This window comes from Herbiconiux moechotypicola (assembly GCF_024979255.1).
In the GTDB taxonomy this organism is placed as follows: domain Bacteria; phylum Actinomycetota; class Actinomycetes; order Actinomycetales; family Microbacteriaceae; genus Herbiconiux; species Herbiconiux moechotypicola.
The window spans coordinates 56,919-109,306 of record NZ_JANLCN010000014.1 but is presented as its reverse complement, the minus strand read 5'-3'; the positions used below and the strand labels follow the sequence as shown (position 1 = coordinate 109,306).

53 protein-coding genes and 1 tRNA gene (1 of these 54 only partly in view) are annotated in these 52,388 nt (G+C 69.3%); 18 read left to right on the top strand and 36 right to left on the bottom strand.

All coding sequences use genetic code 11. From position 1 onward, the window contains the following. The 6 genes from N1031_RS18575 to N1031_RS18550 form a co-directional block, all read right to left on the bottom strand. Positions 1–705, bottom strand: a 705-nt coding sequence (locus N1031_RS18575; RefSeq protein ID WP_259481404.1) for a DUF222 domain-containing protein, incomplete at its 3' end; no start/stop codon positions are given. An 88-nt stretch (positions 706–793) separates the two neighbouring features. Then, on the bottom strand, positions 794–1,780 hold the full coding sequence (gene nrdF / locus N1031_RS18570; protein ID WP_259481403.1) for a class 1b ribonucleoside-diphosphate reductase subunit beta: 987 nt from the start codon (positions 1,778–1,780) through the stop codon (positions 794–796). 45 nt (positions 1,781–1,825) lie between these two features. Next, positions 1,826–3,973, bottom strand: coding sequence for a class 1b ribonucleoside-diphosphate reductase subunit alpha (nrdE, locus tag N1031_RS18565; RefSeq protein ID WP_259481402.1), 2,148 nt, complete (start codon positions 3,971–3,973; stop codon positions 1,826–1,828). Then, on the bottom strand, positions 3,958–4,407 hold the full coding sequence (gene nrdI, locus N1031_RS18560) for a class Ib ribonucleoside-diphosphate reductase assembly flavoprotein NrdI (RefSeq protein WP_259481401.1): 450 nt from the start codon (positions 4,405–4,407) through the stop codon (positions 3,958–3,960). Before nrdI ends, nrdE begins: the two co-directional genes overlap by 16 nt. Before the next feature lie 4 nt (positions 4,408–4,411). Next, positions 4,412–4,651, bottom strand: coding sequence for a glutaredoxin-like protein NrdH (gene nrdH, locus N1031_RS18555; RefSeq protein ID WP_171705925.1), 240 nt, complete (start codon positions 4,649–4,651; stop codon positions 4,412–4,414). Between the two features lie 321 nt (positions 4,652–4,972). Further along, on the bottom strand, positions 4,973–5,467 hold the full coding sequence (locus tag N1031_RS18550) for a MarR family winged helix-turn-helix transcriptional regulator (protein WP_259481400.1): 495 nt from the start codon (positions 5,465–5,467) through the stop codon (positions 4,973–4,975). 39 nt (positions 5,468–5,506) lie between these two features. Here N1031_RS18550 and N1031_RS18545 point away from each other — a divergent pair, with 39 nt between their 5' ends. Next, a complete protein-coding gene (locus tag N1031_RS18545; RefSeq protein WP_259481399.1) occupies positions 5,507–6,487 on the top strand; it encodes a DMT family transporter in 981 nt (326 codons plus the stop codon). On the opposite strand, the gene N1031_RS18540 is transcribed toward N1031_RS18545, so the two are convergent. Further along, positions 6,372–7,163, bottom strand: a complete 792-nt coding sequence (locus N1031_RS18540; RefSeq protein ID WP_259481398.1) for a siderophore-interacting protein — start codon at positions 7,161–7,163, stop codon at positions 6,372–6,374. The genes N1031_RS18545 and N1031_RS18540 overlap by 116 nt on opposite strands. Before the next feature lie 142 nt (positions 7,164–7,305). Between N1031_RS18540 and N1031_RS18535 the strand changes: the two genes are divergently transcribed. Next, positions 7,306–9,042 (top strand): M1 family metallopeptidase, encoded by a 1,737-nt coding sequence (locus tag N1031_RS18535; protein WP_259481397.1) that lies wholly within the window; start codon positions 7,306–7,308, stop codon positions 9,040–9,042. Between the two features lie 76 nt (positions 9,043–9,118). Here N1031_RS18535 and N1031_RS18530 read toward each other — a convergent pair whose 3' ends face one another. Further along, on the bottom strand, positions 9,119–10,279 hold the full coding sequence (locus N1031_RS18530) for a cystathionine gamma-synthase (RefSeq protein ID WP_259481396.1): 1,161 nt from the start codon (positions 10,277–10,279) through the stop codon (positions 9,119–9,121). Positions 10,280–10,310: 31 nt separating this feature from the next. Continuing rightward, the gene (locus tag N1031_RS18525) at positions 10,311–11,678 is read right to left on the bottom strand and encodes a cystathionine beta-synthase (protein WP_259481395.1); all 1,368 of its coding nucleotides are present in this window, start codon (positions 11,676–11,678) and stop codon (positions 10,311–10,313) included. Positions 11,679–11,908: 230 nt separating this feature from the next. Between N1031_RS18525 and N1031_RS18520 the strand changes: the two genes are divergently transcribed. Both N1031_RS18520 and N1031_RS18515 read left to right on the top strand, forming a co-directional pair. Further along, positions 11,909–12,550: a response regulator gene (locus tag N1031_RS18520; protein WP_259481394.1), complete on the top strand. Its 642-nt coding sequence runs from the start codon at positions 11,909–11,911 to the stop codon at positions 12,548–12,550. Continuing rightward, on the top strand, positions 12,547–13,770 hold the full coding sequence (locus N1031_RS18515) for a sensor histidine kinase (RefSeq protein ID WP_259481393.1): 1,224 nt from the start codon (positions 12,547–12,549) through the stop codon (positions 13,768–13,770). The genes N1031_RS18520 and N1031_RS18515 overlap by 4 nt, the downstream gene beginning before the upstream one ends. Here the strand turns inward: N1031_RS18515 and N1031_RS18510 are convergent. Beyond that, on the bottom strand, positions 13,757–14,098 hold the full coding sequence (locus tag N1031_RS18510; RefSeq protein WP_259481391.1) for a hypothetical protein: 342 nt from the start codon (positions 14,096–14,098) through the stop codon (positions 13,757–13,759). The genes N1031_RS18515 and N1031_RS18510 overlap by 14 nt on opposite strands. 97 nt (positions 14,099–14,195) lie before the next feature. On the opposite strand from N1031_RS18510, the gene N1031_RS18505 reads away from it, so the two are divergent. Together N1031_RS18505 and N1031_RS20475 are read left to right on the top strand one after the other, a co-directional pair. Further along, complete coding sequence (locus tag N1031_RS18505) at positions 14,196–16,019, top strand: S8 family serine peptidase (RefSeq protein WP_259481390.1); 1,824 nt, start codon at positions 14,196–14,198, stop codon at positions 16,017–16,019. Continuing rightward, the gene (locus N1031_RS20475) at positions 16,016–17,218 is read left to right on the top strand and encodes a glycoside hydrolase family 18 protein (protein WP_310795719.1); all 1,203 of its coding nucleotides are present in this window, start codon (positions 16,016–16,018) and stop codon (positions 17,216–17,218) included. The genes N1031_RS18505 and N1031_RS20475 overlap by 4 nt, the downstream gene beginning before the upstream one ends. On the opposite strand, the gene N1031_RS18495 is transcribed toward N1031_RS20475, so the two are convergent. The 4 genes from N1031_RS18495 to N1031_RS18480 all read right to left on the bottom strand — a co-directional run bounded on the left by N1031_RS18495 (position 17,215) and on the right by N1031_RS18480 (position 22,893). Further along, positions 17,215–19,185: an ABC transporter ATP-binding protein gene (locus tag N1031_RS18495; RefSeq protein WP_259481388.1), complete on the bottom strand. Its 1,971-nt coding sequence runs from the start codon at positions 19,183–19,185 to the stop codon at positions 17,215–17,217. The two genes, N1031_RS20475 and N1031_RS18495, sit on opposite strands and share 4 nt — an antisense overlap. A gap of 148 nt (positions 19,186–19,333) precedes the next feature. Then, positions 19,334–20,317, bottom strand: a complete 984-nt coding sequence (locus N1031_RS18490; RefSeq protein WP_259481387.1) for a carbohydrate ABC transporter permease — start codon at positions 20,315–20,317, stop codon at positions 19,334–19,336. Next, positions 20,314–21,444 carry a carbohydrate ABC transporter permease gene (locus N1031_RS18485; RefSeq protein WP_259481386.1) on the bottom strand — a complete coding sequence of 377 codons (1,131 nt, stop codon included), beginning with the start codon at positions 21,442–21,444 and terminating at the stop codon, positions 20,314–20,316. Before N1031_RS18485 ends, N1031_RS18490 begins: the two co-directional genes overlap by 4 nt. A gap of 129 nt (positions 21,445–21,573) precedes the next feature. Beyond that, on the bottom strand, positions 21,574–22,893 hold the full coding sequence (locus tag N1031_RS18480) for an ABC transporter substrate-binding protein (RefSeq protein ID WP_259481385.1): 1,320 nt from the start codon (positions 22,891–22,893) through the stop codon (positions 21,574–21,576). 243 nt (positions 22,894–23,136) lie between these two features. Here N1031_RS18480 and N1031_RS18475 point away from each other — a divergent pair, with 243 nt between their 5' ends. After that, complete coding sequence (locus tag N1031_RS18475) at positions 23,137–24,162, top strand: LacI family DNA-binding transcriptional regulator (protein ID WP_259481384.1); 1,026 nt, start codon at positions 23,137–23,139, stop codon at positions 24,160–24,162. A 65-nt stretch (positions 24,163–24,227) separates the two neighbouring features. On the opposite strand, the gene rplL is transcribed toward N1031_RS18475, so the two are convergent. The 5 genes from rplL to N1031_RS18450 form a co-directional block, all read right to left on the bottom strand. Further along, the gene (rplL, locus tag N1031_RS18470; RefSeq protein WP_171705938.1) at positions 24,228–24,617 is read right to left on the bottom strand and encodes a 50S ribosomal protein L7/L12; all 390 of its coding nucleotides are present in this window, start codon (positions 24,615–24,617) and stop codon (positions 24,228–24,230) included. Between the two features lie 49 nt (positions 24,618–24,666). Further along, on the bottom strand, positions 24,667–25,182 hold the full coding sequence (gene rplJ / locus N1031_RS18465; protein WP_259481383.1) for a 50S ribosomal protein L10: 516 nt from the start codon (positions 25,180–25,182) through the stop codon (positions 24,667–24,669). Between the two features lie 270 nt (positions 25,183–25,452). Beyond that, a complete protein-coding gene (locus tag N1031_RS18460; RefSeq protein WP_259481381.1) occupies positions 25,453–25,617 on the bottom strand; it encodes a hypothetical protein in 165 nt (54 codons plus the stop codon). A 56-nt stretch (positions 25,618–25,673) separates the two neighbouring features. Further along, on the bottom strand, positions 25,674–27,101 hold the full coding sequence (locus tag N1031_RS18455) for a sensor histidine kinase (RefSeq protein ID WP_259481380.1): 1,428 nt from the start codon (positions 27,099–27,101) through the stop codon (positions 25,674–25,676). Then, positions 27,098–27,868 (bottom strand): response regulator transcription factor, encoded by a 771-nt coding sequence (locus tag N1031_RS18450; RefSeq protein WP_310795718.1) that lies wholly within the window; start codon positions 27,866–27,868, stop codon positions 27,098–27,100. Before N1031_RS18450 ends, N1031_RS18455 begins: the two co-directional genes overlap by 4 nt. 115 nt (positions 27,869–27,983) lie before the next feature. On the opposite strand from N1031_RS18450, the gene N1031_RS18445 reads away from it, so the two are divergent. After that, positions 27,984–28,634 carry a YqaJ viral recombinase family protein gene (locus tag N1031_RS18445; protein ID WP_375163657.1) on the top strand — a complete coding sequence of 217 codons (651 nt, stop codon included), beginning with the start codon at positions 27,984–27,986 and terminating at the stop codon, positions 28,632–28,634. Here the strand turns inward: N1031_RS18445 and N1031_RS18440 are convergent. Next, positions 28,619–29,302 (bottom strand): DUF998 domain-containing protein, encoded by a 684-nt coding sequence (locus N1031_RS18440; protein ID WP_259481378.1) that lies wholly within the window; start codon positions 29,300–29,302, stop codon positions 28,619–28,621. The genes N1031_RS18445 and N1031_RS18440 overlap by 16 nt on opposite strands. Before the next feature lie 208 nt (positions 29,303–29,510). On the opposite strand from N1031_RS18440, the gene N1031_RS18435 reads away from it, so the two are divergent. Continuing rightward, on the top strand, positions 29,511–30,536 hold the full coding sequence (locus tag N1031_RS18435) for an NADP-dependent oxidoreductase (protein WP_375163656.1): 1,026 nt from the start codon (positions 29,511–29,513) through the stop codon (positions 30,534–30,536). 26 nt (positions 30,537–30,562) lie between these two features. On the opposite strand, the gene N1031_RS18430 is transcribed toward N1031_RS18435, so the two are convergent. From N1031_RS18430 to N1031_RS18390, 9 genes are all read right to left on the bottom strand, one after another. After that, a complete protein-coding gene (locus tag N1031_RS18430; RefSeq protein WP_259481376.1) occupies positions 30,563–31,579 on the bottom strand; it encodes a cell wall-binding repeat-containing protein in 1,017 nt (338 codons plus the stop codon). A gap of 78 nt (positions 31,580–31,657) precedes the next feature. Beyond that, positions 31,658–32,188, bottom strand: coding sequence for a GNAT family N-acetyltransferase (locus N1031_RS18425; RefSeq protein ID WP_259481374.1), 531 nt, complete (start codon positions 32,186–32,188; stop codon positions 31,658–31,660). Positions 32,189–32,331: 143 nt separating this feature from the next. Further along, complete coding sequence (locus tag N1031_RS18420; RefSeq protein WP_259481372.1) at positions 32,332–33,684, bottom strand: cell wall-binding repeat-containing protein; 1,353 nt, start codon at positions 33,682–33,684, stop codon at positions 32,332–32,334. A 133-nt stretch (positions 33,685–33,817) separates the two neighbouring features. Continuing rightward, complete coding sequence (locus tag N1031_RS18415) at positions 33,818–35,125, bottom strand: cell wall-binding repeat-containing protein (protein ID WP_259481370.1); 1,308 nt, start codon at positions 35,123–35,125, stop codon at positions 33,818–33,820. Positions 35,126–35,302: 177 nt separating this feature from the next. Continuing rightward, positions 35,303–35,992 carry a 50S ribosomal protein L1 gene (gene rplA, locus N1031_RS18410; protein ID WP_259481369.1) on the bottom strand — a complete coding sequence of 230 codons (690 nt, stop codon included), beginning with the start codon at positions 35,990–35,992 and terminating at the stop codon, positions 35,303–35,305. A 13-nt stretch (positions 35,993–36,005) separates the two neighbouring features. Beyond that, positions 36,006–36,437 (bottom strand): 50S ribosomal protein L11, encoded by a 432-nt coding sequence (rplK, locus tag N1031_RS18405; protein ID WP_259481367.1) that lies wholly within the window; start codon positions 36,435–36,437, stop codon positions 36,006–36,008. A gap of 81 nt (positions 36,438–36,518) precedes the next feature. Beyond that, a complete protein-coding gene (gene nusG / locus N1031_RS18400; protein WP_375163658.1) occupies positions 36,519–37,397 on the bottom strand; it encodes a transcription termination/antitermination protein NusG in 879 nt (292 codons plus the stop codon). 56 nt (positions 37,398–37,453) lie between these two features. Next, positions 37,454–37,726 (bottom strand): preprotein translocase subunit SecE, encoded by a 273-nt coding sequence (secE, locus tag N1031_RS18395; RefSeq protein WP_259481363.1) that lies wholly within the window; start codon positions 37,724–37,726, stop codon positions 37,454–37,456. A gap of 25 nt (positions 37,727–37,751) precedes the next feature. Then, positions 37,752–37,824, bottom strand: a tRNA-Trp gene (locus N1031_RS18390). Between the two features lie 146 nt (positions 37,825–37,970). Here N1031_RS18390 and N1031_RS18385 point away from each other — a divergent pair. The 4 genes from N1031_RS18385 (at position 37,971) to N1031_RS18370 (ending at position 43,257) form a co-directional block, all read left to right on the top strand. Continuing rightward, positions 37,971–39,005, top strand: coding sequence for an AI-2E family transporter (locus N1031_RS18385; RefSeq protein ID WP_259481360.1), 1,035 nt, complete (start codon positions 37,971–37,973; stop codon positions 39,003–39,005). Then, positions 39,002–39,619 (top strand): MarC family protein, encoded by a 618-nt coding sequence (locus N1031_RS18380; protein ID WP_259481358.1) that lies wholly within the window; start codon positions 39,002–39,004, stop codon positions 39,617–39,619. The genes N1031_RS18385 and N1031_RS18380 overlap by 4 nt, the downstream gene beginning before the upstream one ends. A 20-nt stretch (positions 39,620–39,639) precedes the next feature. Continuing rightward, entirely contained in the window at positions 39,640–40,836 is a 1,197-nt protein-coding gene (locus N1031_RS18375; RefSeq protein ID WP_259481355.1) for a pyridoxal phosphate-dependent aminotransferase, read from the top strand. 72 nt (positions 40,837–40,908) lie between these two features. Then, on the top strand, positions 40,909–43,257 hold the full coding sequence (locus tag N1031_RS18370; RefSeq protein ID WP_259481352.1) for a hypothetical protein: 2,349 nt from the start codon (positions 40,909–40,911) through the stop codon (positions 43,255–43,257). On the opposite strand, the gene N1031_RS18365 is transcribed toward N1031_RS18370, so the two are convergent. Further along, positions 43,211–44,014 (bottom strand): alpha/beta fold hydrolase, encoded by an 804-nt coding sequence (locus N1031_RS18365; protein WP_259481350.1) that lies wholly within the window; start codon positions 44,012–44,014, stop codon positions 43,211–43,213. The two genes, N1031_RS18370 and N1031_RS18365, sit on opposite strands and share 47 nt — an antisense overlap. A gap of 99 nt (positions 44,015–44,113) precedes the next feature. On the opposite strand from N1031_RS18365, the gene N1031_RS18360 reads away from it, so the two are divergent. Then, complete coding sequence (locus tag N1031_RS18360; RefSeq protein ID WP_259481347.1) at positions 44,114–45,025, top strand: ABC transporter ATP-binding protein; 912 nt, start codon at positions 44,114–44,116, stop codon at positions 45,023–45,025. Then, positions 45,022–45,885: an ABC transporter permease gene (locus tag N1031_RS18355; RefSeq protein ID WP_259481345.1), complete on the top strand. Its 864-nt coding sequence runs from the start codon at positions 45,022–45,024 to the stop codon at positions 45,883–45,885. The genes N1031_RS18360 and N1031_RS18355 overlap by 4 nt, the downstream gene beginning before the upstream one ends. Before the next feature lie 25 nt (positions 45,886–45,910). On the opposite strand, the gene N1031_RS18350 is transcribed toward N1031_RS18355, so the two are convergent. Both N1031_RS18350 and N1031_RS18345 read right to left on the bottom strand, forming a co-directional pair. Then, positions 45,911–46,663, bottom strand: coding sequence for an ABC transporter permease (locus tag N1031_RS18350; protein ID WP_259481343.1), 753 nt, complete (start codon positions 46,661–46,663; stop codon positions 45,911–45,913). A gap of 2 nt (positions 46,664–46,665) precedes the next feature. Beyond that, a complete protein-coding gene (locus N1031_RS18345) occupies positions 46,666–47,628 on the bottom strand; it encodes an ATP-binding cassette domain-containing protein (protein ID WP_310795717.1) in 963 nt (320 codons plus the stop codon). 92 nt (positions 47,629–47,720) lie between these two features. Between N1031_RS18345 and N1031_RS18340 the strand changes: the two genes are divergently transcribed. After that, positions 47,721–48,374 carry a PadR family transcriptional regulator gene (locus N1031_RS18340; RefSeq protein ID WP_259481341.1) on the top strand — a complete coding sequence of 218 codons (654 nt, stop codon included), beginning with the start codon at positions 47,721–47,723 and terminating at the stop codon, positions 48,372–48,374. 19 nt (positions 48,375–48,393) lie between these two features. Here the strand turns inward: N1031_RS18340 and N1031_RS18335 are convergent, their stop codons facing one another. Genes N1031_RS18335 through N1031_RS18325 form a run of 3 tightly spaced genes read right to left on the bottom strand, consistent with a single transcriptional unit; the run spans position 48,394 to position 50,521 of the window. Beyond that, on the bottom strand, positions 48,394–49,644 hold the full coding sequence (locus N1031_RS18335; protein WP_259481339.1) for an FAD-binding protein: 1,251 nt from the start codon (positions 49,642–49,644) through the stop codon (positions 48,394–48,396). Beyond that, the gene (locus tag N1031_RS18330; RefSeq protein WP_259481337.1) at positions 49,641–50,075 is read right to left on the bottom strand and encodes a MaoC family dehydratase; all 435 of its coding nucleotides are present in this window, start codon (positions 50,073–50,075) and stop codon (positions 49,641–49,643) included. The genes N1031_RS18335 and N1031_RS18330 overlap by 4 nt, the downstream gene beginning before the upstream one ends. After that, positions 50,072–50,521 carry an FAS1-like dehydratase domain-containing protein gene (locus tag N1031_RS18325; protein WP_259481336.1) on the bottom strand — a complete coding sequence of 150 codons (450 nt, stop codon included), beginning with the start codon at positions 50,519–50,521 and terminating at the stop codon, positions 50,072–50,074. Before N1031_RS18325 ends, N1031_RS18330 begins: the two co-directional genes overlap by 4 nt. Positions 50,522–50,581: 60 nt before the next feature. Here N1031_RS18325 and N1031_RS18320 point away from each other — a divergent pair, with 60 nt between their 5' ends. Then, positions 50,582–51,514 (top strand): Ppx/GppA phosphatase family protein, encoded by a 933-nt coding sequence (locus tag N1031_RS18320; protein ID WP_259481334.1) that lies wholly within the window; start codon positions 50,582–50,584, stop codon positions 51,512–51,514. Positions 51,515–51,567: 53 nt separating this feature from the next. Next, the gene (locus tag N1031_RS18315) at positions 51,568–52,020 is read left to right on the top strand and encodes a nucleoside deaminase (RefSeq protein ID WP_259481332.1); all 453 of its coding nucleotides are present in this window, start codon (positions 51,568–51,570) and stop codon (positions 52,018–52,020) included. Between the two features lie 31 nt (positions 52,021–52,051). On the opposite strand, the gene N1031_RS18310 is transcribed toward N1031_RS18315, so the two are convergent. Beyond that, positions 52,052–52,388, bottom strand: the 3' portion of a protein-coding gene (locus tag N1031_RS18310) for a TrmH family RNA methyltransferase (RefSeq protein WP_259481330.1). 485 nt of this gene lie beyond the right edge of the window; the window shows 337 of its 822 coding nt (coding positions 486–822); its start codon lies off the right edge, out of view; the stop codon is at positions 52,052–52,054.

Genomic DNA, 52,388 nt, shown 5'->3' with positions numbered 1-52,388 from the left:
GATGCTCGCCAACCACACCCCACCCTGCTCAGGCGTAAGAGCGAACCGGCCACGGATCATGCCATCGCTCGCCTGCACGAGAGTGAGGGAGCGCTGCTGCTGGAGCCGCTCATCCCGTGGCTCGGCACCATCGGGGTCGATGAGCTCCCGCAGATGGAGGGCGAGCCTGGCCGTCTGATCGGTCGTCAGACGATGCGTGAGGGTCTCGTCGACGAGCGTCTGCTCGGCAGAGGCCACGACATCGGGGCAGCAGCCACGGTCGACGAGTTCACCGCAACGCTTCACGATGACGGCCGCAGTCTCCACGGCGAGGACTCCCTCATCGAGCCACTGCGCAACCAGCGGGAACGGGGCCGGACCCTCACCACCACCCAGGAGCACCGCACCGCGCATCCTGCGCCCGACCTCCAGGCGTGCTCTGCTCTCGTGCGCCGATGTGCCCGTCACGCTCGCGACGAGCTTGACCGGGCTCGTGAAATTCTGCGACCTGCTCAGCCCCTCATCACCGAGCTCACTACGCGACCGCACCGCGACCTCACCGGCAACCCACACCTGCGCCGCACCCACAAGCCGCCCAACCACCTCGACGGCAGCCATCAGCTCAAGCACCTCATCATCGCTCGCACCCGCAAGACCCGCCCCGACCCCACCCACAACACCACGAAGATCGTCAGCGATCTCCCGGAGTCGAGCAGTTGCGGTCATACTGAGATTCTATCAGACTAGGCTGATCAAAGCTCGTTTTCGCACGCTTCATCGTGGTGACTCTGACTCAGAGCGGCGCACGGGCCCGCTAGAAGTCCCAGTCCTCGTCTTCGGTGTTGACGGCCTTGCCGATGACGTACGAGGAGCCGGAGCCCGAGAAGAAGTCGTGGTTCTCATCCGCGTTGGGCGACAGGGCCGAGAGGATGGCGGGGTTCACATCCGTGACCGCCTTCGGGAACATCGGCTCGTAGCCGAGGTTCATGAGCGCCTTGTTCGCGTTGTAGTGGAGGAACTTCTTGACGTCTTCGGTGAGTCCGACCTCGTCGTAGAGGTCTTGCGTGTACTGCACCTCGTTGTCGTAGAGGTCGTAGAGCAGCGAGAAGGTGTAGTCCTTGATCTCGTCGCGCTTGGCCTGGTCGACGAGTTCGAGGCCGCGCTGGAACTTGTAGCCGATGTAGTAGCCGTGCACGGCCTCGTCGCGGATGATGAGGCGGATGAGGTCGGCCGTGTTGGTGAGCTTGGCGCGCGACGACCAGTACATGGGCAGGTAGAAGCCGCTGTAGAAGAGGAAGCTCTCGAGCAGGGTCGAGGCCACCTTGCGCTTCAGCGGCTCGTCGCCGTGGTAGTAGTCGAGGACGATCGACGCCTTCTTCTGCAGGTTCGGGTTCTCGACCGACCAGCGGAACGCCTCGTCGATGTCCTTCGTGTTGGACAGCGTGGAGAAGATCGACGAGTACGACTTGGCGTGCACCGACTCCATGAACGCGATGTTCGTGTAGACGGCCTCCTCGTGCGGGGTGAGCGAGTCGGGGATGAGCGAGACCGCCCCCACCGTGCCCTGGATGGTGTCGAGCAGGGTGAGGCCCGTGAACACGCGCATGGTGAGCTGCTGCTCGGCCGGCGTGAGGGTGGCCCACGACTGCACGTCGTTGGAGAGCGGCACCTTCTCGGGCAGCCAGAAGTTGTTCACCAGACGGTTCCACACCTCGACGTCTTTCTCGTCTTGGATGCGGTTCCAGTTGATCGCCTGCACGCGGTCGACGAGCTTCAGCGGCCCGGAGGGGGGAGGAGTCATGTCTCTATCCGATTCAGAGGGGATTCAGCAGTCAGCGGGCGCCGGTCACAGCATGCAGGAGACGCAACCGTCGACCTCCGTGCCCTCCAGCGCGAGCTGGCGGAGACGGATGTAGTAGATGGTCTTGATGCCCTTGCGCCAGGCGTAGATCTGCGCCTTGTTGATGTCGCGGGTGGTGGCGGTGTCTTTGAAGAACAGGGTGAGCGAGAGGCCCTGGTCGACGTGCTGCGTGGCCGCGGCGTAGGTGTCGATGATCTTCTCGGCGCCGATCTCGTAGGCGTCGGAGTAGTACTCGAGGTTGTCGTTCGTCATGAACGGCGCCGGGTAGTACACGCGCCCGATCTTGCCCTCCTTGCGGATCTCGATCTTCGACGCGACCGGGTGGATGGACGAGGTCGAGTTGTTGATGTACGAGATCGACCCAGTGGGCGGCACGGCCTGCAGGTTCTGGTTGTAGATGCCGTGCGACTGGATGGACGCCTTCAGCGCCAGCCAGTCGTCCTGGGTGGGGATGTGGATGTCCGACGCGGCGAACAGCTCGGCCACGCGCTCGGTGGCCGGCACCCAGGCGGTGTCGGTGTACTTGTCGAAGAACTCACCGGAGGCGTAGGTGGAGTCCTCGAAGCCGTCGAACCGCTCGCCGCGCTCGATGGCGATCGCGTTCGAGGCGCGCAGGGCGTGGAAGAGCACGGTGTAGAAGTAGATGTTCGTGAAGTCGACACCCTCCTCCGAGCCGTAGTGCACCCGCTCGCGGGCGAGGTAGCCGTGCAGGTTCATCTGGCCGAGGCCGATGGCGTGCGACTTGTCGTTGCCGTCTTCGATGGAGCGCACCGAGGTGATGTGCGACTGGTTCGACACCGAGGTGAGGCCGCGGATGGCGGTCTCGACGGTGCGGCCGAAGTCGGGCGAGTCCATGGTGAGCGCGATGTTGAGCGACCCCAGGTTGCACGAGATGTCCTTGCCGATCTGGTCGTAGGACAGGTCTTCGTTGTAGGTGGTGGGGGTGTTCACCTGCAGGATCTCGGAGCACAGGTTCGACATGTTGATGCGGCCCTTGATGGGGTTGGCCTTGTTCACCGTGTCTTCGTACATGATGTACGGGTAGCCCGACTCGAACTGGATCTCGGCGAGGGTCTGGAAGAACTCGCGCGCGTTGATCTTGGTCTTGCGGATGCGCGGGTCGTCGACCATCTCGCGGTACTTCTCCGAGACGGAGATGTCGCCGAAGGGCACGCCGTAGACGCGCTCGACGTCGTAGGGCGAGAAGAGGTACATGTCCTCGTCGTTCTTGGCCAGCTCGAAGGTGATGTCGGGCACGACGACACCCAGCGACAGCGTCTTGATGCGGATCTTCTCGTCGGCGTTCTCGCGCTTGGTGTCGAGGAACTTCATGATGTCGGGGTGGTGCGCCGAGAGGTACACCGCTCCCGCGCCCTGACGGGCGCCGAGCTGGTTGGCGTAGCTGAAGCTGTCTTCGAGCAGCTTCATGACGGGGATGATACCCGAGGACTGGTTCTCGATCTGCTTGATCGGGGCGCCGGCCTCACGGATGTTCGACAGCAGCAGCGCCACGCCGCCGCCGCGCTTGGAGAGCTGCAGCGCGGAGTTGATGCCGCGGGCGATCGACTCCATGTTGTCTTCGATGCGCAGCAGGAAGCAGCTCACGAGCTCGCCGCGCTGCGCCTTGCCCGTGTTGAGGAAGGTGGGGGTGGCGGGCTGGAAGCGGCCGCCGATGATCTCCTCCACCAGGTCGGTGGCGAGCTTCTCGTCGCCGCGGGCGAGGCCGAGCGCGGTCATGACGACGCGGTCTTCGAAGCGCTCGAGGTAGCGCTTGCCGTCGAAGGTCTTCAGCGTGTAGGAGGTGTAGTACTTGAACGCACCGAGGAAGGTGTCGAAGCGGAACTTCTTCGAGTAGGCGAGGTCGTTGAGCTGCTGGATGAACTCGAACGAGTACTGGTCGAGCACCTCCTTCTCGTAGTACTCCTTCTCGACCAGGTAGTCGAGGCGCTCGCGCAGGTTGTGGAAGAAGACGGTGTTCTGGTTGACGTGCTGCAGGAAGTACTGCTTGGCCGCCTCGCGGTCTTTGTCGAACTGGATGTTCCCCCCGGCGTCGTAGAGGTTGAGCATCGCGTTGAGCGAGTGGTAGTCGAGCGCCGGCGCGGCGGTGGGCGCGTCGATCAGAGTTGCTTCCACAGTCTGTCCAATCCGTTCTGGACGGCCTCGCGGTCATCCGGGGTTCCGAATACTTCGAATCGATAGAGGAGCGGGACCTTGCATTTGCGCGCGACGATGTCGCCCGCAAGGCAGTAGGCCTCGCCGAAATTGGTGTTGCCGCCGGCGATGACGCCGCGGATGAGGGATCGGTTGCCCTCGTCGTTGAGGAACTGGATCACCTGTTTGGGCACGGCCCCCGCCCCGTTGCCCCCGCCGTAGGTGGGGAGCACGAGCACGAACGGCGCGGTGGCCTTCAGCTTCTCTTCGCGGGCGTAGATCGGGATGCGCGAGGCGACCCGGCCGAGCGACTCCACGAAGCGGTGCGTGTTACCGGAGACGCTCGAGAAGTAGACGAGGTCTGCGGGAGGCGAGAGCAGGCGCGACGACCCAATCCGGGCGGAATCAGCCCGCATCGAATCAGGCGCTGGCGCGGGAGGCGAGCTCGGCGATCTTGTCGGGACGGAAGCCCGACCAGTGGTCGCCCTCGGAGGTCATGACGACGGGCGCCTGCAGGTAGCCCAGCTCCTTGACGGTCTCGAGCGCCTTCTCGTCGACCGAGAGGTCGAAGATCTCGAACTCGAGGCCCTTGTTCTCGAGGGCGCGGTAGGTCGCCGTGCACTGGACGCAGGAGGGCTTCGTGTAGACCGTGATTGCCATGTGGCGCACCTTTCGCGAGCGAACGATAAAGAGAGAAAAGCAGTGTTCCGGCACCGTCTCCGCCACTGTGGGCGGCCCCTCGATGTCGGGAGTTCAATACTACATCTAGTTGTCGCCGATATCGATAACCCCTAGATGAAGTGTTACACCCGTGTAATTATCCACAGGTCATCCACACCTGTGAACAGGGATACCCACGGGTTTCTCCACACCCGGAACGCCGGGATTCCGCCATTCCGGCCCGATCTGTGGAGAGCCGCAGCCCTCACCGCTGAGGATAAATCCAGCCACCGACATCGACACGCCCCGGCGTGTCGCGCATCAGTCCTCCACGCGGACGAGCCAGGCCGACAGGATGCGCTCGAGGGCGCGACGATCGGCAGCCGGCAGCTCGGCCAGCAGGCCGGCCTCGTTGGCCATGTGGTCGGCGAACGCCGCGTCGATCAGCTCGCGCCCGGCCGCGGTCAGTGCGACCACGCGCCGCCGCCCATCGCCCTCGGCCGCGCGGCGTTCCACCAGGCCGGCCGCCTCGAGACGGTCGAGCCGCTTGGACATCGCCCCGGTGGTCACCATCGTGTGCTCGGCGAGTTCACCCGGCGCCCGCTCGAACGGGGCCCCGGCACGCCGCAGGGTCGCGAGCACGTCGAACTCCCCCTCGCCCAGCCCGTGCTCGGCGTAGACCCGCTCGAGCTCGACCGTGAGGTGGGCGGCCAGCCGATGGATGCGGCCGATCACGCCCTGCGGCTCCGGATCGAGGTCGGGCCGCTCGCGACGCCACTCCGCCTGGATGCGTGCCACTCGATCGGAAGGGTCCACCCCTTGATACTACCTTCCCGGGAAGCTACATTAACTTCCATGGAAGCTACCTGGCGCTGGGCGCTCGTCACCGCCATCGCCCCCGTCGCCTGGGGCTCCAACTACTTCGTCACCCGCCACCTCCTCCCGGCCGACGAACCGCTCTGGGGCGCCGTCTTCCGCGCGCTCCCGGCAGGGCTCCTTCTTCTTCTGCTCGCCCGCGAACGGCCGCACGGCTCCTGGTGGTGGAAGTCGCTCGTGCTCGGCACGCTCAACGTGGGCGCCTTCTTCGTGCTCATCTACCTCGCCTCGCAACTGCTGCCTACGAGCATCGCCTCAACGGTGATGGCGAGCTCGGCGGGCGTTCTGCTGCTCATCGCCTGGCCTCTCCTCGGCGAACGGCCGAGGCTGCTGCCCGCACTCGGGGCGGCAGTGGGCTTCGCGGGGGTGGTGCTCATGCTCGCGCCGGGCGCAGCGGGCGGTGCCGCAGCGATCGATCCCGTCGGCGTCGCCGTCTCCCTCCTCGCGATGTGTCTGTCGTCGGTGGGCTTCGTGCTCACGAAGCGCTGGGGCGCCGATGTGCGCGTGCTGCCACTCACGGCCTGGCAGCTGCTCGCGGGGTCGGCCGTCCTCATCCCGGTCGCGGCGGTGTTCTCGGGACCACCGCCGGTGCCCGACGGCACCGAGCTGCTGGGCTTCGCCTACGTGTCGCTCGTGGCGACGGCCGCGGCCTTCCTCGCCTGGTTCGCCGGTCTGCGGCGCCTGCCCGCCGCATCCGTCGGCCTCATCGGGCTGCTCAACCCCGTCACCGGCGTGCTGCTCGGCACCCTCGTGGCCGGGGAGCACTTCGGGCCGGCGCAGCTGGCGGGCACGGTGCTGGTGCTCGGAGGCGTTCTGCTCGGCCAGCGCCGCACGAAAGCGGGCGTCAGTGCGCCGATCGCTTCCAGTACCCGCAGAAGGTCACGTTCGACTTCGGCACCCCCCGCTCCGACACCAGATGACGCCGCGCCCCCGTCGCCAGCGCCGACTCCCCGACGGTGAAGGCGTAGACCGAGCCGGCCTCGAACTCGAGGGCGGCGAGCGCCGGCAGCGCCGCGCTGCCCGGCGCCGATCCCTCGTCGCGCAGGAGCCAGTGCACGGTGAACCCCTCGGGTGCACCGAGCTCCTGCTGATCGGCGAAGTCGAAGAGCTCGATGATCGCGTGACCGCGTGCGTCGCGCGGAAGGTCGCGCAGGATGCCCGCCACCGCGGGCAGGCCCGTCTCGTCGGCCACCAGCAGCTGCCAGTCGGAGGGCACCGGCTTCCAGCCGCAGCCCTGGTCGATGAACGCGATCTCGTCGCCCGCCTTCGCCGCAGCCGCCCACGGCGCGGCGACCCCCGAGGTGCCGTGCACCACGAAGTCGATGTCGAGCTCGGCCGGGTCGCTGCGGTAGGCCCGCACCGTGTAGTTGCGGATGACGGGACGGGTGCCCTTCGGGAGAGTGAGGTACTTGAGCCAGCCGGCCATGCCGTAGCGGTCGGGCAGGTTGTCGAACCGGGTGGTGTCGTCGACCGGCACGGCGAGGCGGAACCACTGGTCGAAGCCCTTGAACTCGAAGCGGTCGAGGCCTCCCCCGCCGAGGGTGACCCGCACCATGTGGGGTGTGACGCGCTCGGTGCGCAGCACCTCGGCGGTGACGAGGCCGGACTCGGCGTGGGTGACGGTGATGTTGCTCATGCCCGGCTCCATTCGGGTAAGGGTGACCTAACTTCTGAGACTAGCGAAGCGCAGCCATGGTCACCAGCGCGACCGCCGCCCTATGCTGGTGCTCCGGCACCACTCTCAGGCTCTCCACAGCCATGGCATAGCGAGGACGACAATGACCGACTGCGTACTGGCGGCCACCGGCTCGGGCCCCTTCCCGCTGGCGCTGCTCGCCCTGGCCGTGGTGGCCATCGGCGCCGGCGTCACCTGGCTCGTGGTGCGGCGCCGTCGCCGTTCGGCTGCGGCGCTGGCCGCCATCCCGCTCCTCGTGCTCGCCCTCCTGGCGACCGGCGGGCTCGCGCCGCAACCGGCCGTCGCCGCCGAGCCGTGCCCGTCGACCGCCACCGCCGCCCCCACGGTCGCGCCCACGCCGAGCCCCACCCCCACCGTCACGCCCGTCGACTACGTCGAGGGCGCCGACGGCATCGGCGACCCCTACTACCCCCTCGACGGCAACGGCGGCTACGACGTGCAGCACTACGCTCTCGACCTCGCCTACGACCCCGCCGACGGCGTGCTCTCCGGTTCGGCCACCATCACCGCCACGGCCACCGAGAACCTCAAGACCTTCAACCTCGACTTCGACACCCGCAACGTCGACGGCACCGACGCGATCACCGTCGCCTCGGTCACGGTGAACGACACGCCCGCCGAGTGGAACCTCTCCACCACCCAGATCAGCATGGTCACCGCCCAGCCGCAGGTGCCCGGTTCGACCGATGCCGACGCCACCCCGCCACGCACCGAGCTCACGGTCATCCCAGCCACGGGCATCCTGAGCGGCAGCACCATCACCACGACGGTGAGCTACAGCGGCGTGCCCATCACGATCGACGACGCGTTCGGCCCGGCCGGCGTGTTCCGCTCCACCGACGGCGCCGTGATCGTGGGTCAGCCCCGGGTGGCCGCCACCTGGTTCCCCGCCAACGACCACCCCGCCGACAAGGCCACCTTCACCACCACGATGGCCGTGCCCGAGGGACTCACCGTCGTGGGCAACGGGCGACTGGCCGAGCGGTCAACCGAGGCGGGCACGAGCAGCTTCACCTGGGAGATGGACCAGCCGATGGCGACCTACCTCGCCACGGCCACGGTGGGCGTCTACGACATCACCACCAGCACGGTCGACGGCATCACCTACTACGACGCCATCGACCCCTCCCTCTACTCAGTCGAGGCGGATGGGGGCGGCACGACAGTGGGCGACGTCGCGTCGGCCGTGTTCGCCACCGAGCCCGAGGTGATCGACTTCCTCGAGCAGTCGTTCGGCCCGTACCCGTTCAGCGAGGCCGGCGGCATCGCCATCGCCGACCTCTCGCCGGGCGAGCCGCTCCCCTACGCGCTCGAGAACCAGACCCGGCCGATCTACCCGAGCTGGTCGTTCCCCGCCGACGCCGACGCCTCGGTCGTGGTGCACGAGCTCGCCCACCAGTGGTACGGCGACGACGTGTCGATGGAACGCTGGGCCGACATCTGGCTGAACGAGGGCTTCGCCACCTACGCGGAGTGGCTGTGGGCCGAGCACACCGGCGGCCCGACCCCGCAGCAGACCTTCGACCGCATCTACGCCGTCGCGCCCGCCGACTTCTGGTCGACGGTGGTGGCCGACCCGGGCCCGGCCGGCATCTTCGACGGACCGGTGTACACCCGCGGCGCACTGACCCTCCAGGCCCTGCGTACGGAGGTGGGCGATGACGACTTCTTCGCCATCCTGCAGGGCTGGGCCGCCGGGCACGCCGGCACCTCGGTGTCGACCGAGCAGTTCATCGACTACGCCGAGTCGGTCTCGGGCGACGACCTCGGCGCGCTCTTCGACGCGTGGATCTTCACGCCATCGAAGCCGGCGCTGTAGGGCGCGGGGGCTTCGACGCGGCGACGGCCGGCCCGGTCAGCGGGCCGGCCGGTCAGCAGGTCGGCGGCTCAGCGGCTCAGCGCCGCGGAAGCGCCCGGTCGAGGTCGGCGAGCAGGTCGTCGACCGACTCGATGCCCACCGAGAGCCTGATGACGTTCTCGGGCACCTCGAGCGGTGTGCCCTTCACCGAGGCGTGGGTCATCTCCGACGGGTAGCCGATGAGCGACTCCACGCCACCGAGCGACTCCGCCAGCTGGAACACCCTGGTCGACTCGGCGAACTTGCGCGCCGCCTTGGGCCCGCCTTTGAGCGCCACCGAGATCATGCCGCCGAACGACCGCATCTGCCGCTTCGCGAGCTCGTGACCGGAATGCTCCGGGAGGCCCGGGTAGTACACCGTCTCGAGCGCCGGGTGACCCACGAGGTGCTCGGCGATCGCCTGCGCGTTGGCCGAGTGCCGGTCCATCCGCACCGCGAGCGTCTTGATGCCCCGCGTGGTGAGCCACGCATCCATCGGCCCGGAGACCCCGCCGGAGGCGAACTGCAGAAAGCGCACCTTCTCTTCGAGGGCGTCGTCGTTCAGCACCACGGCGCCGCCGAGCACGTCGGAGTGGCCGCCGAGGTACTTCGTGGTGGAGTGCACCACCACGTCGGCGCCGAGCGCGAGCGGCTGCTGCAGGTAGGGCGAGGCGAAGGTGTTGTCGACCACCACGATGGCTCCGGCCGCGTGCCCGATCTCGGCGAGCTCGGCGATGTCGCTGATCTTCATGAGCGGGTTCGAGGGCGTCTCGAGCCAGAGCATCTTCGTCTGGCCCGCGGCGACGGCCTTGCTCACGGCCGAGAGGTCGCCCATCTCGACGACGGCGTTCTCGACCCCCCACTTGCCGTGGATGCGGTCGATCAGGCGGTGGGTGCCGCCATAGGCGTCGTTGCCGAGCACGATGCGGTCACCCGGCCCGAGTGCCGCGCGCAGCAGCGCGTCTTCGGCCGCCAGACCCGAGGCGAAGGAGAGTCCGTGCTTCGCCCCCTCGAGCGAGGCGAGGAGGGTCTCGAGCGAGGTGCGGGTGGGGTTGCCGCCACGGGCGTACTCGTACCCGCCGCGGAAGCCGCCGATGCCGTCCTGCACGAAGGTGGAGGTGAGGTACACCGGGGGGATGATCGCCCCGGTGGTGGGGTCGAACTGCTGCCCGGCGTGGATCGCCCGGGTCTCGAACTGCTCGTCGTTCTTGCTGGCCATGCTGATCTTTCGGTTCGGGATGCGCGAGCCGTCAGGCTTCGCTGAGGAAGGTGAGGAGGTCTTGCCGGGTGATGACGGTCACCGGCTTGCCGTCGTCGGAGACGAGCAGCGCCGGTGTTGCGACGAGCGCCTGGCGCACCGAGGAGATGGGCTCGTTGATGCCGATGAGCGGCAGCGCGGCGCCCACGATGTCGCCGACCTTGTCGGTCATCGCGGCGCTGCCCCCGAACACCTGGTCGAGCACGGTCTGCTCGTCGAGCGAGCCCACCACCTCGCCCATCACGACGGGGGGCTCGGCCGAGAGCACCGGCACCTGCGAGACACCGTACTCGGCCATGATGCCGATGGCGTCGTGCACGGTGTCGCTCGGATGCACGTGCACGAGTGCCGGGAGCACATCGCCCTTGAGGGCGAGCAGCTCGCGCACCGTCGACCCCTCGCTCTCGGTGGCGAAGCCGTAGGAGCGCATCCATTTCTCGTTGAAGATCTTGCCGAGGTAGCCGCGGCCGCCGTCGGGCAGCAGCACGACCACGACGGCGTCGGCCGGCAGGTCGCGGGCGGCCCTGAGCGCCGCAGCGACGGCGAGGCCGCTCGAGCCGCCCACGAGCAGACCCTCCTCGCGGGCGAGGCGGCGGGTGAGCTCGAACGACTCGGCGTCGCTGGCCGCGATGATCTCGTCCACCACGCTCGCGTCGTAGGCAGCCGGCCAGAAGTCCTCGCCCACGCCCTCGACGAGGTAGGGGCGGCCGGTGCCGCCGGAGTAGACCGAGCCCTCCGGGTCGGCGCCGATGACGGTCACCCGTCCGTCGGAGACCTCTTTGAGGTAGCGGCCGGTTCCGCTGATGGTGCCGCCGGTGCCCACCCCCGCCACGAAGTGGGTGATGAGGCCCTCGGTGTCGCGCCAGATCTCGGGACCGGTGGTCTCGTAGTGACTGAGCGGCCCGTTGGGGTTGGCGTACTGGTTCGGCTTGAAGGCGCCGGGGATCTCGCGCACCAACCGGTCGGAGACCGAGTAGTAGGAGTCGGGGTCTTCGGGCGCGACGGCCGTGGGGGTCACCACGATCTCGGCACCGTAGGCGGTGAGCACGTTGCGCTTGTCCTCCCCCACCTTGTCGGGCAGCACGAACACGCAACGGTAGCCGCGCTGCTGGGCGACCAGGGCGAGCCCGATGCCCGTGTTGCCGGAGGTGGGCTCGACGATGGTGCCGCCCGGCTTCAGCAGCCCCTCCCGCTCGGCGGCGTCGATGATGCGGGTGGCGATGCGGTCTTTCGACGAACCTCCGGGGTTGAGGTACTCGATCTTCGCGAGCACCGTGGCCTGGATGCCCTCGGTGACGCTGTTGAGCTTGACCAGCGGGGTGTTCCCCACCAGATCGATGACGCTGTCGGCGTACTTCATGGGTGTTCCTTCAGTGGTGTCTCGCGACCGCTTCGTGCACGACCGGCACGGGCGCCGCGAGAGCGCGGGCTGGGGCGGTGACGAATCCGGGTGCGTTCAGGCGGAGTCGTCGCTCAGCGACGACAACACGAGGGAATCACGAACACGCCTCCAGTGTAGCGCCGACGCCGGGCGCGTGCCGCCCCTTCTGGGGCGTTCGGAGGAGAGCGGCCGTGCGGTAGCCTGACCGCGTGGGGGTGAGGGTCTGCGTCGTCGAAGACCAGCCGCTCTATCGCCAGATGCTCACCGGTTTGCTGGGGGCCGCCCCGGGCGTGGTGGTGGAGGCCACGGCCGACTCGTTCGCGGAGGCGATCCGAGTGGAGCTGCGCAGCGTCGACGTCGCGCTGGTCGACGTCCACCTCGGCGACGGCGACGGGATCGACCTGGGACTGGCGCTGCGGAGGCGCCGGCCCGAGACTGCCATCGTGCTGCTCTCCGCCTCCGACTCCAGTCACCGGCTGCTCGCCCTCCCGGCGTCCGAGCGCGGGCACTGGAGCTACCTCTCGAAGACCTCGGCCCTCTCGGCGTCGTCGCTGGTGGGAGCGATCGCCAGCGCCGCCTCGGGCCGGTCCGTGATCGACCGGTCGGTGCTGGAGGGCCGCGCACCCGTGCGCTCGGGCCCTCTCGACACCCTCACCGCCCGTCAGCTCGAGGTGCTGCGGCTGCTCTCGGCCGGGCTCACCAATGCGGCCATCGCCGAGGAGCTCGGCATCGCGGTGCGCTCCGTCGACAATCACGTGAACGCGGTCTACGAGGCGCTCGGGGTGGCCGCGACGAGTCGCGTGAACCCGCGGGTCTCGGCCGCGGCGCTGTTTCTGGAGCACTCCCGGTGACCGCGATCGCGCGCCCACGCGCATCCGGCGACCGCCACCAGCCGCGCCACGACCTGCGCCACGACCTGCGCGACGACAGGCGGGTGCTTCTCGGCACCGTCGCGGTGGTCGGACTGCTGTTCGCCGCCGCCACGAGCGTGCAGTCGGTGATGGCGCTCGGCGTGTTCTCGACGAGCCTGCGCGCGGTGGACTCCTCGCCCGTGGTCGAGATCGCCGCGCGCACGGCGATCAACCTCGGCACGGTCGCCGTGGTGCTCGCGCTGACAGCGCTCCTGGCGCCGCAACGCAGGAGGCTCGCGCTGCAGCTCCCGATGCTCGCCGGCATCGCGCTGGCGGCGGGCGGTGCCCGGGCACTGGCGCAGTGGTCGAGCGGGCTCTACAGCGAGGCGGCGGTGCCCGTTCTGCTCGCCGAGGTCGGCACCACGACCGCCGCGAGCGGCGTCACCCTCGGCATCGGTCTCGCCCTGCTGGCCCTGTGGAGGCGCCTGCGCACCGAGGAGCGCGTGCGGCTGAACAGCCAGCTCGAGGCGCTCGAGGCACACCGCGAGCTTCATGCCGAAGAGCTGCGGGTGCGCCGCGACGTGGCCGAGGAGCTGCACGGCACGGTGCAGAGCTCGCTCGTGATCGTGGAGGCCCGGCTGCTCGCACTGGCCGAGACCCCCGGCTCCGATGCGGAGGCGCTCGCGTCGGTCGCGGAGGCGGTGCGCACGGTGCGCGATGTCGAGTTGCGAGAGCTCATGACGGGGCTCTACCCCGCCGATCTCGATCGCGGACTGGTGCCCGCCGTGCGCGCGCTGATCGCCCGGCTCCCCGCCTCGATCGTCGTCGACGACGAGTTCGCCGAGAGCGGGATGCGGATGGAGGCCGACCGGCCGCTGCCGCTCGAGGACCGTCTGCTGGTGTTCCGCCTGGTGGAGGAGGCGGTGACGAACGCCCTGCGGCACGGCGGGGCCCAGCGCATCCGGATCGCCTTCGCTCACGCCGGCGGGCTGCTCACGGTCACGGTCGACGACGACGGTCGCGGTCTGCCCGCGAACGCGACCCCGTCGGGTCTCGACCGCCTGCGTCGTCAGCTCGACGGCCGCGGAGGGACGCTCACGGTGAGTCCTCGTGCCGACCGGCGTGCTGACGGAGTCGCCTCCGGAACCACCCTCACCGCGTCGCTTCCGCGCTCCAGCCCGGCCAGGCCCGAGCCGGCGGTCACGCTCAGCGCACCGTGAAGCTGAGCAGGGTGCCGATGATCGCGCTCACGAGCACCAGTGCGAAGCCGCTCACGGCCCACGGCGCCGAGCGCTGACCGCGCGTGAGCCGCCTCGCGGCGAGCACGATCGACACCACCGCGACGGCGAGGGGCACCAGGATGAGCAGGACGACCGGGCCCACGATCAGTGCACCGCACTCGCCCCGCGCGCAGTACAGGGGGAGCAACAACCAGCAGAACGCCCCCCAGGCCGACGACACCACGGCCGCCACGGCGGTGAGCACCACGAACACGATCGTCGTCGTGGTCGTCGGTGTACGGGATGCGGGGTCCGCCTGGATGGTCACGGACGACACCTTAGCCAGTCGGTCGGGCACGCGTCGCCGGATAGGTAGTTCTGCCTAGAGTTCGCAGTGGTGCGGCCCGCTGCGCAAGGATCGGGGCATGGGGACTCATCGCATCCGCTTCGCCGCGCTCGCCTGCGCGGGCACCCTGTTGCTGCTCACCGTCGGGGTCGCCCCTGCGGTGAGCGCTACCGCGACCGCCACGGCGAGCGCCGCCGCGAGCACCGCCGAGGACTGCCGCACCATCCCCGTCGAGGCCGATGAGCCGCTCTCCTCCGGCCTGGCGCGGTCGACCTTCGGCGTCGACGGCACCGGGGCCACGATCGGCATCATGTCGGACTCGTACGCGCTCGCCACAGCCGTCACCACCCCCGAGGACGACATCGCGGACGGTCTCCTCCCGGGCCCCGGCAACCCCTGCGGTCGCGAGACCCCCGTCGAGGTGCTGGTCGAAGGGTCCGAGGGAGCCGACGAGGGCCGGGCCATGGCGCAGCTCGTGCACGGGATCGCGCCGGGCGCACGCATCCTCTTCGCTGCCGACGGCGACGACGTGCACTCGGCCGCGCAGTCGGTGCTGGCCCTCGCCGAGGCGGGAGCCACGATCATCGTCGACGACGTCTCCCCGGCGGGTGAGCTGGCCTTCCAGCGCAGCGAGCTGTCGTCGGCGATCGAGCAGGTGCGGAGCGAGTACAGCGTGAGCTACCTCACCTCGGCCGGCAACGAGACGGTGGTGGGAGCCGGCGACACCGCGAGCGAGGGCCGGCCCATCGGCGGCTGGCGCACGACCGCCTACCGCGGCACGGAGTGTCCCGAGTGGGTCGAGCCCACCGACGGCGAGGCGGTCGACTGCCTCGACTTCGACCCGGGAGAGGGCTACGACCCGACCGACACGCTCGCGATCGACGCGGGCGACTCCCCCACGTTCATCCTGCAGTGGGGCGAGCCTGTCGACGGGCTGGTCTCCGACTTCGAGCTGCAGCTGTACCGCACGGGCGACGGGGAACCGGTGGCCGTGGGAGACGCCTACTGGCGCGACACCGCCCGGCCGATCGTGGAGCTCGATCTCGGGACCACGATCGAGGAGGGCGACTACGACCTCGTGGTCGTGAGACTCGCCGCGCCCGAGGGCGCCGAGGCCGGGTCGGGACCCGCCGTCTGGATCGGGCAGACCACGAACACGAACGTGATCCTCTCGGCCGAGTACGACACGAGCGCGGGTGACGACGTCGTGGGGCCGGTGACGTACGGGCACCAGTCCGACGGGTCGTCGCTCACCGTGGGCACCGCCACGTGGGACACCCCCGAGGTGATCGCCGACACCCAGTCGATCGGGCCGGGCACCCTGCTGTTCGGGCCGGTCGACCCCGAGAGCGGCGTTCCCGCGGCCGCACTCGAGGCGCCAGAGACCGTCGACGCCCCCGCGCTCGTCTCGGTCGACGGCACCCGCACCTCCTTCTTCGGCTGGGACGAGGAGGAGGACGGCGAGACCGTCTACCGTTTCCACGGCACCTCGGCGGCAGCGCCGAACGCGGCGGCCGTGCTCGCGCTGGCCTTCGAGTGGGCGCCGGAGGCCGGAGCCGCCGCGATCGAGCAGGCCGCGCTCGACACCGCGCGCCCGCTCGAGAATCCCTACGCCGAGTTCGGCTTCGCCGACGCCTCGGTGGTGGGCGCGGGCCTGCTCGACGCCTACGCGCTGCTGGAGTCGTTCGGTGCTCCTCCGGCCCCCGCACCCGAGCCGACCGGCTCCGGCGACGCCTCGGGCGACGATCTGGCCGACACCGGGGCCGCGACCGCGGGTCTCGTGGCCGCGGTCGCGGCCGCCGTCGTGGTGCTGGCCGCCGGCGTGGTCGTCGTGGTGCTGGTGCGCCGGAGAGCGCGCGCGGCGGGCGGGTCGTCCGATGGTCCGGACGGGGCCGAGCGATGATCGGGCTGCCCCGCCGGCGACGCCGGATGCTCGCGGCCGGCGCGGCGGGAGCAGTGGCGTTGGGCGCGGCGTGGGCCGGGGCTTCGGCGGTTCCGCCGGCCTCCGCCGCCGACGTGCCCGTCGACGACCGCGTCATCGTCTACTACCAGAAGCAGTTCACCGACGGCTACGCCGAGTACATCTCCCCGGCCCCACTCCTGCACGAGGGCACCGGGGTCGACGTGGTCAACCTCGCCGCCATCCACATGAACGCCGACGTGCTGAACCTCAACGACCTCGAGCCCGGGAGCCCGCTGTTCGACCGGATGTGGGCCGACCTCGCCGAGTTGCAGGCGAACGGCATCGCGGTGGTGGGCATGGTCGGCGGAGCGATGAACTCGAGCTGGGAGAACCTCGAGGACGACTACGACACGCAGTACCCCCGGCTGCGCGACTTCGTCGCCGAGCACGGTCTCGACGGCGTCGACCTCGACGTGGAGACCGGCACCGACATCGCCGTGGTGGAATCCGTCATCGCCGATCTCGAGAGCGATTTCGGGCCGGACTTCCTCATCACGCTCTCGCCCGTCACCGCGGGGCTGATGGGGCGCGACAACCTCTCCGGTCTCGACTACGACGAGCTCTACCGGCGCAGCGGTGCGTCGATCGACTGGTTCAACACGCAGTTCTACTGCGGGTGGGGAGACCCCACGGCGGCGAACTACGATGCGATCGCGCGCTACCAGGCCACCCGGGGTGCGGGCATACCCGCGTCGAAGATCGTGCTCGCGGTGCTCACGAACCCCGAGAACTGCGACGAGGGGTGGGTGCCGCTCGACGAGCTCACGGCGTCGTTCGACGTGATGCGCACCGCGCATCCCGACTTCGGCGGTGTCGCCGGATGGGAGTACTTCAACTCCCTGCCGGGCGGCGAGGAGGAGCCGTGGCGGTGGGCCGCCGTGATGCGGGAGGCCCTCGACCGGCCGGTACCGACGCCGACCCCGAACAGCACCCCCACTCCTACCCCTACCGCTTCGCCGATCACACCGACCGCGACGCCGGTGGCCACCCCGTCCGCCGGCGAGCTGGCGGCGACCGGATCGAACGGGGCAGCCGGGTTCTCCGTCGCCGCGGCGGCTGCGGCGGCTACGGCTGTCGGCGCGCTCGCCGTCGGCGTGACCCTCACCGTCCGGCGCCGGCTGCGGCGAGCGCCGCGCTAGACGACCTCTCCCGTCACGTCGGTGAGCTGCTGCAGGTAGAGCCGAGCGTACGCACCGTCTCGCGCGATGAGCTCGGCGTGGGTGCCGCTCTCCACGATGCGGCCCGCGTCGACCACGAAGATGACGTCGGCCTGCACGATCGTGGAGAGACGATGCGCGATGGCGATGGTCGTGCGGCCGTGCGCCGCGGTGTCGAGCGCCTGCTGCACCACGCGCTCCGACACGGTGTCGAGCGCACTGGTGGCCTCGTCGAGGATGAGCACGGCCGGGTCTTTCAGCAGCACGCGCGCGATGGCGATGCGCTGCTTCTCGCCCCCCGACAGACGGTAGCCGCGCTCCCCCACGACGGTGGCATACCCTTCGGGAAAGCTCATGATGCGGTCGTGGATGTTCGCGCGCCGCGCCGCGTCGTGCAGCTCGTCGTCGCTCGCGCCCGGCCGGGCGTAGCGGAGGTTCTCGGCGATGGTGGCGTGGAAAAGGTAGGTCTCCTGTGACACGATGCCGAGCCGGTCGATGAGCGACTCGTGCCGCACCTCCCGCACGTCGACCCCGTCGACGAGCACCCGGCCCGCCGAGGCCTCATAGAGCCGGGGCACCAGATAGGAGATGGTCGTCTTGCCCGCGCCCGATGCCCCCACGAAGGCGGCGAAGCGCCCGGGCTCCACCTCGAACGACACGTCGTCGAGGGTGGGATGCTCGTGATCGCCGTCGGGGTACACGAAGCTCACGTGGTCGAAAGCGACCCGGCCCGGCCGCCCGGTGTCGGGCAGCTCGCCCGCATCCGGAGCGTCGGTGATGGCGGGCTTCAGGTCGAGGTACTCGAAGATGCGGGCGAACAGCGCCCCCGAGGTCTGCAGGTCGAGACCCACCCGCATGAGCCCGAGCAGAGGCCACATGAGCCGCGCCTGCACGGTGGTGAAGGCCACGATCGTGCCCGCCGTCACGTCGACTCCGCCGGCGATGAGATAGCCCGCCACGAGGTAGACGACCGCGGGCACCACCGAGAGCACGATCTGCACGATCGCGAAGAACCACTGGCCGCTCATCTGCTGGCGCACCTGCAGCTCGATCTGGTTGCCGTTCTCGTCGGAGTAGCGGTCGACCTCGGTGCGCTGCCGGTTGAAGCTCTTCGCCAGCAGGATGCCCGACACACTGAGCGCCTCCTGCGTGATCGCCGTCATGTCCGACAGCGACTCCTGCGTCTTCGCGGCGATGCGGGCGCGCACCTGCCCCACCCGGCGCTGCACGAACACGAGCAGCGGCATGAGCACCACGGCCACCACGGTGAGCTGCCAGCTGAGCAGCAGCATCGCCACGAGCGCCGCGATCACCGTGACGGTGTTGCCGAGCACGCTCGAGACGGTGTTGGTGAGCACGTTGGCCACCCCGCCGACGTCGTTCTGCAGGCGGGACTGGATGACGCCGGTCTTGGTGCGGGTGAAGAACGCCAGCTCCATGCGCTGGAGGTGCTCGAACAGCCGGATGCGCAGGTCGCCCATGACGCGGTTGCCCACCCGGGCGGTGAGATAGGTCTGCCACACGCCGAGGGCGGCGGAGACGACCCAGATGAGCACCATCAGGCCGACGAGCTCGAACAGCACCGGGATGTTCGGGGTGCCGCCGGCGGGGAACAACCCGAGGTCGAAGGCCTGCTCGGTGAGCAGAGGCGGCAGCACGGTGAGCGCGGCGCCGACGATGACGAGCACGCCCGTGGTGATGAGCGCGGCGCGGTAGGGCAGGAACAGTTCGGAGATGCGGCGCAGCAGGTGCGGGATCTTCGGGGCGGCTGCGTTGGCGGCCTTGATCGCGTCCGGGTCGCCGCCACGGCCGCCGGGGCCTCCGGGGCCGCCCGGGCCGCCTGCTCCGGCAGGCCCGCCGAGCACACCGCGCGTGCCGCCGCCCGCTCGCTGGCCCCCGCGCATCCCGCCGGCCGCGGCGATGTCTCCCATCCGCCCGACTCCGCTCATGGGCACACCCTACGCCGCGCCCCCGACCCCGCCGTCCGGTTCCGCCCACGGCGGAACCCGCCCCGCCCCGCGCGGTTCGTACACGCAAGATTCGCGGCACCCGAGACGCCCTGGGCGCCGGATGCCGCGAATCTTGTGTAGGTGAACGTCAGCCCTTCGTCGAGCCCGCCAGCAGCCCGCGCACGAAGAACCGCTGCAGCGCGAAGAAGACGATCAGCGGCACGATGATGGCCACGAACGCACCCGCGGTGAGCAGGTACCAGTCCTGACCGCGCGAACCCGTGATCTCGGCCAGCAGCTTGGTGATCGGTGCCACCGAGCCGTCGGCGAAGATGAGCGCCACGAGCAGGTCGTTCCACACCCACAGGAACTGGAAGATCGCGAACGACGCCAGCGCCGGCATGGTGAGCGGCAGGATGATGCGGAAGAAGATCTGCCCGTGACCCGCACCGTCGACCCGCGCCGCCTCGATCACCTCGCGCGGAATCTCCGACACGAAGTTGTGCAGCAGGAAGATCGCCAGCGGCAGCGCGAAGATCGTGTGCGCGATCCACACCTGCGAGAAGGTTCCGCTCGACGGGATGCCCGAGAAGATCCAGTCGTCGCCCACCGCAACGCCCCGCGAGAACAGCGACAGCAGCGGCACGAGCGCCATCTGGATCGGCACGATCTGCAGCGCGAACACCCCGATGAAGAGGATGTCCTTGCCCTTGAAGTCGATCCACGCGAACGCGTAGGCCGCGAGCGAGGCGATCACGAGGGGGATGAGCGTAGCCGGGATGGTGATGGCGATCGAGTTGATGAAGCTCGAGGCGATGGTGACCGACGAGTTGCCCGACTGCAGCACCTCGGCGTAGTTGTCGAGGGTGAAGCCCCAGTTCTCGAAGATCGTCCACCAGCCCGAGGTCTGGATGTCGGTGCGCTCGCGGAACGAGGAGATGAACAGCCCGAAGGTGGGGATGGTCCACAGCACCGCGATCACGAGCGCGGCGGCCGTGGCCCAGCGGCTGGTGAGCCTGCGCTTGGTGCGCTTGGTCACCGTCTCCTGGCGCTCGATCGCCTTCTCGCCGCGCCGGAGCTGCTTCTCGGTGGCGGGATCGACCGGCAGGTCGATCGGCTGCACGGCGCTCATCGGATCTCCCTCTGCTTCTTGATCTGCCGGGCGTTGTAGATGACGATCGGCATCACGAGGATGAACAGGATGACCGCGAACGCGGCCGACCGTCCGTACTCGAAGTTCTTGAACTGGGTGTACATCTCGTTCGCCAGCACGCTGGTCTCGTTCGCGCCCGCCGTCATGGTGCGCACGATGTCGAAGACCTTCAGCGAGGCGATGGAGATCGTGGTGATCACCACGATGAGCGACGAGCGGATGCCCGGCACCGTCACGTTGATGAAGCGCTGCCAGGCGTTGGTGCCGTCGAGCTCAGCCGCCTCGAGCTGCTCGGTCGGGACGCCCTTGATCGCGGCCGAGAGCACGACCATCGCGAAACCGGTCTGGATCCAGATCAGCACCACGATGAGGAAGAAGGTGTTCCACGGCGAGTTCGCCAGCCACTGCTGCGGGTCGCCGCCGAGCCACACCACGACCTGGTTGAGCAGACCGATCTGGTTCTGGTCTTCGGGCCGGTAGGTGTAGACGAAGCGCCAGATGATCGACGCGCCCACAAAGGAGATGGCCATCGGCATGAACACGAGGATCTTGAAGAACTTCTCACCGCGGCTCTTGTCGATGAAGACCGCATAGGCCAGACCGAAGACCGTGGAGAGGGTGGGCACGAGGAGCACCCAGATGATGGTGTTGAGGATGACCCGCAGGTTCTGCGGGTTGGTGAGTACCCAGGCGAAGTTGTCGAGCCCGACGAAGGCGCCCCGGCTCGAGAACAGCGAGTCGACGGCCGTCTTGATGGTGGGGTAGATGAGACCCACCAGCAGCAGGATGATCGCCGGCGCGAGGAAGCCGAAGAGCTGGAACAGGTAGCCCGCGCCCTGGGCGGAGCGGCGGTCGAGCCAGAAGAACAGGAGGCCGAAGGCGGCAGCGATGAGCGCAGCCCACCAGACCGAGCCGATGAGCACCAACGCCAGGAACGGCGCGATGATGCAGACGGCGAGACGGATGATCGTGTACTTGCGCCCGGTGCGCGGCGCGATCTCGATGAAGAACAGCACCAGGGCGATGACGGCGGCGAACGCCAGCACCACGATGGGGATCTGAGCGAGCGGTGGTAGTCCCCCCACCCAGAGCAGGAACTCTGACATGACAACCTTTCGAGTGCGACTCTGAACTGCGACAGGCCCGACGCACTGGCGTCGTTCTGACACCGTACACCGGGGTGCGCCGAGGCCGCCCGAATCTCTCCGGACGGCCTCGGTGCAGCGGGGGCCCGATTACTCGGTGGGCCAGCCCGCCTCGATCGAGGTGAGCACGTCCTCCTGCGGAGTGCCGTTGATCCAGTCGACCATGCCCTTCCAGAAGGTGCCGGCGCCGACGGCACCCGGCATCAGGTCACTGGCGTCGAACCGGAACGTGGTGTTCGGGTCCTGCAGGATCTCGATGGCCTGCTGCAGGATGGGGCTCTGCGCGTTGGCCGGGTCGAGACCCTTGTTCGCCGAGATGACACCACCCAGAGCGACGCGGCTGTTGGCCCACTCTGGGCTCGAGAGGTATTCCTGCACCTTCACGGTGTCGGCGTCGTTCGAGAACGCGCCCACGATCTCGCCACCACCGGTGACGGCGGTCTCGCCGGCCTCGATGGGCGGGGTCACGAAGGCCCAGATGTCGGCGTCGGGGCCGACCGTGGCACCGGCGTCGGTGAGGAACCCGTCGAAGAACGAGGCCTGGTGGGTGAGCGAGCAGGTGCCCTGCGCCATGCCGGTCGCCACGTCACCGAACTCGGTGGTGTTGATCGACTTCACGTCGCCGTAGCCGGCGTTGACGTAGTCGGGGTTGAGCAGGATGTCGCCGACCGCGGTGAAGGCGTCGGAGATGGGGGCGTCGGTGAACGTGACCTCGTTCGCGACCCACTCGTCGTAGACCTCGGGGCCGGACTGACGGAGCACCAGGTCTTCGACCCAGTCGGTGCCGGGCCAGCCGGTGGCGTCGCCCGAGCCGAAGCCGGCGCACCAGGGCTGGGTGCCGAGGGTCGACTGCATGGTGGCGGTGAGGTCGAGCAGCTCCTGGTAGGTCGTGGGGACCTCCCAGCCGTTGTCGGCGAACTGCTTGGGCGAGTACCAGACGAAGCCCTTGACGCTCGCCATCAGCGGAGCGCCGTAGAAGGTGTCGTCGACGGTGCCGTAGGCCTTCCAGTCCTCCGACCAGTACTCGTCGACGTTGGCCTCGACGCCCTCGGGGGCGGCCTGGATGAAGCCGCGCGAGGCGAGGTCGGCCAGCAGACCCGGCTGCGGGAAGATCGCGAGGTCGGGCGGGTTGCCACCCTGGGCCCGGATGCCGATCTGGGACTCGAACTCCTTCGACGACTCGTACTGGATGTCGATGCCGTTCTCTTCTTCCCAGTCGGCCCAGGACTGCTCGAGCAGCTCGGCCTCGGTGTCGGCGATGGTGCCGTAGACGGTGACGACGCCGTCAGCGTCGCCCGAACCGCTGTTCGCGCCTCCGCCCGCTCCGCCGGAACAACCGACGAGAGCCAGACCGAGACCGGTGGCGATGGCGATGGGCGCTGTGACGCGGCGGTGCAGAATGGACCGCATTTCTCCTCCTCATTGAGTGTGTGACGCCCCCCGTAGTGGTGCCTCCGGTGGCGCGTTAGGGAAACCTTTCCATAACTCTTCGCAAATCACAACCCGCCCCTCCGGTGGATTCCGAAGGTAACGATTAGGTTGCAGAGAGCGCTCTCACGATATCAGATCGGCGGCTCTGCGCAAGAGTCGAGACCGATCGCATCCCAACCGGCCGACTGCTATTGTGGAAGCGTTTGCAGACGAGGAGGTCGCATGACGGGCATCGAAGACGTCGCCGCCCTGGCAGGAGTGTCGAAGGCGACGGTGTCGCGCGCGCTCAGCGGCCGCGGCTACGTCTCGGCCGAGACCCGCTCCCGCGTCGAGGCGGCCGCGTCGAGCCTGGGGTACGTCGTCTCGTCGAGCGCGTCGAGCCTCGTGACCGGCCGCACCAACAACGTCGGCGTCATCATCCCGATGATCAACCAGTGGTTCTTCGCCTCGATCCTCGAGGGGGTCGAGCGCGCCCTCCTCGATCGCGGCTACGACCTCATGCTCTACAACGTCACCAAGACCGAGGCCGAGCGCACGAAGGTGTTCGAGTACTTCCTGGTGCGCAAGCGGGTCGACGCGGTCATCGCGGTCACGCTCGAGATCACCCCCGAGGAGACCTCGCAGCTCTTGGCCCTCGGCAAGCCGATCGCGGGTATCGGCGGTCCCCTCGAGGGCATCCCCACCCTCAGCATCGACGATGTGGAGGCGGCCCGGCTGGCGACGGAGCACCTCATCCTGCTCGGGCATCGCGAGATCATGCACGTGGGCGGAGACGTGCACGAGCAGATGGACTTCCATGTGCACTCGAAGCGCCTGCGCGGCTTCCTCGAGGCCCTGCAGTCCGCCGGCCTCCCTGCCGACGAGCACTCCTACGTGGCGACCAGGTTCGACATCCCGGGCGGCTACACGGTCGGCAAGCAGATCCTGGGCGACCCCCGCCGGCGGCCCACCGCCATCTTCGCAGCGGCTGACGAGGTGGCCATCGGCGTCATCATCGCGGCACGCGAGCTCGGCATCTCGGTGCCCGACGACCTCTCGGTCATCGGCATCGACAACCATCCGCTCGGGGCCATGTTCGGCCTCACCTCACTCGAGCAGCGCCCCGACCTGCAGGGCGAGCAGGCGGTCGAATGGGTCATCCGCCAGCTCGAGCAGCCCGGCTGGGCACCCCCGCCCGTGCACAGCGTGGTGCCCGCCCGCCTCGTCATCCGCTCCTCGACGGCCCGCCCGCGCCCCCGCGCATCCTGAACCGGCCCGTTAACGGGCGAATGCCCCGAGCCGTGGCCCGGGGCATTCGACGGTAGTGGCTGAGACTACTTGAGGGTGACGGTCGCGCCGGCCTCTTCGAGCTGAGCCTTGGCCTTCTCGGCGGTCTCCTTGTTCGCGCCCTCGAGCACGGCCTTGGGGGCGCCGTCGACGAGTGCCTTCGCCTCACCGAGGCCGAGGCTGGTGAGCGCGCGCACCTCCTTGATGACCTGGATCTTCTTCTCGCCGGCCGCCTCGAGGATGACGTCGAAGGAGTCCTTCTCCTCAACCTCTTCAGCAGCAGCGCCACCGCCGGCAGCGGCGGGGCCGGCAACGGCGACGGGAGCGGCCGCGGTGACCTCGAAGGTCTCCTCGAACGCCTTGACGAACTCGCTCAGCTCGATGAGCGTGAGCTCCTTGAACGCCTCAAGCAGTTCCTCGGTGGAAAGCTTTGCCATGATGTTCTCCTTGTTTGGTAGTTAGTTCAACCGCGTCGTGAGCAGGAGCTCAGGATGCGGACTCCTGCTTCTCACGCAGCGCCTCGACCGTGCGGACGGCCTTCGACAGCGGCGCGTTGAAGAGATATGCGGCACCGAACAGCGAGGCCTTGAAGGCACCGGCCAGCTTGGCCAGCAGCACCTCACGGGACTCGAGGTCGGCGAGCTTGGTGACCTCTTCGGCGCTCAGGGGGTTACCGTCGAAGTAACCGCCCTTGACGACGAGAAGAGGGTTTGCCTTGGCGAAGTCACGCAACGACTTGGCGACGGCCACGGGGTCACCGTGGACGAAGGCGATCGCAGAGGGGCCGGCGAGCTCGTCGTCGAACGACGAGATGCCGGCGTTGTTCGCCGCGATCTTGGTCAGCGTGTTCTTCACCACGGCGTATGACGCGTGCTCACGGATGTTGCCACGCAGCTGCTTGAGCTGCGCGACCGTGAGACCGCGATACTCGGTCAGCAGAACGGCGGTCGAGCTCTGGAAGAGTTCCGTGAGCTCGGCAACCGAGGCTTCCTTGTTCGCCATGGCGCTCCTAATGGGTGTTGGTTTCAGCCGGGGCGACCGCCGCTCGAACGAAAAAAGCTCCGGCACAGGAGGCCGGAGCTCGGAGAACAGCACGGATGCTGGAGTCTTGCTTCGTACACCTGCGCAGGTCTTCGCTCGTGCGAACTTTAGATAGGAACCCGCTGCTCTCACAGCGCGCACCGATGACCGGCGGTCTTTGGCCTCGACAAGCATAGACGGCCCGCGCATCCGGTGCAAGTCACGGATGCGCGGGCCGGGATGGAGAGGGAGCTACACCCGTCGGTTGCCCGAGATCATCCTCACGAGGAAGACGATCACGGCGAACACGAGAAGGATGAGCCCGATCCAGAGCAGGAAGTTCAGTGTCTGAACGAATCCTCCCGTGAACAGGAGGACCACGGCGATCACGGCGATGATGATGAGCAGGATGTTCATGCCGCCGAACCTACCCCCGTTCGGGGGATTCGGCTCGGATCGCCCGTCGCAGCCCGTCAGCTCGCGAGCGGGATGGCCACGGCGAAGACGGTCTCGCCCGGGCGGCTGGTGACGGCCACCTCGCCGCCGTGGGCGTCGACCACGGCCTTCACGATGGCGAGCCCGAGGCCCGTGCTGCCGGCGTGCCGGGAGCGGGAGGAGTCACCGCGCACGAAGCGCTCGAACAGCGCGGGCTGGAGCTCCGGGTCGATGCCGGGGCCATTGTCCGCCACCGTCACGAGGGCGAATCCCCGGCCGTCTTCGCGGTCGCGGCGCTCCACCGCGACGCGCACCGTGGATCCCGCCGGCGTGTGCACGCGGGCGTTGGCGAGCAGGTTGGCGAACACCTGGTGCAGGCGGTGCGGGTCGCCCGAGACCTGGACCGGGTCTTCGGGAAGGTCGAGCTCCCAGGTGTGGTCGGGGCCGGCGACGTGGGCGTCGCTCACCACGTCGACGAGCACGAGGGAGAGATCGACCTCAGAGAGGGCGAGCTCGGGCTTGGCGTCGAGCCGGGCCAGGAGGAGGAGGTCTTCGACCAGAGTGGTCATGCGGGTCGCCTCCGACTCGATGCGGCCCAGGGAATGCGAGACGTCGTCGGGCAGGTCGGGCGCGGTGCGGCGGGTGAGCTCGGCGTAGCCGCGGATGGACGCCAGCGGCGTGCGGAGCTCGTGGCTGGCGTCGGCGACGAACTGGCGGACCTTGTTCTCGCTGCGCTGGCGGGAGATGAGGGCGGCGGCCACGTGTTCGAGCATCCTGTTGAAGGCGAGTCCCACACGGCCGACCTCGGAACGCGGGTCGGTGGCGGGCACACGCTCGGCGAGGGCGACGTCGCCACGGTCGAGCGGGAGTTGCGCCACGCGGGTGGCGGTGGCGGTGACACGGTCGAGCGGCCGGAGGGCGAGGCGGATGACGAGGAGTCCTGTGACACCGGCGACGAGCATGGCGCCGGCCGTGACGGCGACGATCACGACGATCTGCTGCGAGATGGTGCTCTCGATGTCGGCGAGCGGGAGGCCGGTGACGATCTGGCCACCGTCGCTCGTGACGGTGACGCCCTCGACCCGGTAGGCGCCGAGGTCGCCCAGCGTGAGGCTCGAGGGCTCGCGACCCGGCGCACCCGCCACGAGCGCCTCGATCTCGGCCGAGGTGAGCGCCTGGGTCTGGCCGCCCTCGGTGAGCACGAGCCCCTGGGCCTCGCCGGCGGCGGTGATGACCGCGACGATCGTGCCGGACGCCTGGCCCAGCGTGAGCCCGCCGGCCGGCCCGAAGCCCTGCGACTGGTTCGTGATCGAGCCCACGGTGCGGTTGGAGGACTCCCGCAGCTGATTGTCGAGCTGGCCGAGGAGGTAGCCGTTGAGCGCGACCGTGGAGACGACGCCGATGATGACCCCGGCGAGCGCGATGAGACCGAGCACGCTCAGGATCAGCGTGCGGCGGAGGGTCACAGCGCCGGCTTCAGCATGTAGCCCGCACCGCGGACGGTGTGGATCATCGGCGGGCGGCCGGCGTCGACCTTCTTGCGCAGGTAGGAGATGTAGATCTCCACGACGCTCGACTTGCCGCCGAAGTCGTAGCTCCACACCCGGTCGAGGATCTGCGCCTTGCTCAGCACGCGGCGAGGGTTGCGCATGAGGTAGCGCAGCAGCTCGAACTCGGTGGCGGTGAGCTCGATGGGTTCGCCGTCGCGGAACACCTCGTGGCTGTCCTCGTTGAGTTCGAGGTCGCCCACGGTCACGATCGGATCGTCGGCGTCGGCGATCACGAGGGTCGACCGGCGGATGAGGCCGCGCAGGCGGGCGACCAGCTCCTCGAGGCTGAAGGGCTTGGTGACGTAGTCGTCACCCCCCGCGGTGAGCCCGGCGATCCGGTCGTCGAGCGCGTCCTTGGCCGTGAGGAACAGCACGGGTGTCTCGTGCCCGTCACCCCTCACCCGCTGCAGCACCTGGAGCCCGTCGATGTCGGGCAGCATGACGTCGAGCACGATCACGTCGGGGCGGAACTCGCGTGCGATCGTGATGGCCTGGCGGCCCTCGGCGGCGGTCTTGACCTCCCAGCCCTCGTAGCGGAGGGCCATGGAGAGCAGGTCGGTGAGAGTGCTCTCGTCGTCGACGACGAGAGCCCGCACCGGTGAGCCGTCGGCTCGGCGCAGACGCGGCTGGGCGGAGGACGCCGACGAGGCGGCGCCGGTGAGAAGGGATCGGTCGAGAGTCACAGTTCCAGTATTGGCAGTCGGCTATGAGGAGTCTATGAAAGACCCAAGGTGCATCTGAGAAAGCGCGTGCGGCGTGCCCGGCGGTCGTGTCGGTGCGAGGAGGCACAATAGGTGCATGTCCGATGCCATGCTCGCCTTCCCCTGGGAGCAGGAGCTCGGACTTCCCCCTGCTCCACCGGCTCCCCCACCCCATCTGACGAGGGTGGTGGCATCGTCGAACGACCGCGTGGCGTGGATGCGCGCCCGGAGCCGGGGGGTGACCGCGACCGATGCGGCGAGGCTGGCCAGCGATGCCGCCGTGCGGGCCGTCGCGTGGGAGAAGCTCAACGGTTCGGGGTTCACGGGCAACGTCTTCACCGAGCACGGCCGGGCCCGCGAGCCCGAGATCGCTGCCTGGGTTCGACGCGAGCACGGCATCGAGCCCAGCACCGCACTGTTCCACTCGGCTCGCGAACCGCGACACCTCGCCACCCCCGACGGCGTGCGCTGCGCCGACGACGGCACCGTCGAGCTCGCCGAGATCAAGACCACCTCCAAGCCCTGGTCGCGCATCCCCCGGGGCTACCTGCGGCAGGTGTGGTGGCAGCAGTACGTGCTGGGCGCCGAGCGCACCCTGGTGGTGTGGGAGCAGCACCAGGATTTCGTGCCGGTGGGCGGAGAGCCCCGCTGCGAGTGGGTGGAGCGCGACGAGTCGCAGATCGAGCTGCTCGTGCGCCGCGCCGATGAACTGCTGCAGTGGATGCGCGGCCGCTACGGCAGACCCTGAGGCGCGGGCCGCCGCACGAGCTCGATGGCGAAGAAGACCGCCAGGCCGACGAGCCAGGCCAGGGCCACCGTGGTCGCGATGAGTTCGAGCACCCCTCCGAGGTCGGTGCCCAGTCGCAGGAGTGAGAGCAGGCCACCGACACCCGCGATGACCGCGACCGAGATCGCGCTCCCCAGCGAGAGGCGCGACAGCCCCCGATAGCGCCGCTCCGCGGCGGCCTGGAGCATGACGAAGGACGCGGCGACGAAGCCGATCACCGCGCATCCGGTGTGGATGAGGTCTTGCCAGGTGAACGCGTCGCCCACGGGAAGAGGACAGTATTGCGTGCACGTGACCTGCGAGGCCACACCGAACGCCACCCCGGCCAGGGCGAGCACCGCACCCGAGGGGAGCACGGCGAGCCAGCGGAGCGACGGCCTGAGGATCGGTGCGGACGCTGCGGCCAGGAGCGCCGACGCGGCGACCAGCACCATCGCCAGCTGGAACACGGCGGCGGTCGGTTCCTCGGGCGCACCCATCTCGCTGACGTAGAGGAAGCGATCGGCACTCAGGCGCGCCACCCAGATGAGCACCAGCCCCGTGGCCGCCGAGGTCGCGGCCACCGCGAGACCAGCCACCCGGGCCGCGGTCACGGTGGCTGTTGTACGGCTCTCCAGGGTGAGGCTCATCGTTCGGGTCTCGCCATCCATCGCGTGCGGCCGGGTGCTTGTGTTGCTGAATGTTAACGCAGCCCTGTCGAGTTTGCACCACAGTGATGTGCGCGTAACACCGGCGAATCATTCGGACCATAACGTGGACAGCAGCCGAGACGGCTGCGCAGAGAGGCGGGTAGCCCGAGCCCTCCGTCTGCGCTCGCACCATGACGGAAGGCAGTTGATGATCGAGCAGTGGAGTGGCACATCGGGTTCCACCAGCCCCACCCTGACCCAGCCGAAGACCATGTCGGCGGCGGTGATCCGCGAGTTCGGAGCCCCCGAGGTCTTGGAGGTCACCGAAGTGCCCACCCCGGTTCGCATCAACGCCGAGGTGCTCGTGAAGGTCGCCGCAGCCGGGGTGAACCCGATCGACGCGAAGACTCGCGCCGGCGGCGGCGTCGCGGCGGCCGTGTCGAACCTGCCCTGCATCCTCGGCTACGACTTCGCCGGGGTGGTCGTCGAGGCGCCGTACGCCGGTCATCCGCTCACCGCGGGCGACGAGGTGTACGGAATGACCTCCGTTCCGCGCGGGCCGGGCTCGTACGCCGAGTACCTGTCGGTGCCGAGCCTGCAGGTGACGCGGGCTCCCAAGACACTGTCGCTCGTGGAGGCGGCGGGGGTGCCCTTGGCCGCCCTGACGGCCTGGGGTCTCGTGGTCGACCTGGCCAAGGCGCATGAGGGACAGAAAATGCTCATCCACGCCGGCTCCGGAGGGGTGGGGCATTTCGCGGTGCAGTTCGCCGCCTACTTCGGCGCGCGGGTGACCGCCACCGCGTCGTCGCGCAATCAGAGCTGGCTGCGGGAGCTCGGGGCGACCACGGTGATCGACTACACCGCGACGCGGTTCGAAGAGGTGCTGAGCGACTTCGACGTGGTGATCGACCTGGTGGGGAACACCCGCGACGAGACCGGGAGCCGGTCGCTGCGGGTGCTGCGGCCCGGCGGTCTCATCGTGAACGCACCGACCGGCAGCTGGCCCGGCTTCGAGGCCGAGGCCGCCGAGGCCGGCATGCGGGCGACCACGTTCAAGGTGGCACCCGACGCCTCCACGCTCGCGGTGATCGCGAGACTGATCGACTCGGGCGACGTGCGGGTTCACGTCGACGAGGTGTACCCGCTGTCGGATGCCGCGGAGGCGCATCGCGCGCTCGAGCTCGGCCACACCCGCGGAAAGCTCGTGCTGCAGATCGGCGAGCTGCCTTTCTGAGCGGGCGGCGGCGCCTCGGCGCCGGTTCATGGGCACGTCTCGAGTCGTTCCACCGCGGCTCCGAGTGAGGCCGTTCCTCCGAGGAGCACGATCCGATCGGGCGCCAGCCTCTCCAGCTCTGCCCGCACCGTCCCGGGCACGCAGTCCGGCCGCACCACCAGGAGCGGCGCCGCCGCGTGGGCCGCGACCGGCCCCCCGCTCAGGGCGTCGGCGAACCCGGTGCCGCTCGTGAGATAGACCGTTCGCGCCGAGGCGTAGGCGTGCCGACTCACCGCCACGGCGGTGGCGTAGCGATCGGCTCCTGACAGCCTCGACGCGGGCGCGATCATGCCGAGAGTCGCTTCGGCCTCGGGCGTGATCGAGCGCGGCCCGCCCACGATCACCGTGGCATCGGGGGCGAACCCACGGAGGAACATCGCGTCGGCACCGGCTGGATCGGACGCCTCCGACGAGAGGAGGAGAACGGGTGCGCCCCGCCGGGCCGCGGGCGACGCGGCCGCGAGGGCGTCGGGAAAGTCGGCTCCGGTGGCCAGGGTCAGGGAGCCCGCGTCGGGTGCGCCCGCCAGAGGGTCGACCAGCAGCGTTCTCGACGTCGCGTAGCGGTCGGCGCCCTGCACGCGACTCACGATCACCCCGGGGAGTTGACGGGAGAGAGCGATGAGCACCTCGTCGTCGATGCTCGACCGCCCTCCCACGACCACGGCGACCTCGGCGCGCAGCCTCCGGATCTCTGCCACCACCCCGTCAGGAGCGCGATCGTGCGGAACGAGCAACAGAGGCGACTCACGCACACCCGCGACCGACGCCGCCGACAGCGCATCCGGGAACGACTCGCCGCTGGCGAGATAGACCAGACTCGACCCCGAGAACACCGATCGGCTCGCCTCGACCGCCTGCGCGTAGCGGTCGGCACCGGCGATGCGCCCGGGTCGCGGCAGCCTCACCTCTGCGGCGGCTTCGCCGCCCGCACTCCAGCCCACCGCCGTGACGGCCAGCCATGCGATGAGGGCCGTCCGCCATCGAAGTGATCGGTTGCGCGTCATGGGTGCTCCTTCTTCGCGACCCATGCTCGTCGCGGAGGGCACTCATGCGACGTGAGCAATGACCACTCTGTGGAGAAGTCAGACGGAGCGTTCGAACACGTAGTCGTCGTGGAGTTCGTCGCCGACGAGGAAGTGCTTCGTTCCCACCCGCTCGAAGCCGCTCGCGCGATAGAAGCGCTGGGCTCGCTCGTTGTGCTGATTCACCCCGAGCCACAGCGCCGCTCCCCCGAGTTCCCTCGCGGAGTCGATCGAGGACTGCATCAGCGCTTTCGACACGCCTTGGCCGTGGAACGCCGCCCGCACATAGCACTTGCTCAGTTCGACGGCCGGGCGCGCGGCGACGACCGCGGCGACGTCGGGATCTGCAGGCTCACCCGCCACCAGCATCGTGTAGCCGGCGATCTCGTTGTCGACGTCGGCGAGGAGCACGATCCTTGACGGGTCGCCCAGGTGGGCGCGGAACCTGCCTTCGGAGAGATGCTCCGCGATGAACGCGGCTATCGCTTCGCGACCGGTTCCGGGCGGGCACGCGAGTTCGAAGGTCTCGGCAGCCACCGCCGCCACGATCCCCGCATCATCGGGGCGCGCGTGCCGGACTCTCGTGACCATGGCTCGAATCTATCGGCCTGCCGCCCTGGCGCCCGCCGCCCCGCCCATGGTGCGCGGAATCGGTCTCCGCGGTGCGCTCTGGCCATGTAGCCCTTCCCCTGGGTGTCGGGTGCCGCACAGCGGAGACCGGGACGAGTGGGGCGTCAGCAGGGCGTGAGCTTCTCGATCGCGGCCGACAGGGTACTGCGGCCGCCCAGCACGATCACCTTGGTCGCCCCGACACGGGCGACGTCGCGGAGCACGGAGTGGGGTACGCAGTCGTCGGCCACGAGATAGACGGGTGCGCCCTGATGACCGGCTGCCGGAGCACCGCTGAGGGCGTCGGGGAACACGGCTCCGCTGGCGAAGAACACCGTCGGTGCCGAGTCGAACACCTTGTTCAGCGCCACCGCACCCGCATACCTGTCGGCGCCGCTGACACGGGAGACCGCCCAGGGGCCGGAGCGCAATGCCCCTTCCAGCGCCGAGCTCACCGAGGCCGGACCTCCGGCGATACGGATGTCGGTGACCCGCAACGACTTGAACAGCGCGAGCTCGTCGGAGGACGCGGCCGACTTCGATCCGTCGACGAGGAGCACGGGCGCGTTGAGCGAGATGGCGGCGGGCGACGCCGCCAGAGCATCGGGAAAGCTCGCACCTGTGGCGAGGTAGAGCCACGGTGATGCGGGCGCACCGAACTCAGGGTGCTGGAGGAGTGCGCGCGAGCCCGCGTAGCGGTCGGCGCCGGAGATGCGGGTCACCGTCGTGCCCGCGAAGGCGCCTTCGATGGACGCCACGACGGAGGGCGAGACGGAGGCGGGACCGCCCACCACCACCACGTCGTCAGGCCGCAAGCGGGCGAGCTCCGCTCGCGTCGGGTCGGGCAGCGACGTCGCGGCCGTCAGCAGCAGCGGAGACCCGTGGATGCCCGCGACCGCGCCGGCGCTCAGGGCATCGGCGAACGACTCGCCGCTGGCAAGGTAGACGGTCTCCGCGCTGCTGAAGCTCGAGGCCGACACGAGCGCCGCTTGGTCGTAGCGGTCGGCACCCTCGATGCGCACCGCGGTGGGCGCCTTGCGCACGGTCATGGTGCACGCGACCGAGCGCCGGGCGGAATCGGTGAGTGTGATGCGGAGCGTGAAGGCATAGGTGCCCTCCGAGGTGGGCTTGCCGGTGAAGGCGTAAGGCGAGGCTGCTGCCATGCTGCCGCTGAGCGCCACCCCGGGTGGGAGTGCGCCCGACACGATGGAGGCCTCCGCGTGAGGATCGTATTCGCTCATCGCCCGACGGGGTTCGAGCGGGATGTTCTTCACAGCAGCGGGTTGGGGGCAGACGGGCTTGGCCCCCGCCTCGACGAGCCCGGCCGACACCCCCGCGGTGGAACCGTCGGGGGTGGCGTCGGGCTGTTCTGTCGCGCCGGCGGCCGAGGCCGACGCCAGACTCGAGAAGACCGCTGCGGTGGCCAGCAGGGACAGGATCGACGATCGCCGCCAGTGGCGACGAGGCTTCTGATGCACGGGATTCCTTTCGTTGAGACGCCGATGAAGCGCCGCCGCAACCATGCGGCCTCCCGCCCACCGAGCGACCTGAGTAGTCACCTCCCTGTGCACAACACCGCGAGTGGCTTCTGCTCGTCGACGCGGTGGATCGTCAGTCGAGTGCGCACCACGTGAGGGTGTCAAGGGCCGGGGCCAGTGTCGAATGACCACCCAGGATGACCACCGACGACGGCGCCAGACGTCCGATGCCATAGACGGCTTCACCACTCAGGCAGTCCTTCTGTGTGATGTAGAGCGGCACTCCCGCGGCTCCGGCAACGGCCCCTCCCGTCAGCGCATCCGGATACGTCGCGCCGGCAGCGAGATACACCGTGTCGGCCTCATGGAAGGCGTCTGCGTTGAGGGCTGCTCCTACCTCGAACCGGTCGCGACCACCGAATCGCACCGTGTGATAGCTCTTCTCCAGGTCGTGTTGCAGGGCCGCGCTCACCGAGAGCTCTCCGCCGGCGATCGCGACGGTCTCGGCACCGAGTCGCGACACGGTCGCCTTCTCCTGCGCGGTCAGCGTGGCCTCAGGACCGTAGACGAGCAGAACGGGAGCGTCGAACGCCGCGGCCGCCGGCGAAGCGGTCAGCGCATCGGGAAAGTTCGCGCCGGTGGCGATGTAGACGCGCTTGGACTCCCGAGCACCGAACTCGGGGTGGGCGATCAGGTTGCGTGAGACGGCGTACCGATCCGCCCCACCGATTCGCGTCACCGTCAGACCGGTGCGCACCGATTCGATCCGTGAGACGACGCGGGCGGACACCGAGGCTTCTCCACCCACCAGCACGACCTGCTCGGCGCCCAGCCGCTCGATCTCGCTCAGGACGCCTTCGGGGATGTCGGCCCCGGGTGTGAGCAGCAGAGGCGCCTCATGCTGAGCCGCGATCGCGGCAGCGCTCAACGCGTCTGCATACTTCTCACCGCTGGCGACGTACACCGTGTCGGAGGAGGTGAAGTTCGCGCGGGAGAGCTCGACGCTCTGGTCGTACCGGTCGGCACCGGCGACTCGCGTGACCGACGGCGAGGCCTTGACGGCCATCGTGCAGTTCGCCTTCTCGACGGTGGTTCCGGTCGGGCCGGTCACGCTCACCTCGATGGTGAAGGCAGCGCTCTGCACACGCGCGGGCTCCCCGTAGAGGAAGTTCCGACCGGTGTGCAGCTGCACCCCGTCGGGGAGGGTGCCCGAGATCGACGACGCGGCGGACTCGCCCGCGGCGAGCTCGATCACCGTCGTCTGCGCGATCGGGAATCCGACGACCGCCGACTCCTGCGGACACACGACTCGCCCGGAGGGCGACAGGCCTTCAGAGGCGGATGCGGAGCCGGCGGCGACCGGCAGCAGCGCGCCCGCTGCGATGACGGCCAGAACCGTCGTGACGGACCAGGCGGCGCGGCTGGGAGACGAAAGGGACATGTGAGACCTTCGGATCGAGGAATGAGGACACACGATCCTTGCGCCGGACAGTGCGCCACTGTCATGAGAGGTTTCTACTCAGTAGTCACTCGCACCCGCGAGCGGCGTCACCCGCGAACGCGGAAAGGGCCCGCCGTGTGGCGGGCCCTTTCGGTGCGGTGCAGCAGAAGCGGCGACTCAGATCGCGTTGACGTCGAGCGGGATGCCCGGGCCGAACGTGGTGGAGACGGCGCCCTTCTGGATGTAGCGACCCTTCGAGGCGCTCGGCTTGAGGCGCACGACCTCTTCGAGAGCGGCCTTGATGTTGTCATCGAGCTGCTCGGGAGTGAACCCGGCCTTGCCGACCACGAAGTGCACGTTGGCGTGCTTGTCGACGCGGAACTCGATCTTGCCGCCCTTGATGTCGTTCACGGCCTTGGCCACGTCGGGGGTGACGGTGCCGGTCTTCGGGTTGGGCATGAGGCCGCGGGGGCCGAGCACCTTTCCGAGACGACCCACCTTGCCCATGAGCTCGGGGGTGGAGACCGCCGAGTCGAACGCGGTGTAGCCACCGGCGACCTTCTCGATGAGTTCGTCGCCACCGACCTCGTCGGCGCCGGCCGCGATGGCGGCCTCGGCGGCGGGACCGGTCGCGAACACGATGACGCGGGCGGTCTTGCCGGTGCCGTGAGGCAGGATGACGGTGCCGCGCACCATCTGGTCGGCCTTGCGGGGGTCGACGCCGAGCTTCAGCGCCACCTCGACGGTGCTGTCGAACTTCGACGAGCCGGTCTCGCGAGCGAGCGACACCGCCTCGCTCGGGGTGTAGTACTTGCCGGCCTCGATCTTCTCGGCCGCGGCCCGGTAGGCCTTCGACTTCTGTGCCATGTCAGCCTCCTCCTTATGCCTCGACCGTGATGCCCATGGAACGGGCGGTGCCGGCGATGATCTTCTCTGCGGCGTCGAGGTCGTTCGCGTTCAGGTCGGCCTGCTTCTGCTCGGCGATCTGACGCACCTGCTCACGGGTGAGCTTGGCGACCTTGACGGTGTGCGGGGTGGAGGAGCCTTTGGCCACGCCCGCGGCCTTCTTGATGAGCTCCGCCGCCGGCGGGGTCTTCAGGATGAAGGTGAACGAGCGGTCTTCGTAGACCGTGATCTCGACGGGGATGACGTTGCCGCGCTGCGACTCGGTCGCCGCGTTGTAGGCCTTGCAGAACTCCATGATGTTCACGCCGTGCTGACCGAGCGCCGGGCCGATGGGCGGGGCGGGGTTGGCGGCGCCGGCGTTGATCTGAAGCTTGATCAGACCTGTGACCTTCTTTTTCGGTGCCATTTCTTCTCTTTTCTCTTCGAATCGGCCCGAATGACCGACTCTCCCGTCATCCCGGAGGATGCGGTGAACTGGGGAAGCTTACTACAGCTTCGTGACCTGGTCGAACGACAGCTCGACCGGGGTCTCGCGCTCGAACAGCGACACGAGCACGGTGAGCTTTCCACTCTCGGGCTTGATCTCGCTGATCGAGCCCGGAAGGCCGGCGAACGAGCCCTCCTTGATGGTGATGGTCTCGCCCACCTCGAAGTCGACCTCGGCGGGGACGACGCGCGAGACGGCCTTCGCGCCCTTGCCCGCGGCCTTGGCGACCGGTGCGTCCTTCACCTCGACCAGGCTCTTCAGCATGTTGAAGGCCTCGTCGAACCGCAGCGGGGTGGGGTTGTGCGAGTTGCCGACGAACCCGGTGACGCCCGGGGTGTGCCGCACGACCGACCAGCTGTCCTCGTTGAGGAACATGCGCACGAGCACGTAGCCCGGGATGCGCACACGGGTGACCAGCTTGCGCTGGCCGTTCTTGATCTCGACCACGTCTTCCATCGGAACCTCGACCTGGAAGACGAAGTCCTCCATGCCCAGCGAGGTCTTGCGGCTCTCGATGTTCGACTTCACGCGCTTCTCGAAGCCGGCGTAGGAGTGGATGACGTACCACTTGCCGGGCAGCGAACGCAGCTCGGTGCGGAACGCGTCGTAGGGGTCGACCTCGACCTCCTCCACGTCGGTCTCCTCGACCTCGACCTCGTCGGCGGGTGCCTCGTCGATCGCCGCATCGGGGTCTTCGAGCACGTCGAGCACCGCAGCGGCCTCGTCGAAGTCGTCGATCTTCAGCGCGTCGTCGACGACCGCATCGGCCTCGGGGTCGGACGCCTCGTCGATCGCCTCGAGGAGGGCGTCGAGGTCGGCCGGGACACCGGCTTCTTCGGGCTTTGCGTCAGACAATGAATTCGCTTCCACTTCTCGGATGGGTCTGGGTCTGTCGGCCTGGTTCGGGTGGGTCGTGGCGGATGCCGGGGCACCGGTCAGGATGCGTCTCCGAACACGACCACGGCCAGCCAGCCGAACAGCGTGTCGAGCCCGACCACGATCGCCATCATGATGACCACGAACACCAGCACGACCAGCGTGTAGCTGATGAGCTCGCGACGGGTCGGGGTGACGACCTTCCTCAGCTCGAGGAAGACCTGACGGATGAACAGGGCGATACGGGAGAACGGGTTGCGTCGCGCAGCCCGCTCCTTCTTGGCGTTCTCGACGACGTCTTCAGAAGGCTCGTCGATTACTTTTCGTGCCACCGTGTCATTACCTTTCGAACAGGTGCAGGGCGGACAGGACTCGAACCTGCAACCTGCGGTTTTGGAGACCGCTGCTCTACCAATTGAGCCACCGCCCTAAGCGCCGAAACCCAGCGGCTTCGCTACACTCACTTCAGGCCGAGGCGAGAAAATAGGCATAGAAAAGCTTGGCAGGTTTCAACCACCGACAGACAGTGTAGGTCAGATCGGATGGCACCGCAAAAGGCAGGGACGGAGACACAGGATGCGCACGGGTGCCTTCAGGATCGGCTTCATCGCCACACTGGGCGGGCTGATCGCCATCGCCCTCGGTTTCGCCTTCGTGCAGCTGTCGACCGTGGTCATCTGCATCCTCGCCGCGCTCTTCCTGGCCCTCGGGCTCGACCCGCTCGTGCGCTGGCTCACCAGGCGCCGCATCCCGCGCGGCTGGTCGATCGTCATCGTGTTCATCCTCGTGATCGCCTTCGCCGTGCTGGTGTTCTTCCTCGTCATCCCCGCCGTGGTCACCCAGACGACCGAGATGGTGGAGGCGCTTCCCCAGCTCGTGCAGAGCGTGAGCCAGCAGGCCTGGTTCACCGAGGTGTTCGGCAGTTCGGTCGACACCCAGAAGCTCGTGCACGACCTGGAGACCTACCTCTCCGACCCCAACAACATCGCCACCCTGAGCGGCGGGGTGCTGAAGATCGGCATGGCCCTGCTCAACGGCCTCACCGGCGGCATCCTCGTGGTGGTGCTCACCCTGTTCTTCCTCAGCTCCCTCGACGCCGTGAAGGCGGGCTTCTACATCCTGATCCCCGCCTCCCGCCGTGAGGGCGTCGCCTCGATCACCGAGCAGATCGTGCGCTCGATCGGCAAGTACGTCAGCGGCCAGGTCATCCTCGCGGGCACGAACGGCGTGTTCGGGTTCATCGCGATGCTCATCATCGGGGTGCCGTTCGCCGGCGCACTGGCCGTCGTGGCCTTCATGCTGGCCCTCATCCCGCTCGTCGGAACCGTCATCAGCGCCATCCTCATCACCTTCATCGCGCTCACCGACTCGCCCACCGAGGCGATCGCCATCGGCATCTACTTCCTCGTCTACATGCAGGTGGAGGCCTACGTGTTCAGTCCGCGCATCATGAACAAGGCCGTCGACGTGCCCGGCATCCTGGTGGTGATCGGCGCACTCGTGGGCGGCACGCTCCTCGGCGTGCTCGGCGCCCTCATCGCCGTTCCGGTGGTGGCGAGCCTGCTCATCATCGTCAAACAGGTCGTCGTGCCCAGACAGGCCCTGCAGTGACCGACATCTCCACGCCCACGCTCGTCACGAGCGCCATCGGCCTCCTCACCATCACCAACCCGATCGGCAGCCTGCCGATCTTCCTCAACCTCACGAAGGACTTCGATCCCGGCCGCCAGAAGCGCCTGGGCCTGCTCGTGGGTCTCGCCGTGTTCGCCGTGCTCACGGTGTCGCTGGTCGGCGGCAGCTTCGTGCTGCAGGCCTTCGGCATCGACCTCACCTCGTTCCGCATCGCGGGCAACCTGCTCGTGGCCACCATCGGCTGGGCGATGCTCACGGCGAAGAGCAACATCGTCACCGTCTCCGACAAGCAGTCGCCCGTGGTGGTACCGCTCGCCATCCCGGTGATCGCGGGGCCCGGCGCGATCAGCCTCGTGATCACGTTCCAGGAGACCTACGACAGCCTGTTCGACTACGGCGCGGGAATCGTCATGATCCTCTTCGTCTCGATCGTCATCGCCGTGGCGCTCTACTTCGCACCGCAGGTGGCCCGCATCGTGAAGCCGACCGGCATGAGCATCGTCACCCGCATCTTCGGGCTGCTGCTGCTCTCGATCGCGGTGCAGTCCATCCTGAGCGCACTCTCCGACGCCTTCCCGGTGCTCACCAAGTAGGAGTCGGTAGGCTGGTGGCCGTGAGCCACCCCCGCATCTCCGCACGCATCTCCGCCATCGCCGAGTCGGCGACCCTCAAGGTCGACGCCAAGGCGAAGAGCCTCCAGGCCGCCGGGCGGCCGGTCGTCAGCTACGCCGCCGGCGAGCCCGACTTCCCCACCCCCGAGCACATCGTGGAGGCCGCGGCCGCCGCCGTCATCGATCCGCGCAACCACCGGTACACGCCCGCGGCCGGTCTCCCCGACCTCCGCGAGGCCATCGCGGCGAAGACGCTCCGCGACAGCGGGCTCGAGGTCTCGCCCTCGCAGGTCATCGTCACCAACGGCGGCAAGCAGGCCGTCTACGAGTCGTTCGCCACCCTCCTCGACCCGGGCGACGAGGTGCTCGTGCCGACCCCGTTCTGGACCACCTACCCCGAAGCCATCGCCCTCGCCGGCGGTGTGCCCGTCGAGGTGTTCGCGGGCAGCGACCAGAACTACCTCGTCACCGTGGAGCAGCTCGAGGCCGCCCGCACCGAGCGCACCAAGGTGCTGCTGTTCGTCTCACCCTCCAACCCCACCGGCGCCGTCTACTCCCCCGAGCAGACGAAGGCGATCGGCGAGTGGGCCGAGGAGCACGGACTGTGGGTGATCAGCGACGAGATCTACCAGAACCTGGTCTACGACGGCGTGCGCGCCGTGTCGATCGTCGAGGCCGTGCCCGCGCTGGCCGACCGCACCATCCTCGTCAACGGTGTGGCGAAGACCTACGCGATGACCGGATGGCGAGTGGGCTGGATGGTCGGGCCGGCCGATGCCATCAAGGCCGCGTCGAACCTGCAGTCGCACCTCAGCTCGAACGTGGCGAACGTGTCGCAGCGCGCCGCGATCGCCGCCCTCACCGGCCCGCAGGACACCGTGGAGGAGATGCGCGCCACCTACGAGCGCCGCCGGCGGCGCATCGTCGACGGCCTCAACGCCATCGAGGGCGTGCACACACCGCTGCCCGAAGGCGCCTTCTACGTCTACCCCGATGTCACCGGCCTGCTCGGCCGCACCTGGGGTGGGGTCACCCCCACCACCTCGCTCGAGCTCGCCGACCTCATCCTCGACCAGGTCGAGGTGGCCACCGTTCCCGGCGAGGCCTTCGGCCCGAGCGGGTTCCTGCGACTCTCCTACGCCCTCGGCGACGACGCACTCGACGAGGGTGTGGCGAGACTGCAGCGACTGTTCGCCTGACCGGCATCCGGCATTCCGCGATCGACGAGAAAAACTCACCGGATGCGCCTCTGATCCAGTAGAGTTTCGCTCATGTTCCGGCATGAGGGCTCCCGATCGCACCGCTCGGCGGTGCACGCCGCCCTCGTGGCCGGTGCCACTGCAGCAGCCGCGCTGCTCTCGGTGCCGGTGTCGCTCGCTGCGGCACCCGCCCGGGCGGCCGCACCCTTGGTCACGACGAGTCCTTCGGCCGGCACGGTGGTCGTCTCCGAGGCCGGCGAGCTCCCCGGATTCGAGCTCGCCGGCTTCGACGACGGCGGCGCCACCATCACGGTGAGCACCGAGCTCGGCGGCACCATGGTCGAGCTGTGCGAGACCACGGCACTGCCCGACGACAGCTGGAGCTGCACGCTCGTCGACCCTCCCGACTTCGAGGGGCCGATCGAGGTCTCCAACGGCACGGAGTCGACGACGTTGGACATCGGCCTGCTCCGCGCCCCGGTCATCGGCACCGACGAGCCGGGAGGAGACACCCTCACGCTCATCGTCGAACCAGAGGCGACCGAACTGCCGATCGAAGGCACAGGCTACCCGGGGGCAGCGCTCTCGCTGCGCTTCGGCGACGGCACCGGATGCGACACGCAGGTCGCCGCCGACGGAGCGTGGCTGTGCGTTCTCGACGAGCTTCCGGCCGATGAGTCATCGCGTCGGATCGTGGCCTCCCAGAGCTACGCCGGCAGGCCGGGGGCCGTCTCGTCGAGCGCCGAGGTCGGCATCGTGCTCGACCGGAGCCCCGTGGCGCCGGAGCCTCCCGGTCCATCGCCCGAGCCGACCGTGGAACCCGAGCCGACCGTGGAACCCGGGCCGCCGATCGATGCCCCCACGCCCGCACCCGCGGATCCTGCACTGCGGCCCGAACCAGGTGGCGCAGCGTCGTCCCTGGCCGACGGGACGGCGACCGGGTCGCTCGACGACGCCGGGGCCGGTGCTCCTGGAGCGCGTCGACTGCCGTCCGGCAGAGGAGACCAGACCGCGGCCGAGGCCGCCACCGACCGCACGAGCTCTGCGACGCCTCACCCTCCGGCGCCCGCGACGAGCGCGGAAGGCGCGTCATCGGCCCTCGGTGTCGAGCAGCCACTCGAACGACGCAGGGCATCGGGTGACCCACGGACATCTCGCGACGACGACGGCTCGGATGCCGCCGAGGGCGCCGCGATCACCACGAACACTGCGCTCACCCCGGCGTTCGGAGCCTGGCTGCCCACGGCTCGGGAGGTCCTCTCCCGCTCGCCCGAGCAGCACCTCCGGGCACTCGCCGGGGCACTCTCGATCGTCGTGCTCGTCATCCTGCCGGGCGGGGTGCTGGAATCCGTGCTCTCCGCGAATCGGGCACGCATCCGCCGCGGCACCGCCCGACTGCTCGTCCGGGTGCGCGCGGTCTTCCGCCCCACCTCGGTGGGTGCGGCACGTCCGCCGAGCCCGGCCGGCGTGCCGTCGCTGCTCGACGGGCCCGGTGCGCGCACCACCCGGCGGCGAACCGCACTGCGGTGGAGACGAGCAGGAATCGTCGCGGTTCTCGCCACGGGGGCCGCCGTATCGGTCACGGTCTCCCCCGATGCCGCGCACGACGCCTCCACTGCGATCCGGGTGTTCGTCACCCTGTTCACCGCCTCCGCACTGTGCTGTCTGCTGCCCGCACTGGTCGTGCGACGGGCTGCGCTCGGCCACCCGGGCGGGGTGCGCACGACCATTCGTGCGCAGCTCTGGCTGCTCCCCCTCACGGTCATCACGGTGCTCGCCTCGCGGGCCGCCGACCTCCGCCCGGGTTTCCTCTTCGGTCTCGTCGTGGGGGTGTCGCTGGCGCCCGTGCTCTCACGGAGGTCGGTGGCCGTGCTGGCCCGGCTCGCGGTGGGGCTCTGTCTCGTGCTCGGAGTCGGCGCGTGGCTGTGCGCCGACGCTGTGCGAGCGCTAGCCGGGCCGCTGCTGCCCACCGAATCGGGAGGCGGCGTCACCTCGTCTCTGTCGGCGCTTCTCGCGAGCGACCCGACGCCGGGCAACACTGTTCTCGTGGCCGTCACGACCTTCGCCCTCGACGTGCTCACCGCGGTCGCCCTCTCCTCGCTCACCGCGCCTCTGGTGGCACTGCTGCCGCTGCGGTTCCTCGAGGGTCACGACATCGTGCGGCAGTTCCCGCAGTGGTGGACGGGCTTGGTGGGCACCGCTGTCGCCTGTTTCGCGCTGGTGGTGGTGCCGAACGCGTCGTCGTGGGACGAGGTGGCCGGCGACAGCCTGCGGTGGGCGCTCGTCGGGCTCGCGGTGATGCTCGTCACCCTCGCGATCTGGCTCTGGTTCCGGCTCATGCCAGAGCCGCACGTTCCCAGCACCAGTGACGCCCTCACCGCAGCAGGCGGGCCACCTCCCGCGCCAGCGGCTCGCGCATGAGGTGATCGGCTCGGGCGACCTCGTGCACGGTGACGTGGTGCATCGCCGCGAGCCCCTCGACGGTCGCCGGAACGATCACCTGGTCGCGCGACCCGTAGACCACGTCGATCGGCACCGAGACCTGCGCAATGTCGGCGGTGACCGTCTGCGTCTCGACGCAGTGCTGGAGAGACAGCGAGAACGCCTCCCACGCCTCGTCGTCGATCGCCATCGCCGCACCCGGCAACCACCGGGAGAGGCGGCCGACGTTGCTGACGATGGTCGGCCGGCTCGACCGCACCAGGCGGTAGAAGCGCAGGTAGCCCGAGACCCTCAGTCGCTGCACCATCTCGTCGAGATAGCGCTGCTCGGGATAGACCGGGGGCGCGACGAGCACGAGATGCGACAGCTCGCGGCGATAGACGGCCGCGTAGCGGCTCGCGACGAGACCACCGAGACTGTGGCCGACCAGGGTGAACGGCTTTCGCAGCCGAAGCCTGCGGATCGTCTTGTGCACCGCCGCCACGTGCTCCTCGAGAGTGAACTCCGCACCGTCTCTCGCACGCGACCCTCCGAAACCGAGGAGATCGATGGCGATGACCCGGTACAGCGGCGAGATCAGCGGCACGATCGACCGCCAGCTCGCCGACGACGAGGCGATGCCGTGCAGGAGCACCACAACCGGCCCGGACCCCACGTCGACGGCGACGTTGAGCTCGGGCACCGGAGCCCTCAGGCCGGTGCGCGCCTCCCGCCCCACCCTCGATTTCGTGATCACGGCCCCTCCTGAATCCATACATGAGGATACATCAGCGCGCGACACGCGCGCCAGTGAAGACGGGTGGAAGTCGTCGACTGCAGCCGCCACGATGGACTCATGGCCCCCACACCTCCCGCCATCCGTGTCGCCGGTCTGCACAAGAGCTACGGCTCGTTCACCGCGATCGCCGAACTCGACTTCGAGATCGCGCACGGCGAGACCTTCGCCCTGCTCGGGCCCAACGGGGCGGGCAAGAGCACGACCATCGAGATCCTGGAGGGCTACCGCGACCGCAGCGGCGGTGTCGCCGAGGTGCTCGGGGTCGACCCCCAGCACGGCGGGCTGGAGTGGAAGGCCCGGCTCGGCATCGTGCTGCAGCAGAGCGGGGAGTCGGCGAACCTCTCGGTGCGCGAACTGCTCCGCCACGTCGCGGGCCTGTATCCCTCCCCCCGCGACGTCGAGGAGGTGATCTCCGCGGTCGGGCTCGAGGCGAAGGCCGGGTCGCGGGTGAAGGCACTGTCGGGCGGTCAACGGCGGAGGGTCGATGTCGCCCTCGGCATCATCGGCCGGCCCGAACTGCTCTTCCTCGACGAGCCCACCACCGGTTTCGACCCGGAGGCGCGGCGGCAGTTCTGGGACCTCATCCGCTCGCTCTCCGCCGAGGGCACCACCATCCTTCTCACCACCCACTACCTCGACGAGGCGGCACAGCTGAGCGACCGCGCCGGGGTGATCGCGGCCGGCCGCCTCATCGACATCGGCCCCATCGACCAGCTCGGCCCCGCCGACGCGCGGGTGCCCATCGTGCGCTGGCACGACGGCGCGACCGTGCGCGAAGAACGCACCTCGGAGCCGTCTCACCTGGTGAGCAGGCTCACCGCAGAGCATGGTGAACTGGCCGGGCTCGAGGTCATACGCCCCTCTCTCGAAGACATCTACCTCGACCTGGTCGCCACCGCCGAACCCGCCGCCACTGCCACCGCCACTGCCACCGCCCCCGCCCCCGCCCCGACGGAGACCGCCGCATGAGCGCCACACCCACGACGGGCCCCGTCTCCCCCGGCCGCTTCACCCCCGGCCGCACTCTGCGCCTCGGCCTCTCGCGCATCCGCTACGAGACCACGGTCTACTTTCGCGCCGGCGACACCGTCTTTTTCACCTTCCTCTTCCCCGTGGTGCTGCTCGGCATCTTCTCGGTCGCCTTCGACGGCCTGGGCAACGTGGGCACGAACCCCGACGGCTCCGGCGGCATCAGCCAGGCCGCCTACTACCTGCCCGGGATGATCGCGGCCGGCATCCTGCTGAGCGGCGTGCAGAACCTCGGCGTCGACATCGCGATCGAACGCGGCGACGGCACCCTCAAGCGTCTGGGCGGCACGCCCCTCCCGGTGCTGTCGTACTTCATCGGCAAGATGGGCCAGGTGCTCGTCACCTCGCTCGCGCAGGTGGCGTTGCTGCTCCTGCTCGCGCGCGTCGCCTTCGGGGTCGAGCTCCCCGCCGATCCGGCGAACTGGGTGACCTTCGCCTGGGTCTACCTGCTCGGCATCACCACCTCGGCGGTGCTCGGCATCGCCATCTCGCGACTGCCGCGCACCGGCAAGAGCGCCACCGCCGTCATCATCCCACCCCTGCTGGTGCTGCAGTTCATCTCGGGCGTCTTCCTCAGCTTCACCATGCTGCCGTCGTGGTTGCAGACGGTGGCGAGCGTGTTCCCGCTCAAATGGATCGCGCAGGGGATGCGCGCGGCGTTCCTGCCCGAGTCGTTCGCCGCGGCCGAGCAGGGCGGCAGCTGGAACCTGCCCTGGGTGGCCGTGGTGCTCGGCATCTGGCTCGTGGCGGGCCTGATCGTGTGCCGCCTCACCTTCCGCTGGATCCGCAAGGACGGCTAGCGGACTAACGGCCCGGCGGCGCCCCCTACGCGTTCTCCTTGCGGAACGTGCGGGTGCCCACGTACAGCCCCGCGGCGAACAGCACGAGCGTCCACACCACGCCCCACAGCGTCGTGATCGTGAAGAAGTCACCCGTGAACAGCTCACGGATGGCATTCACGATGTACTTCGTGGGCATGAAGTCGCTCACCACCTGCAGCCACTGCGGGCCGATGGTCATGGGCAGCAGGATGCCCGACAGCAGCAGCACGGGCAGGGCGATGCTGTTGAGCACCGGCGCCATGACGTCTTCGCTCTTGGTGGTGAGGGCGAGCGCGTTCGACGCGGCGGCGCACGCGGCCCCGAGCAGCACGGTGATCACGAGCCCCAGGATCATGCCCGGGATCGACCCCGTGAGCCCGAACAGGAAGGCGAGCCCGATCAGCACGATGCCCTGCACGAACAGCTGCAGCACGTCACGCAGGATGCGCCCCAGCAGCAGGGCGGTGCGGCTCGCCGGAGTGACCCGCTCGGCCTCCACGACCCCCGCCCGCCACTCGGCGATGAGCCCGAAGCCGGCGAACAGGGCCCCGAACAACCCGAGTTGCACGAGGAGTCCGGGCACGAACAGGGTGTAGGCGTTCTCGGCGCCCAGCGTGCCCGCCAGCGGTTCGAGCAGCGGCCCGAACAGACACAGGTAGAGCACCGGCTGCACCAGCCCGATGATGACCCAGGCGGGGTTGCGCAGCGCGATGCGCAGTTGTCGCCGGAAGACGATGAAGGTCTCTCTCCAGAACACGGTCAGGCATCCTCTCGCAACGAGCGGCCGGTGAGGTCGAGGAAGACGTCGTCGAGCGTCGGCCGGCGCACCTCGATCGACTCCAGGGCGATGCCGGCGGCATCGAGCCCGCGGATGAGGCCCGCGATCTCGTGGCCGGCTCCACGCACCCGCGCGGACACCGTGGCGCCCTCGGCCGCGAGCTCGGCGTCGGCCACCCGGCCCAGCAGCTCGGCCGCCGCGGCGGCCTGGGCGGCATCGGCCACCACGAGCTCGACCAGATCGCCCGCCACCTGGCGCTTCAGCGCATCCGGGGTGTCGGAGGCGACGATCGACCCGTGATCGATCACCAGGATGCGGTCGCACAGCGCGTCGGCCTCGTCGAGGTAATGGGTGGTGAGGAACACCGTCGCACCGCGGGTGTCGCGCAGCTCGGAGATGTGCGTCCAGAGGTTGGCGCGCGCCTGCGGGTCGAGCCCGGTGGTCGGCTCGTCGAGAAAGACCAGTTGCGGGTCGTGCACGAGCCCCATCGCGATGTCGAGGCGGCGGCGCTGGCCGCCCGACATGGCCTGCGGCTTACGCTCCCACAGGCCCTCGAGGTCGAGTTGCCCGAACAGCTCGCGACCTCGCGACTCGGCCTGTCTGCGGCTGATGCCGTAGAGCATCCCGTGGTCCATGATCTCCTCACCGGCACGCGCCTCGGGCGAGGTGGAGCCGCTCTGCGAGACGTAGCCGATGCTCTTCCTCACCTCTTTCGACTGCGTCGCCACATCGAAACCGGCGACGGTCGCGGTGCCCGCCGTGGGCTTCAGCAGCGTGGTGAGCATGCGGAGCGTGGTGGTCTTGCCCGCGCCGTTGGGGCCGAGGAAGCCCACGATCTCGCCGGTCTCGACATCGATGTCGACGCCGGCGACGGCCTTCACCTCGTCTTTCCTGCCCCGCCCGCGCCCCTCGAAGGTGCGCGCGAGGCCCCGTGCGTGAATCACTGCGGTCTCCTTCGCTCGGCACCATTATTCAAACTTGATCATACTCCCGTCAAGAGCTTCATCAGATGGATGCGCACTCATATACTCACGACATGTCCACCACGACGACCCGCGCTCTGCTGCTCGGCGTCGTGACGCTGTTCGAGCCCGTGAACGGATATCAGCTGCGGCGCGAACTGCTCTCCTGGGGTGTGGAGGAGTGGGCGCACATCCACCCCGGCTCCATCTACTCGATGCTGTCGACCTTCGTGAAGCAGCAGCTCCTCGAGCGGCACGACCTGGTCGACGGCGAGCGCGCCGTGGCCGTCTACACGATGACGGATGCGGGGCAGACCGAACTGGCGCGCCTGCTCCACGAGGCCACCGTGACGGTGAACGCGATGGAGCCGTCGGCGTTCCGTGTGGCGCTCAGCTTCATCCCCCTCGTGGAGCGGCCGACGATGCTCACCGATCTGCGGGAAAGAGCCCGTGTCGCGGAGAAGACGAGCGCACGGTTGCTCGATCGCATCGCACGGGTGGCCCGGGGCCTCGCACCGCCCCACGTCGCCCACAGCATCGAGCTCGAGCTGCGACTCGTGGAGACGGAGCGGGCCTGGCTCGCCGAGTTCATCGGGTCGATCGAGGCCGGGGCGCTCGTGTTCGCCGGCGAGCAGCCCGACTGGGAGCCCCCGGCCGACGACGAGGGGCACCAGATGGTGTCGGAGTCGGCGAGATACCGCGAGATGCTGCGGCAGGCGCAGGACTGAACCGGATGCGCCGGCGCCGCTAGAGCGCGTGCCCGAGGAAGACGGGCTCGGGCTGCAGCAGCACCCCGAACTCGGCCTGCACGCGGCTCTGGATGAAGCGGGCGAGCTCGGCGACGTCGGAGGCGCGGCCCCCGGTGGCCGCGCCGGCCAGGTTCACGAGCGCGAGGGTGTGCTTCGACGAGACGGCCGCCGTCGAACCCGGTAGCGCGAAGCCGCGGCCGATGCCGGCGTTCTCGATCAGCCACGCGGCGCTGAGCTTCACGTGGTACTCCCGGGGCGGTGCCTCGGAGCGGTCCCCGGCCAGGGCCACCCCCGCCGCGGCGTCGCCCTCCGGCTCCAGCGCTATCACGACGTCGGGCTCGTCGGGCTCGACCTGCCAGCGCGGCGCCGACGAGGGCAGCGTGCGGGCGAAGCTCTCGGTCACGATCGGGTTGGTGAAGAACGAGCCCGCGCTCACCGAGTCGGGGTCGGCCGGGTCGAGCACCATGCCCTTCGAGGCCCGCAGCCTCAGCACCGCCGCACGCACGTCGACCAGCGGCAGTCGTGCGCCGAGCTCGACGCCGAGGGCGCCGGCCAGCTGCGCGTAGGCGATGGGCGCACCGAGCGGCACCGGAGCCGGCGTCGAGTCCGCACCCGCATCCGCACGCGAACCCGCATCAGCACCCGCATCCGCGCCCACCCCCAGCGCATCGCCCCACGCATCCCGCAGCTCGAACGTCACCGACAGCACCACGCCGCGCAGGCCCCGCTTGAACACCGAGCTGCGGTACTCGAGCTCGAGCTCGTCCACCGGCATGCGGCGCACCGCGCCGGTGGCGAAGTCGAGGAAGTCGAGCGACACGATCGAGTCGGCCACCTCTTGCCCGTAGGCTCCGATGTTCTGGATGGGGGCCGCCCCGACCGAGCCGGGTATGCCCGAGAGGGCCTCCACCCCGCTCCAGCCGTTCTCGACCGTGTGGCGCACGAAGTCGTCCCACGGATGCCCCGCCTGCACCCGCAGCCGCACCCGCCCCACCTGCGCCATCACGGGGGCGATGCCGGTGGTCGCGACGCGCACCACGGTCCCGTCGAACCCCGCATCGGCCACGACCACGTTCGACCCGCCGCCGAGCACGAACCAGTCGTCGCCGTCGTTCCACAGCTCGCGCACGGCGTCGAGCAGGCCGGGCTCGGTGACCGGCGTCACCAGACGCGCGGCAGGCCCTCCCACCCGCAGCGTGGTGAACGAGGCGAGCGGAGCATCCGTCACCGCCGGGAAGGCCTCGGTCATGGCAGGCTGACGCGCACCTGGGCTTTGCCGAGCACCGTCGCCGGCTCGTCGCCGGCCGTGACCGTGAGGTCGATGCGACCGGTGCCGGCCGCCTCGTCGAGCTGGCCGATCTTCGCGCTCACCGCGATCGACGCCCCCGAGACCGGGTCGACGACCACGGGCCGGGTGAACCGCACCTGGTAGTCGAGCACCCGCGCCGGGTCGCCCAGCCACTCGACCACCGGCTGAACCGCGAGACCCATGGTGAGCATCCCGTGCGCGAGCACGCCGGGCAGACCCACCTCGGCCGCCACGTCGTCGCGGTAGTGGATGGCGTTGAAGTCTCCGGATGCGCCCGCGTAGCGCACGAGGGACTCGCGGGTGAGCGGGTAGCGGGCCTCGGCCACGACCTCGCCCACCTCGTAGCGGTGCACCACGATCTCGTCGCTCATGCGGCGTCTCCTCTCACGACCAGGGTCGACGTGGCGGTGACCACGTGCTCGCCCGCGGCGTCGTACACGCCGGTCTCGGCGGTGAGCATCGCGTTGCCGCCGAGGGTCTTGATGCTCGTGACCACGAGCTGCGCGGTGAGCTCGTCGCCCGCCACGATGGGGCGGGTGTAGGCGAACTGCTGCGAGCCGTGCACCACGTGGGTGAGCTCGAGCCCGGCGTCCTCCACCGCGAACAGCTGGTCGAGGGTGAGCTGCTGCACCACGATGGCGAAGGTGGGCGGCGCCACCACGTCGGCGTAGCCGTTCTGCCTCGCCGCCTCCACGTCGAGGCTCGCGGGGTCGGTGGCGAACACGGCGCGGGCGAACTCGCGCACCTTCTCGCGACCGACCAAGTACGGGGCCGTCTTGTCGAAGACACGGCCGATCAGCTCCTGGTTCACTGGCACGCGCTCCAGTCTACGAGCCCGATACCGGCGCGCCCGATCCCGGCCCGGTAGTGTCGCAGCATGCGCCTCGGAGTCCTCGATGTCGGATCGAACACCGTCCATCTCATCGTCGTCGACGCGCATCCCGGCGCCCGCCCCGTGCCGATGGCCGACCACAAGTCGGTGCTGCGGCTCATGCGCTACCTCGAGCCCGACGGCGCCATCAGCGCGGAGGGCGTCGCGGCGATCGTCGACGCGATCTCCGCCGCGGTGGCCGTCGCCGAGCGGGAGGGCATCGACGAGCTGCTGCCGATGGCCACCTCGGCGCTCCGCGAGGCGCGCAACGGCGAGGAGGTGCTCGCGCTGATCGAGCAGCGCACGGGCGTCGCGCTGCGCGTGCTCACGGGTGAAGACGAAGGGCGGCTCACCTTCCTCGCCATCCGGCGCTGGTACGGCTGGTCGTCGGGCACGATGCTGCTGTTCGACATCGGCGGCGGCTCGCTCGAGATCGCCCAGGGGGTCGACGAGTTCCCCGACGTGGCCGTCTCGCTGCCGCTCGGCGCGGGCCGCACCACCGTGCAGTTCTTCCCCGAAGACCCGCCGACCCCCGAGCAGATGCTCGAGCTGCGGGCCTACTCGCGGCAGGTGATGAGGGCGGATGCGCTGCCGCTGTTCGAGGGGCTGCCGCCGGTCGAGCACGTGGTCGGGTCGTCGAAGACCATCCGCTCGCTGGCGCGCCTCGCGGGGTCGTCGTTCGCGACCTCCTCCGGCGACGACCGGCTGACGCTCCGTCGCTCGGAGCTCAAGGACTGGATCCCCCGCCTCGGTCAGATCAACGCCGAAGCGCGGCAGGCGCTGCCGGGCATCACGCCCGACCGCACCTTCCAGATCGTGGCGGGCGCGATCGTGCTGCACTCCGCCATGAAGCTGTACGACGTGGAGCTGCTCGAGGTGTCGCCGTGGGCGCTGCGCGAGGGCATCCTGCTGCGCTACCTCGACGGCCTCGACCGCTGACCGCATCCCGCCCGCGCCCCGCGCATCCCGCCCCGCCCGACGGAAGGAACTCCATGACCCCCACCGACCACGAGCTCCTCGCCCACGCCGTCGCCGCCGCGCGTGAGGGCCGCGCCGAGGGCGGCATCCCGATCGGCGCCGCCCTCGTGGTCGACGGCGAGGTGCTCGCCGTGGGCCACAACCGTCGCGTGCAGCTCGGCTCGCCGATCCTGCACGGCGAGACCGACTGCCTGGCGAACGCTGGACGGCTGCCCGCCTCGGTCTACGCCCGCGCCACCATGGTCACCACGCTCTCGCCCTGCGACATGTGCACCGGGGCGATCCTGCTGTACGGCATCCCGCGCGTGGTGATCGGCGAGAACCGCACGTTCTACGGCGGCGAGGACTACCTGCGCTCGCGCGGCGTGGAGGTCGTCGTGCTCGACGACGCCGAGTGCGTGCGGTTGATGACCGAGTTCATCGCCGCCGAGCCCGAGCTCTGGAACGAGGACATCGGGGAGGAGTGAGCCCGGCGACGCCACTCGGCGGCGAGGTCGGTCAGCCCGACACCGCCCACATGGCCACCGCGCTCGCGGCGGCGACGTTGAGCGAGTCGATGCCGTGCAGCATCGGGATCTGCACCACCGTGTCGGCGGCGGCGATGGCCTCGTCGGTGAGCCCCGTGCCCTCGGCGCCGAGCACCAGGGCGACCCGCTCGGGCACGCGGCGCTCGAAGTCGCGCAGGCTCACCGCATCCGGGGTCAGCGCCAGCGCCGCCACGTGGAAGCCTGCCCCCTGCAGCAGGGGCCGCAGCTCGGGCCACTCGGGCGCCCGGGTCCACGGCACCTGCAGCACCGTGCCCATGCTCACCCGGATGGCGCGGCGGTAGAAGGGG

Coding starts and splice junctions, on each gene's coding strand:
- nrdF (WP_259481403.1), bottom strand. CDS start 1,780: ATGACTCCTCCCCCCTCCGGGCCGCTGAAGCTCGTCGACCGCGTGCAG.
- nrdI (WP_259481401.1), bottom strand. CDS start 4,407: ATGCGGGCTGATTCCGCCCGGATTGGGTCGTCGCGCCTGCTCTCGCCT.
- nrdH (WP_171705925.1), bottom strand. CDS start 4,651: ATGGCAATCACGGTCTACACGAAGCCCTCCTGCGTCCAGTGCACGGCG.
- N1031_RS18545 (WP_259481399.1), top strand. CDS start 5,507: ATGGAAGCTACCTGGCGCTGGGCGCTCGTCACCGCCATCGCCCCCGTC.
- N1031_RS18540 (WP_259481398.1), bottom strand. CDS start 7,163: ATGAGCAACATCACCGTCACCCACGCCGAGTCCGGCCTCGTCACCGCC.
- N1031_RS18535 (WP_259481397.1), top strand. CDS start 7,306: ATGACCGACTGCGTACTGGCGGCCACCGGCTCGGGCCCCTTCCCGCTG.
- N1031_RS18530 (WP_259481396.1), bottom strand. CDS start 10,279: ATGGCCAGCAAGAACGACGAGCAGTTCGAGACCCGGGCGATCCACGCC.
- N1031_RS18525 (WP_259481395.1), bottom strand. CDS start 11,678: ATGAAGTACGCCGACAGCGTCATCGATCTGGTGGGGAACACCCCGCTG.
- N1031_RS18505 (WP_259481390.1), top strand. CDS start 14,196: ATGGGGACTCATCGCATCCGCTTCGCCGCGCTCGCCTGCGCGGGCACC.
- N1031_RS20475 (WP_310795719.1), top strand. CDS start 16,016: ATGATCGGGCTGCCCCGCCGGCGACGCCGGATGCTCGCGGCCGGCGCG.
- N1031_RS18495 (WP_259481388.1), bottom strand. CDS start 19,185: ATGAGCGGAGTCGGGCGGATGGGAGACATCGCCGCGGCCGGCGGGATG.
- N1031_RS18490 (WP_259481387.1), bottom strand. CDS start 20,317: ATGAGCGCCGTGCAGCCGATCGACCTGCCGGTCGATCCCGCCACCGAG.
- N1031_RS18485 (WP_259481386.1), bottom strand. CDS start 21,444: ATGTCAGAGTTCCTGCTCTGGGTGGGGGGACTACCACCGCTCGCTCAG.
- N1031_RS18480 (WP_259481385.1), bottom strand. CDS start 22,893: ATGCGGTCCATTCTGCACCGCCGCGTCACAGCGCCCATCGCCATCGCC.
- N1031_RS18475 (WP_259481384.1), top strand. CDS start 23,137: ATGACGGGCATCGAAGACGTCGCCGCCCTGGCAGGAGTGTCGAAGGCG.
- rplL (WP_171705938.1), bottom strand. CDS start 24,617: ATGGCAAAGCTTTCCACCGAGGAACTGCTTGAGGCGTTCAAGGAGCTC.
- rplJ (WP_259481383.1), bottom strand. CDS start 25,182: ATGGCGAACAAGGAAGCCTCGGTTGCCGAGCTCACGGAACTCTTCCAG.
- N1031_RS18460 (WP_259481381.1), bottom strand. CDS start 25,617: ATGAACATCCTGCTCATCATCATCGCCGTGATCGCCGTGGTCCTCCTG.
- N1031_RS18445 (WP_375163657.1), top strand. CDS start 27,984: ATGTCCGATGCCATGCTCGCCTTCCCCTGGGAGCAGGAGCTCGGACTT.
- N1031_RS18440 (WP_259481378.1), bottom strand. CDS start 29,302: ATGAGCCTCACCCTGGAGAGCCGTACAACAGCCACCGTGACCGCGGCC.
- N1031_RS18435 (WP_375163656.1), top strand. CDS start 29,511: ATGATCGAGCAGTGGAGTGGCACATCGGGTTCCACCAGCCCCACCCTG.
- N1031_RS18430 (WP_259481376.1), bottom strand. CDS start 31,579: ATGACGCGCAACCGATCACTTCGATGGCGGACGGCCCTCATCGCATGG.
- N1031_RS18425 (WP_259481374.1), bottom strand. CDS start 32,188: ATGGTCACGAGAGTCCGGCACGCGCGCCCCGATGATGCGGGGATCGTG.
- N1031_RS18415 (WP_259481370.1), bottom strand. CDS start 35,125: ATGTCCCTTTCGTCTCCCAGCCGCGCCGCCTGGTCCGTCACGACGGTT.
- rplA (WP_259481369.1), bottom strand. CDS start 35,992: ATGGCACAGAAGTCGAAGGCCTACCGGGCCGCGGCCGAGAAGATCGAG.
- rplK (WP_259481367.1), bottom strand. CDS start 36,437: ATGGCACCGAAAAAGAAGGTCACAGGTCTGATCAAGCTTCAGATCAAC.
- N1031_RS18385 (WP_259481360.1), top strand. CDS start 37,971: ATGCGCACGGGTGCCTTCAGGATCGGCTTCATCGCCACACTGGGCGGG.
- N1031_RS18370 (WP_259481352.1), top strand. CDS start 40,909: ATGTTCCGGCATGAGGGCTCCCGATCGCACCGCTCGGCGGTGCACGCC.
- N1031_RS18360 (WP_259481347.1), top strand. CDS start 44,114: ATGGCCCCCACACCTCCCGCCATCCGTGTCGCCGGTCTGCACAAGAGC.
- N1031_RS18355 (WP_259481345.1), top strand. CDS start 45,022: ATGAGCGCCACACCCACGACGGGCCCCGTCTCCCCCGGCCGCTTCACC.
- N1031_RS18340 (WP_259481341.1), top strand. CDS start 47,721: ATGTCCACCACGACGACCCGCGCTCTGCTGCTCGGCGTCGTGACGCTG.
- N1031_RS18335 (WP_259481339.1), bottom strand. CDS start 49,644: ATGACCGAGGCCTTCCCGGCGGTGACGGATGCTCCGCTCGCCTCGTTC.
- N1031_RS18330 (WP_259481337.1), bottom strand. CDS start 50,075: ATGAGCGACGAGATCGTGGTGCACCGCTACGAGGTGGGCGAGGTCGTG.
- N1031_RS18320 (WP_259481334.1), top strand. CDS start 50,582: ATGCGCCTCGGAGTCCTCGATGTCGGATCGAACACCGTCCATCTCATC.
- N1031_RS18315 (WP_259481332.1), top strand. CDS start 51,568: ATGACCCCCACCGACCACGAGCTCCTCGCCCACGCCGTCGCCGCCGCG.